At 33.6% G+C, this 57,671-nt stretch carries 43 protein-coding genes (1 of these 43 running past the window's edge); 33 read left to right on the forward strand and 10 right to left on the reverse strand.

The window, feature by feature from the left end:
- Nucleotides 1-313: 313 nt before the first annotated feature.
- Nucleotides 314-1,330, reverse strand: a complete 1,017-nt coding sequence (locus tag ACODSB_RS18415; RefSeq protein ID WP_488938110.1) for an LLM class flavin-dependent oxidoreductase — start codon at nucleotides 1,328-1,330, stop codon at nucleotides 314-316.
- A gap of 174 nt (nucleotides 1,331-1,504) precedes the next feature.
- Here ACODSB_RS18415 and ACODSB_RS18420 point away from each other — a divergent pair, with 174 nt between their 5' ends.
- The 4 genes from ACODSB_RS18420 (at nucleotide 1,505) to ACODSB_RS18435 (ending at nucleotide 6,773) form a co-directional block, all read left to right on the forward strand.
- Entirely contained in the window at nucleotides 1,505-2,020 is a 516-nt protein-coding gene (locus tag ACODSB_RS18420; protein WP_488938111.1) for a DUF2975 domain-containing protein, read from the forward strand.
- Nucleotides 2,021-2,022: 2 nt separating this feature from the next.
- Nucleotides 2,023-2,229 (forward strand): helix-turn-helix domain-containing protein, encoded by a 207-nt coding sequence (locus ACODSB_RS18425; RefSeq protein ID WP_012024053.1) that lies wholly within the window; start codon nucleotides 2,023-2,025, stop codon nucleotides 2,227-2,229.
- A 115-nt stretch (nucleotides 2,230-2,344) separates the two neighbouring features.
- A complete protein-coding gene (locus tag ACODSB_RS18430) occupies nucleotides 2,345-3,229 on the forward strand; it encodes an ABC transporter ATP-binding protein (protein WP_488938112.1) in 885 nt (294 codons plus the stop codon).
- 4 nt (nucleotides 3,230-3,233) lie between these two features.
- Nucleotides 3,234-6,773, forward strand: coding sequence for an ABC transporter permease/M1 family aminopeptidase (locus ACODSB_RS18435; protein ID WP_488938113.1), 3,540 nt, complete (start codon nucleotides 3,234-3,236; stop codon nucleotides 6,771-6,773).
- A gap of 144 nt (nucleotides 6,774-6,917) precedes the next feature.
- Here the strand turns inward: ACODSB_RS18435 and ACODSB_RS18440 are convergent, their stop codons facing one another.
- On the reverse strand, nucleotides 6,918-8,150 hold the full coding sequence (locus ACODSB_RS18440; protein WP_488938114.1) for a polysaccharide deacetylase family protein: 1,233 nt from the start codon (nucleotides 8,148-8,150) through the stop codon (nucleotides 6,918-6,920).
- 353 nt (nucleotides 8,151-8,503) lie between these two features.
- Between ACODSB_RS18440 and ACODSB_RS18445 the strand changes: the two genes are divergently transcribed.
- Nucleotides 8,504-9,289: an alpha/beta fold hydrolase gene (locus ACODSB_RS18445; protein ID WP_488938115.1), complete on the forward strand. Its 786-nt coding sequence runs from the start codon at nucleotides 8,504-8,506 to the stop codon at nucleotides 9,287-9,289.
- 165 nt (nucleotides 9,290-9,454) lie between these two features.
- On the opposite strand, the gene ACODSB_RS18450 is transcribed toward ACODSB_RS18445, so the two are convergent.
- Nucleotides 9,455-11,428 (reverse strand): sigma 54-interacting transcriptional regulator, encoded by a 1,974-nt coding sequence (locus tag ACODSB_RS18450; protein ID WP_488938116.1) that lies wholly within the window; start codon nucleotides 11,426-11,428, stop codon nucleotides 9,455-9,457.
- Between the two features lie 207 nt (nucleotides 11,429-11,635).
- Here ACODSB_RS18450 and ACODSB_RS18455 point away from each other — a divergent pair, with 207 nt between their 5' ends.
- From ACODSB_RS18455 to ACODSB_RS18500, 10 genes are all read left to right on the forward strand, one after another.
- On the forward strand, nucleotides 11,636-14,074 hold the full coding sequence (locus ACODSB_RS18455) for a sensor histidine kinase (RefSeq protein WP_488938117.1): 2,439 nt from the start codon (nucleotides 11,636-11,638) through the stop codon (nucleotides 14,072-14,074).
- A gap of 49 nt (nucleotides 14,075-14,123) precedes the next feature.
- Nucleotides 14,124-15,479 carry a sigma-54-dependent transcriptional regulator gene (locus ACODSB_RS18460; protein WP_488938118.1) on the forward strand — a complete coding sequence of 452 codons (1,356 nt, stop codon included), beginning with the start codon at nucleotides 14,124-14,126 and terminating at the stop codon, nucleotides 15,477-15,479.
- 252 nt (nucleotides 15,480-15,731) lie between these two features.
- Nucleotides 15,732-16,013, forward strand: coding sequence for a DUF7674 family protein (locus ACODSB_RS18465; RefSeq protein ID WP_026730398.1), 282 nt, complete (start codon nucleotides 15,732-15,734; stop codon nucleotides 16,011-16,013).
- Nucleotides 16,014-16,153: 140 nt separating this feature from the next.
- A complete protein-coding gene (gene kdpF, locus ACODSB_RS18470; protein WP_081909388.1) occupies nucleotides 16,154-16,231 on the forward strand; it encodes a K(+)-transporting ATPase subunit F in 78 nt (25 codons plus the stop codon).
- 67 nt (nucleotides 16,232-16,298) lie between these two features.
- A complete protein-coding gene (gene kdpA / locus ACODSB_RS18475; RefSeq protein WP_488938119.1) occupies nucleotides 16,299-18,020 on the forward strand; it encodes a potassium-transporting ATPase subunit KdpA in 1,722 nt (573 codons plus the stop codon).
- A 272-nt stretch (nucleotides 18,021-18,292) separates the two neighbouring features.
- Nucleotides 18,293-20,350, forward strand: coding sequence for a potassium-transporting ATPase subunit KdpB (kdpB, locus tag ACODSB_RS18480; RefSeq protein WP_488938120.1), 2,058 nt, complete (start codon nucleotides 18,293-18,295; stop codon nucleotides 20,348-20,350).
- A gap of 132 nt (nucleotides 20,351-20,482) precedes the next feature.
- On the forward strand, nucleotides 20,483-21,034 hold the full coding sequence (locus ACODSB_RS18485) for a K(+)-transporting ATPase subunit C (RefSeq protein ID WP_488938121.1): 552 nt from the start codon (nucleotides 20,483-20,485) through the stop codon (nucleotides 21,032-21,034).
- 379 nt (nucleotides 21,035-21,413) lie between these two features.
- On the forward strand, nucleotides 21,414-22,493 hold the full coding sequence (locus ACODSB_RS18490; RefSeq protein WP_488938122.1) for a porin: 1,080 nt from the start codon (nucleotides 21,414-21,416) through the stop codon (nucleotides 22,491-22,493).
- 220 nt (nucleotides 22,494-22,713) lie between these two features.
- Nucleotides 22,714-23,838, forward strand: coding sequence for a sensor protein KdpD (locus tag ACODSB_RS18495; protein ID WP_488938123.1), 1,125 nt, complete (start codon nucleotides 22,714-22,716; stop codon nucleotides 23,836-23,838).
- A 110-nt stretch (nucleotides 23,839-23,948) separates the two neighbouring features.
- Complete coding sequence (locus tag ACODSB_RS18500; protein WP_488938124.1) at nucleotides 23,949-25,667, forward strand: ATP-binding protein; 1,719 nt, start codon at nucleotides 23,949-23,951, stop codon at nucleotides 25,665-25,667.
- 103 nt (nucleotides 25,668-25,770) lie between these two features.
- On the opposite strand, the gene ACODSB_RS18505 is transcribed toward ACODSB_RS18500, so the two are convergent.
- The gene (locus tag ACODSB_RS18505) at nucleotides 25,771-26,544 is read right to left on the reverse strand and encodes an XRE family transcriptional regulator (RefSeq protein ID WP_073489531.1); all 774 of its coding nucleotides are present in this window, start codon (nucleotides 26,542-26,544) and stop codon (nucleotides 25,771-25,773) included.
- Between the two features lie 98 nt (nucleotides 26,545-26,642).
- Here ACODSB_RS18505 and ACODSB_RS18510 point away from each other — a divergent pair, with 98 nt between their 5' ends.
- The 8 genes from ACODSB_RS18510 to ACODSB_RS18545 all read left to right on the forward strand — a co-directional run bounded on the left by ACODSB_RS18510 (nucleotide 26,643) and on the right by ACODSB_RS18545 (nucleotide 33,566).
- A complete protein-coding gene (locus ACODSB_RS18510; RefSeq protein WP_256637470.1) occupies nucleotides 26,643-27,092 on the forward strand; it encodes a LexA family protein in 450 nt (149 codons plus the stop codon).
- 126 nt (nucleotides 27,093-27,218) lie between these two features.
- Nucleotides 27,219-28,478, forward strand: coding sequence for a Y-family DNA polymerase (locus ACODSB_RS18515; RefSeq protein WP_488938125.1), 1,260 nt, complete (start codon nucleotides 27,219-27,221; stop codon nucleotides 28,476-28,478).
- Nucleotides 28,479-28,520: 42 nt separating this feature from the next.
- Entirely contained in the window at nucleotides 28,521-29,900 is a 1,380-nt protein-coding gene (locus ACODSB_RS18520; RefSeq protein ID WP_488938126.1) for an exonuclease domain-containing protein, read from the forward strand.
- Nucleotides 29,901-29,971: 71 nt separating this feature from the next.
- Nucleotides 29,972-30,748, forward strand: coding sequence for an exodeoxyribonuclease III (gene xth / locus ACODSB_RS18525; protein ID WP_488938127.1), 777 nt, complete (start codon nucleotides 29,972-29,974; stop codon nucleotides 30,746-30,748).
- A gap of 7 nt (nucleotides 30,749-30,755) precedes the next feature.
- Nucleotides 30,756-31,382 (forward strand): alpha-ketoglutarate-dependent dioxygenase AlkB family protein, encoded by a 627-nt coding sequence (locus ACODSB_RS18530; RefSeq protein ID WP_256637156.1) that lies wholly within the window; start codon nucleotides 30,756-30,758, stop codon nucleotides 31,380-31,382.
- A gap of 156 nt (nucleotides 31,383-31,538) precedes the next feature.
- Nucleotides 31,539-32,000: a DUF1810 domain-containing protein gene (locus ACODSB_RS18535; RefSeq protein ID WP_488938128.1), complete on the forward strand. Its 462-nt coding sequence runs from the start codon at nucleotides 31,539-31,541 to the stop codon at nucleotides 31,998-32,000.
- 152 nt (nucleotides 32,001-32,152) lie between these two features.
- On the forward strand, nucleotides 32,153-32,560 hold the full coding sequence (locus ACODSB_RS18540) for an MFS transporter (RefSeq protein ID WP_488938129.1): 408 nt from the start codon (nucleotides 32,153-32,155) through the stop codon (nucleotides 32,558-32,560).
- 262 nt (nucleotides 32,561-32,822) lie between these two features.
- On the forward strand, nucleotides 32,823-33,566 hold the full coding sequence (locus ACODSB_RS18545) for a hypothetical protein (RefSeq protein WP_488938130.1): 744 nt from the start codon (nucleotides 32,823-32,825) through the stop codon (nucleotides 33,564-33,566).
- A gap of 255 nt (nucleotides 33,567-33,821) precedes the next feature.
- Here the strand turns inward: ACODSB_RS18545 and ACODSB_RS18550 are convergent, their stop codons facing one another.
- Nucleotides 33,822-35,231, reverse strand: a complete 1,410-nt coding sequence (locus ACODSB_RS18550) for an APC family permease (RefSeq protein ID WP_309846410.1) — start codon at nucleotides 35,229-35,231, stop codon at nucleotides 33,822-33,824.
- Nucleotides 35,232-35,519: 288 nt separating this feature from the next.
- Here ACODSB_RS18550 and ACODSB_RS18555 point away from each other — a divergent pair, with 288 nt between their 5' ends.
- The 7 genes from ACODSB_RS18555 to ACODSB_RS18585 all read left to right on the forward strand — a co-directional run bounded on the left by ACODSB_RS18555 (nucleotide 35,520) and on the right by ACODSB_RS18585 (nucleotide 42,217).
- A complete protein-coding gene (locus tag ACODSB_RS18555) occupies nucleotides 35,520-35,969 on the forward strand; it encodes a hypothetical protein (protein WP_180857741.1) in 450 nt (149 codons plus the stop codon).
- Nucleotides 35,970-36,060: 91 nt separating this feature from the next.
- Nucleotides 36,061-37,689 carry a hypothetical protein gene (locus ACODSB_RS18560; RefSeq protein WP_488938131.1) on the forward strand — a complete coding sequence of 543 codons (1,629 nt, stop codon included), beginning with the start codon at nucleotides 36,061-36,063 and terminating at the stop codon, nucleotides 37,687-37,689.
- Between the two features lie 17 nt (nucleotides 37,690-37,706).
- The gene (locus ACODSB_RS18565; RefSeq protein WP_180857743.1) at nucleotides 37,707-37,898 is read left to right on the forward strand and encodes a hypothetical protein; all 192 of its coding nucleotides are present in this window, start codon (nucleotides 37,707-37,709) and stop codon (nucleotides 37,896-37,898) included.
- Nucleotides 37,895-38,416: a hypothetical protein gene (locus tag ACODSB_RS18570; RefSeq protein WP_053472288.1), complete on the forward strand. Its 522-nt coding sequence runs from the start codon at nucleotides 37,895-37,897 to the stop codon at nucleotides 38,414-38,416. The genes ACODSB_RS18565 and ACODSB_RS18570 overlap by 4 nt, the downstream gene beginning before the upstream one ends.
- Nucleotides 38,417-39,970, forward strand: a complete 1,554-nt coding sequence (locus ACODSB_RS18575) for an ATP-binding protein (protein WP_053472289.1) — start codon at nucleotides 38,417-38,419, stop codon at nucleotides 39,968-39,970.
- Between the two features lie 422 nt (nucleotides 39,971-40,392).
- Entirely contained in the window at nucleotides 40,393-41,826 is a 1,434-nt protein-coding gene (locus ACODSB_RS18580) for a sensor histidine kinase (protein ID WP_488938132.1), read from the forward strand.
- The gene (locus tag ACODSB_RS18585; RefSeq protein ID WP_180858484.1) at nucleotides 41,816-42,217 is read left to right on the forward strand and encodes a response regulator; all 402 of its coding nucleotides are present in this window, start codon (nucleotides 41,816-41,818) and stop codon (nucleotides 42,215-42,217) included. The genes ACODSB_RS18580 and ACODSB_RS18585 overlap by 11 nt, the downstream gene beginning before the upstream one ends.
- On the opposite strand, the gene ACODSB_RS18590 is transcribed toward ACODSB_RS18585, so the two are convergent.
- From ACODSB_RS18590 to ACODSB_RS18600, 3 genes are all read right to left on the reverse strand, one after another.
- A complete protein-coding gene (locus tag ACODSB_RS18590; protein WP_488938133.1) occupies nucleotides 42,209-43,591 on the reverse strand; it encodes a C40 family peptidase in 1,383 nt (460 codons plus the stop codon). The genes ACODSB_RS18585 and ACODSB_RS18590 overlap by 9 nt on opposite strands.
- 397 nt (nucleotides 43,592-43,988) lie before the next feature.
- Nucleotides 43,989-46,253, reverse strand: a complete 2,265-nt coding sequence (locus tag ACODSB_RS18595; protein ID WP_053472293.1) for an aconitate hydratase — start codon at nucleotides 46,251-46,253, stop codon at nucleotides 43,989-43,991.
- 121 nt (nucleotides 46,254-46,374) lie between these two features.
- Complete coding sequence (locus ACODSB_RS18600; protein ID WP_488938134.1) at nucleotides 46,375-49,146, reverse strand: bifunctional aconitate hydratase 2/2-methylisocitrate dehydratase; 2,772 nt, start codon at nucleotides 49,144-49,146, stop codon at nucleotides 46,375-46,377.
- Between the two features lie 424 nt (nucleotides 49,147-49,570).
- Here ACODSB_RS18600 and ACODSB_RS18605 point away from each other — a divergent pair, with 424 nt between their 5' ends.
- Both ACODSB_RS18605 and xrtN read left to right on the forward strand, forming a co-directional pair.
- On the forward strand, nucleotides 49,571-52,066 hold the full coding sequence (locus tag ACODSB_RS18605; RefSeq protein WP_488938135.1) for an XrtN system VIT domain-containing protein: 2,496 nt from the start codon (nucleotides 49,571-49,573) through the stop codon (nucleotides 52,064-52,066).
- Nucleotides 52,066-53,307 (forward strand): exosortase N, encoded by a 1,242-nt coding sequence (gene xrtN, locus ACODSB_RS18610; RefSeq protein ID WP_488938136.1) that lies wholly within the window; start codon nucleotides 52,066-52,068, stop codon nucleotides 53,305-53,307. The genes ACODSB_RS18605 and xrtN overlap by 1 nt, the downstream gene beginning before the upstream one ends.
- A gap of 334 nt (nucleotides 53,308-53,641) precedes the next feature.
- Here the strand turns inward: xrtN and ACODSB_RS18615 are convergent, their stop codons facing one another.
- Both ACODSB_RS18615 and ACODSB_RS18620 read right to left on the reverse strand, forming a co-directional pair.
- On the reverse strand, nucleotides 53,642-54,595 hold the full coding sequence (locus tag ACODSB_RS18615; RefSeq protein ID WP_180858494.1) for an AAA family ATPase: 954 nt from the start codon (nucleotides 54,593-54,595) through the stop codon (nucleotides 53,642-53,644).
- 78 nt (nucleotides 54,596-54,673) lie between these two features.
- On the reverse strand, nucleotides 54,674-56,101 hold the full coding sequence (locus ACODSB_RS18620; protein ID WP_053472298.1) for a peptidylprolyl isomerase: 1,428 nt from the start codon (nucleotides 56,099-56,101) through the stop codon (nucleotides 54,674-54,676).
- A 490-nt stretch (nucleotides 56,102-56,591) separates the two neighbouring features.
- On the opposite strand from ACODSB_RS18620, the gene ACODSB_RS18625 reads away from it, so the two are divergent.
- Nucleotides 56,592-57,671, forward strand: the 5' portion of a protein-coding gene (locus ACODSB_RS18625; protein WP_488938137.1) for an alpha-amylase. It continues 360 nt past the right edge of the window; 1,080 of the gene's 1,440 nt are visible here — the first part of the coding sequence; the start codon lies at nucleotides 56,592-56,594; its stop codon lies off the right edge, out of view.

Here is a 57,671-nt window from a genome sequence, read left to right on the forward strand (position 1 = left end):
TTTTGGGGTTCAAAATAAAAGATTGGAACGGATAGCGGGATTAAGCTCCTTATTAAAAGTAAATTCCAAATTTTTTAAATTCCAAATTCCAAACTCAAAAGGGCTTCGACTTCGCTCAGCCTGACACTTTCTATATATTAGGTATGGGTTAATTAGATTTTTTTTATACGTGACGTAGACGCACTGCTGTGCGTCTCTACGGAAAATTGGGACGTAGTTATAATTTTGTACTTATATATATAAACAACAAACCCGACAGGTTTTTTAAACCTGTCGGGTTATGAGAATGAAACTACTCTTATATATAGTATACTTATATAAGTATACTTTCATTTAGGCTATCAATTGCTTCTTTTGTGATTTGAATGCTTTTTAGTTTTGCCTGATGATCGAAGATTGGACTTGTTACCATTAGTTCATCGATTCTTGCGTAGTCGATAAACTTTTTCAAATCGGTTACTAATTGTTCTTTGTTTCCTGTGAAAGTTCCAGCTGTCATTTGATTAACATGGAAACGTTCTGCTTCGTTCATGATATCATCTAGTGACGGAACTGGCGGCTGTAATCCTTTACGATCGTTTCTAATTAAGTTCAGAAACATTTGATACAAACTTGTAGACAATAATTCTGCTTCTTCATTGGTATCTGCTGCAATTATATTCAGACAAGCCATTGTTTTCGGTTTATCTAAATATTCTGAAGGCTGGAAATTTTCGCGGTAAAATTCAAACGCCTGAATCATCAGTTTTGGCGCAAAGTGTCCGGCAAAAGCATAAGGCAATCCGTAGGCTGCGGCCAAAGCTGCACTGTCCATGCTTGATCCTAAAATCCAGATTGGAACTTTTAGTCCTTCAGCTGGGAATGCTCGAACTTTTCCTGTCGCATTTTCGCTTGAAAAATACTCTTGAAGCTTACTTACGTTTTGCGGGAAACGCTGTGCCTGCTCGAAAAAGTCTTTTCGAATTGCTTCCGCAGTTGGCTGATCTGTTCCGGGTGCTCTTCCTAAACCTAAATCGATTCGGTTTGGATAAAGTGTTTCGAGTGTTCCAAATTGTTCTGCAACTACTAAAGGAGAATGATTCGGCAACATGATACCGCCAGAACCTACTCGGATATTTTTGGTCTGACTTGCCACATAACCAATTAAAACCACTGTTGCTGTACTTGCAACGTGTGCCATATTGTGATGTTCTGCAAGCCAAAATCGCTTGTATCCTAAAGTATCTGCTAATTGCGCTATGTCTTTTGTTTTTTGAAATGTTTCTGTGGCATTGCTATCCTGAGTGATGATAGCGAGGTCTAATAATGAGACTGAAATTGGGTTTTTCATATAAAAAAATGCTAGTCGACAAAATTAACTCATTTATACGGATGCCTTTTGTTTTCTAATGTTAATAGATTTATAATATTTCTGAAACGCTTCAAAGATATAATTTTTAACAATTAATTATTGTTTTACGATAATTAATTATACATTTGCAATATCAATCTAACTTTTCTATATATGAAGACAACTCATATTGTATCCAGAATATTATTTTACTTTACCCGATTTTTGTCTGTGGTTTATTTCTTTTTGGCCGGATATTCTGTTTTTACATTAATTACAGGATTGTTTCTGACATTTAAAGACAACGGAAAGTATTTTCAGGTTTGTTATCCTTTTACTTCTCATCCTTTAATGATTGGCGATTACAATCTGCCGTATATTCTTTTTGATTTTTTGGCTCCGTTGAGTTTGTACGGCCTTTTCTTTTTATTGAGCAGTAATGTTTTTAAAGTGTTTTTTCAACCTAAATTATTTACTGTAAATGGAATTTCTCATTTAAGGCGTTTCTATTTATCCAATTTATTAATTCCAGGTATTGTAATATTTGTGGCTTTCTTTTTTGTTCCGCTGGATAATGAAGTTTCGCTTTTTATTCTATTGCACGGAATGCTTGGTGTTTTTGCTTACTTTTTAGCGGCCATTTTTAAACAAGGTTTAAACCTTCAGAACGAACAAGACTTATTTATATAACTATGCCAATAATTGTAAATGTTGATGTAATGCTTGCTAAACGTAAGATGCAGAGTAAAGAGTTGGCAGAAAAACTAGATATTACGCCTGCCAATTTATCGATTCTAAAAACTGGAAAAGCAAAAGGAATTCGGTTTGATACTCTCGAAGCTATTTGTAAAATATTGGATTGCCAGCCTGGCGATATTTTAGAATACGTGGCAGAATAGCTTTCTTTTAAATTTTATTTCACTCTTAATAAATCGGTTTTTGAAGCCGAGAGGTAATCTATTGCCTAATTTTTTCAAATCATAATTTAATTCAATCATCAAAATCAATCAAAAAATGAACAGTTTATCAATCCAAAATCTCAGCAAAACGTATGAGAAAGGCACAAAAGCGATTGACAATTTATCGCTTGAAATTACAAACGGAATGTTTGGTTTACTTGGCCCAAACGGCGCAGGAAAATCGACTTTGATGCGAACTATTGCGGCTTTGCAGGAACCCACTTCGGGAAGTATTGAATTTAACGGAATCAATATTCTGGAAAATCCAATGTTCATCAGACAAAATCTGGGTTATCTGCCACAGGAATTTGGCGTTTATCCTAAAATTTCTGCTTATCGTCTGCTCGATCATCTGGCGGTTTTAAAAGGAATCGTCAATAAAAAGGAACGTCACGATCAAATCTTGTATTTATTACAGCAGACGAATTTATTGCAATACAAAGACAAAGCGGTTCATTCTTTTTCCGGCGGCATGCGTCAGCGCTTTGGAATTGCTCAGGCTTTACTTGGAAATCCGAAGATAATTATTGTGGATGAACCTACTGCAGGACTTGATCCGGAGGAAAGAAACCGATTTAATAATTTGTTGAGTGAAATTGGCGAAAGCATTATTGTGGTTCTATCGACGCATATTGTGGAAGACGTTCGCGATTTATGTCCAAAAATGGTGATTATCTCTAATGGAAAATTGATTTTGGAAGGAAAACCAAACGAAGCCATCGATTCTTTGAAAGATAAAATCTGGATGAAGGCGATTGATAAAACAGAACTGAAAGACCATCAATCGAACTTTAATATCATTTCGTCCAACTTAAATTCAGGGAAAATCAATATTCATGTTTTCTCAGATGAACGGCCAGATTCCGATTTCGAATTGATATCGCCAGATTTAAGCGATGTTTATTTTAGTGTTTTAGCTCAAAATCAACTTAAAAAATAGTGTTATGCTTTCTAAATTAATTCAATTTGAATGGCATAACAATACCAGAAGCTGGACTTTTTATGCCACGTTTATCATTTATTTGGTTTTAGGATTTTTTGTGAGTGCTTTTGCCAATTTCTCTTTTTCGGGTGCTTATAAAAATAGTCCGTATGTGCTTACTTATGCGATTGGCCTGATTTCGTTAATGACGATTTTTTCGATTACGCTTCAGGCTGCGCAGCGTTTTTTAAAGGAATATGAAACGAAATTCGATTCGATTATTTTCTCCTCTCCTATTTCTAAGTTTCAATATTTGGCTCCAAAATTTATTACTGCGTTTATAATCGCCGTAGTTTCTTTTGGTATGTTTATCGCGGGAATGATCATTGGACATCAAATGTCGTGGCTTTCTAAAAGCGAAATTGGTCCTTTTGAAATTATAAATTATCTCTGGCCGTATTTTGTAATTGTGATTCCGAATATTTTCCTGTGTCTTTCTATATTGACGGCTTTGGCCTGGCTTACGAGAAGTAAACTTTTTATTTATGTTGGCGGTTTATTAATTTATATCTTATATATCGCGGGTTCGATTTTTTCGAATTCGCCGATATTTGCAAATGCTTCTCCATCTTCGGCGAAAGCTATGTCTTTGGCAGCAAAAATAGATCCGTTTGGTTTGGCAGCGTTTTTAGAACAAACGAGATATTGGACTTCAATTGAAAAAAATACCGAACTGGTTTCGCTTTCGGGTAACTTTTTATTCAACCGATTATTGTGGATTTTGGTTTCACTGTTTTTGCTTTTTATTTCCTATCGCTTGTTTTCTTTCCGAAAAACGAAATCCAAAAAGGTAAAAATGCCTAAAGTTATTTCAAAACAAGCAAAAGTCTTTTCTTCGGAAATTCCAAAAAGCATCGAGTTCAAAACTTTCAGGCATAATTTTGCTGTTTTTAAAAGCAATATCAAACTGGATATTTTTTTAGTTCTAAAAGGAATTCCTTTTTTATTGATTGTTCTTTTATTTTCAGGATTATTGGCAATCGAAATTTCGGATGAAATTGACGGCGGAATAAGATTAGCGGAAAAAATTACAGATACTGCTTTGATGATTTCCACCATAATGGATCGCCTTCCTTTTATTCTGATTTTAATTCTGCTTTTTTACAGCAGTGAATTATTAAACCGAAGCGAAAATTCGAGATTTGAAATGCTGGAAAATACAGCACCGCATTCTCAATTTATAGTTTTACTATCAAAACTAACGGCACTTTTTATTATCCCACTAATCATAATCAGCATTAGTATTTTGATTGGATGTGCCTTTCAGATTGCGAATGCCAATGCTCCAATTGAAACTGGTCTTTATCTTTCTTTGTTTTATTATTTAGGATTTCCGTTGTTGCTGATTTCAATTCTAGTAATTGCGATTCAGACTTTTATTAAAAATAAATACATCGGACTTTCGGTTGCTGCTTTTGTCTGTATTTTGTTTTGTACGGGAATTGGAGAACAATTGGGAATTTCGCATCCTTTACTTCGATTTGGAGATGCTTTTAAAAGAGAGTATTTTGATTTGAATGGTTTCGGAAAATACACTTTCCCGTTTCATATTTCGATGTTGTACAATTTCGGATTGGCTTTACTGCTTCTTACTTTGACTGGAATTTTGTGGAAAAGAAACGCTTCAATTGTAAAAGCTTTTAGAAGAAATTCATTTAATGGCATTCAAAAAGTAACTTTCTTCTTGGGAATTATTCTTTTTATTGGTTTTGGAAGTTATCTTTTTTATAAAACGAATATCGAATATCCATATTTGACCGAAGACAATCAGAATAACTGGAGCGAGCAATATGAAACTCAATTTAAAAAATATACCAATCTTGCGCAGCCCACAATTGTTTCTGTAGAAAGTAAAGTTGATTTATTTCCTGATGAAAATCGTTATAAAGTAAAAGGCGTTTATGAATTGATCAATAATTCTGAAAAATCAATTGATAGTTTACTCCTATATATAGATCGAAATTCAAAACTGACTTCTGTTGAAATTCCGAATTCTAAAAATCTCGATGATGTTTCGGCATTTCATCATTATTGGTATCGATTGGAAAAACCTTTGTTACCTCAACAGAAAATGAAAATGAGTTTTTCTTTTGAGTCGTCGTGGTCACCATTTAAAGGACATACTGCCTTTAATTCTATAATCGAAAATGGTTCGTTTATGCGAATAAGCCGTTACTTTCCGCTTTTTGGTTATCAGGAATCAAATGAAATCAGCAGTAAAAAAGAGCGAACAAAAAGGCATTTGAAACCGCAGACGCCTCTTAAAAAACTGGAAGACAAATCGGAAATTAAATATGATTTTATTGATTATGATGCTGTGGTTTCGACTTCTGAAAATCAAACGGCGATTGGTGTTGGAGATTTAATTGGGAATTGGAAAAAAGACAACCGTAATTATTTTCATTATAAATCTAACGGTAAGATTCCGTTTCGATTTGCTTTTTCTTCTGCCGAATATGAAATTCAAAAAGCCAATTATAAAGGTATTTCTATTGAAGTTTTTTATGATAAAAGACATTCCAGAAACATCAAAAAACTAATTCAGGATGTAAAAAACACTTTAGATTACTGCCAGAACAATTTTGGTAAATATCCGTATAAAACAATTCGCTATGCCGAAGTTGCTGCTTTCGCCGATGGATTTGCTGCGACTTCTTATCCGTCTACGGTTTTTATGAAAGAGAATTTCGGATTTTACAGCAACCTCAACAATAAGGATAAGGAAGATGTAATTAATCAATTAACGGCTCATGAATTGTCGCATGAATGGTGGGGAAATTCACAAATAAGTCCGGAACAAAAAGAAGGAAGCTGGATTTTAACCGAAACTTTGGCGCAATACACAGAACTTATGCTTTATGAAAAAGAGCATGGTTTGGAAAAAGCGCTCGAAACTTTAAAAATTCATCTGGATTTATATTTGAGCAGCCGAAGTTATGATCCTGAAACACCTTTGTATAAAACGAATTACGATACACCGCATTTACCTTATGATAAAGGAATGCTGGTAATGCATCAGCTTCGGATTTTAATTGGTGAAGAAAAAGTAAATCTGGCTTTGAAAAATTTTCTGAATCATTATAAATATCCAAATCCGTTTCCTGATTCTGAAGCTTTATTAAAAGAGATTTATGCTCTTACGGATAAAGAGCTGTATTTAAAATTAGATGAAATGTTTAAGCAGATTATTACGTATTCTTCCAAAATAGAATCGGTTTCAAGTATTAAGAAAACTGGTTTTTATGAAGTTTCTTTTAAAGCTGATTCTAAAAAGTATAAGGAAAATGCAAGTGGAGAACGAAAACAAATTGTAAACGATGCCACTATAGATATTGGTATTTATGATGAAAACGGAAAATTGTTTCGTTTCCCTTTCGCTATCAAAAACAATAAAATTGAAGGCAAAGTTAAACTCAAAACAAAACCTCAACGCATTGTTATTGATCCGTATTTAATGAACATTGATACTTTTATAAAGGACAACGAGAAGGAAATTGATTAGTCTTTTTGCCACGAATTCCACGAATTTTCACTAATTATTTTTTTGCCACAGATTAAAAGGATTAAAATGATTTTTTGCTTACGCTAAAGTTTATCCTCAAAGTAAATAATCCAAATAATCTTTTTAATCTGTGGCAAAAAACTTTTACTTCAGCTGAATTAAAATCTGCTTGTGAGTTGTTTTTCCATCGTCTTTAATTTTTAAATCTTTATTTGATTCGATTTCAAATTTTGAAGAAGTATCGATTGCTAAAGAAATATCTTTATTTCTAAAAGTTTCTGGAATTTCAGGCAGTTCAATTTTAACTTCTATTTCTTTATTTTTTTGTTTGTAATCGACTTTGATTCTGTCTCTTAACCAAATGTATTCGTAAACTTCCTGCCACGGCGCCATCCAGATTGAATCGTTTCCTTTTACGCCGTATTTATTGGCAAGCGTTGTCATATAGTATTTAAAATCAGGAAAACGCATGCTTAGATTCCACAGATTTGAGTTTCCTGTTCCGTGGGTAAATTCGTTAAACCAAATTGTATTAGGTTGTTTTACAATTGAATCTATAGTTTTTAAATAACGATCCATCGTTTTAAAACCGATTGTATCTTTTGAACTCTGCACAAAAGTTCTGGCCGTAATCATTTTATCTAGATTTACTTTTGAATCGACATTAAAAACGGGTCCAACACCATAATAAGATGCTACAGAAAAATGTCCGTTATTAAGTGCCTCTTTTTCATATTCCAAATAATATTTCTCATCACCTTCTCCGCCCGGAACCACAAAATGAGACATAGTAAAATCCAGATTTTGTTTTATTGAAGTGGTGTTTTCGGTTACTTCTGTTTTATAATTTGTTCCGTGTTTAGTGGCATGATGAAAACTGTGATTCAAAATATCCCAGCCCGCATTGTACATTTCTTTAATTTCCGACCACGAAAGATGTCCGCGATTTGCCGGTAAATCACGAATTGCGCCGCCATTTACTGCCAAAGCCAATTTAAACGGAATTTTATTCCCGAATCCGTCTGAATAAAAAAGACCTTTTGAAATTGTTCCGTCTCCGCCCTGATCGATTTTCCATTCGTTTTTATCCGGACTGCTAATTTTTCCTCCATTCAATAATGGAAAAGCCGTTAAATAAGCAGATCTATAGCCATCGTCAAGCGTAAAACTGTAAGCAAAATGTTTATTGAATTTTAAAGGAGCTGGTTTTATTGTGACTTTAACATCTGATTTTAATTTGATTTTAAAGGAAATGGTTTTAGCTTTTGAAGAATCTATTTTGGTATTAAAATCATTTGCAAAACAAAAAGAAATCGAATTAATTAGGAGAACGAAAGTGAATAAAAAGGATTTTATTCGGGAATGTGGTATTTTCATTTTAAAGTTAGAATTAGAGATTCTAAAGATACATATACTTTAAAATAAATTGATAATTGTTGAGTGTAATAATTGAACGCGGATAAAACGGATTCACTTCGTGAAGACGCGGATTAACGCTGATCTTAAAAAAATCCGTTTTTATCCGCGTCTTCACGAAGTGAATCCGTAAAATCAGCGTCTAATTTTAGTAACACTTAAGGATTCAAAAAGAATGATATTTCAACAGATTAAACATATTTAACGAAATATAATAGTTCTCTATAATTCAAAATAGCAGCAAATCCTCTATAATCAACACTTCGCAAAAGGGCATGTAGATTGTATTTTAAAATACAACTAAAAATCCTGCTATGTATCTATCTAATACAAAAACAATTGTGTTTATTTCGGGAGCTTTTGTGAGCCATTTTTATTGGGAAGAATGGATCGCTTTTTTTGAAAATAAAGGATACAAAGTTGTAGCTCCGCCCTGGCTGCATAAAAATGATTCGGCTGAAAATTTAAGAAAACTAAATCCGTGTGTAAAAACTGGATCTATCAGTTTGTTTGATCTTTTGTGCTATTATACCGAAATTATTGAAAAACTTCCGGAGAAACCTATTTTAGTGGGACATTCTTATGGCGGACTTTTAGTACAATTGCTGGTTCAGAAAAATTTAGCGGAAGCTGGAATTTGTATCAATTCCTTTCCGCCCAAAGGCTTTACATCTTTAAAAATTTCCTTTTATAAAATTATTTTGGGTTTTTCGTGCGACATTTTTTCTTCTAAAAAAACTTTCATTTTATCATTCGAAAACTGGAAAAATATATTCTTCAATATTGCATCAATTCAAGAACAAAAAGCAGAATATGACAAATTCATTATTCCTGAATCTAAAAAAGCTTTGTGGAATTTATTTTCAAAAAATGCTAAAATCAATTTCAGAAAAAAACATGTTCCGCTCTTTTTTATTTCTTGTTCTGAAGACCAAATTATTCCACCAAAATTGGTTCATTGGAATTTTAGAAAACATAGAAATCTACATTCAATAACTTGTTATAAAGACTTCAAAAACAAAAATCATTTTGTCATACTTCATCCCGAATGGCAGGAAGTTGCAGAAAGTGTCACAAGATGGATTGAAAAGGTTACTTAACTTAATTAATTTAAACACATAGAAACATAGGTTTTACTGGTTTGAAAAAGGCGTTTCACTTGCACTAACAAACATAGCTATGTGTTAGAAACTGGTTTCTTTTAATTTTCTTTTTATAGATAAAGAAAAACTATGTTTCTATGTGTTAAGTTTTTATACGGTAGATTAACTTATTTCTCGCTTAATTTCTAATTTCTTGATTTTTGAATTTAAGGTTGAAGGATGAATGTCTAAAATTTCGGCCGCACCGCCTGCGCCGGAAATTTTTCCGTTACATTTTTTAAGGATATATAAAATGTAATCGCGTTCATTTTCTAAAATGGTTTTAATTGAAAAAGAATCGGTATTTTGCTGTGCGTGCATTTTTGATGAAGGCGAAAATTCAATTGCTTTAATTGTATTTCCTTCTGTCAATAATAATGTACGCTGGATAAGATGCTCGAGTTCTCTAATATTTCCCGGCCAATCGTAATTTGTTATTTGCTGTAAGGCATTATCAGAAAGCATTGGCACTTTTCGATTCATTCTTTCGCTGTAGATTTTTATAAAATGATCTGCTAATTCGGGAATATCTTCTTTTCGTTTTTTTAATGATGGAACTAGAATTGGAAAAACATGAAGTCGGTAATACAAATCCATTCTAAAACGTCCGGCAGCCACTTCTTCTTCCAGATTTTTATTGGTTGCAGCAATAATGCGGACATCAATTTTTATTGGTATAAGTCCGCCAACACGTTCTATTTCACGTTCTTGTAAAACACGCAATAATTTTACCTGAAGTTCTAATGGCATCTCTCCTATTTCATCCAGAAAAATTGTTCCGCCGTTTGCCAATTCAAATTTTCCTATTCGTTTTTCTAAAGCTCCTGTAAAAGCCCCTTTTTCATGTCCGAATAAAAGAGATTCGGCAAGGTTTTCAGGAATGGCACCACAGTTTATAATAATTAATGGTTTGTCTTTTCTTGGCGATAAATCGTGAATGCTTTTGGCAATTTTTTCTTTTCCGGTACCGCTTTCTCCTAAAATTAAAACGGAAGTATCTGATGGTGCTACTTTTTTAATGTAATTAAAAACCGTTATCATTTGTGAACTGTTGCCAATTATTCCTTCAAAACCAGATTTTGTATTTTCGGTTTTTTCTTTTTTCTGCGGAATTTCTTTTGTTTCTAAAATTGTTGCTGCAGGCGAATAAAAACGGGAAATAAATTGTGAAAATGTATTTTCAAGATTGGATAACAGTTTCAGATTTTCATCGGAATAAACATTAAAATTACGGCTGTAAAACGTAAAACAAAAACGCTGTGAAACTGCAATTGAAAGCGGAAAAACCAAATACGATTTGATTCCGAAATTATGCGAAATAATTCCTTTTATCGGCGCAGCCTGAAAATTATTAATCAGTGATTCTTCACTGTAAATAACTGGTTTTATGTCTATTTGAGATTTTATGTATGTTTCGTTTAACTCTTTTATGGATATATCGGCAATTTGAGAAAACTTTTGTACGCTTATAATTTGGTACTGATCGATATTTTTTCGGATGATTCCGAGGTTCGAATATTGTTCTGCATTTACAAATCCAGCTTCTAAATAATCAAAGCAAATAAACGTTTGAATGATTTTAGCAAAAGCCAATAAAGCTTCTTCTAGTTTTAGGTTTGAATTGATTAATTCTGTAATCTCATTTTTCAATTCCAGTTGCTGCATTAACTGCGATTCGAGACTGTATTTTTGTCTGTAAAACGCGATTTCGAGCGTTGTTAGAATATCTTGTTCCCTAAAAGGTTTTACAATAAATCCGTATGGCTGTGTAGTTTTGGCCTGATCCAGGATTCTCTTGCTTGAATTTGCCGAAATAAAGATAAAACCGATATTTTTTTCCTTTAAAATATGTGCCAGATAAATTCCGTTTTTATCTCCTTTGAGCATAATATCCAAAAATACCAAATCTGGTTTTTGGGTCTGAATTACATCCAAAGCCTGATCGACAGAACGCACAATTCCTATAACATTATAATTTGCTTTTTCTAGTATTAACTGCAAATCATGTGCTTCAATAAATTGATCTTCAACAATTAATATTTCTTTTTTAAAGTCGGTTTCGTCAGATTGGGTGCTTTTATCAGACAAGGTTCCCATAAATGTAGTATTATTTATATTATAATTTTATAATTCACTGGCATAAAATTAGTTAAATATCGCCAGTAATTTCAGTGTTTTGGAAAAATTAAATTAAAAAAATCATATTTAATGTGAATTTTCTTGATATTTTTTAAAAAAACCACACTCCTTTATTTCTATATTTGTTTACTAAAACCAATCCAAAAAACTAATTTTTAACAAATTATGAAACGACCTCTTACTTTCTATTTGATTTTGTTAATTACCAATTCATTATTTGCACAAATAGCCCCTGCTGTAGCTAAATATGATCTTGCTAAAAAGAGATTATTAATACAAAGCTGTTCTACCTATTTATTTAATGCCAATCAAGGTGCAATAGATGTTGATAGTGCTGTAGTTGTTGCTTGCAAAGCTTACAAATTGCCTGTTTCATTAAGTTATACTGAAGGTTTTAGTGATGATACAAAATTAATTGGAAGTGAGTTCATAGATAAAGGAAACATCACTTCTGTACTAAAGCTTTTGGCTAAATCAAAGGGTGAAGACCAAATTAAATTATTACTCCAATTAGGGAGTTTTTATCTTTTTAAACCGGGAACAAAACCGCAGGATTTAAAAAACGCAAAACTTTATATTGACAAAGCAGTTTTGGCAAGTAATCAAAGTAAAATAAAAAGATTACAGCATCAAAGTTTATTGTTATTAGGTAAATATTATTATCAGGCTAATAATCAGCCGGAAGGCAAAAAAATATTTTTGCAGGTTATAGACGAATGCCGAAAACGAAATGATAAACTGACTCTTGCCGAAGCGCTGGATGCTTACGGAACACTTTTATTCAATTTAGATCCTGAAAAAGAAAAAATACTGCAAGAAGTTGTTTCGCTTTATGCTTCTTTAGGTTTAGAAGAAAAGAGAATAGAGAATTACACCAAAATCACGACAATCTATTTTTGGACAAATAAAGTAAATGAAGCTAAAAAAAGATTGTATCAAAATTTAGCTGATTTACGAAAAATTGGTTTTACACATGAGCAATTTGCAGAAACTACAATTGTTTATATTGAACTGGCAATGCACAATATACCAAACGCATTATATTATGCCCTAAAAAGTGTAAAACGAATGGATGCCGAAAAGGATTATACTTTTGGTGACATTTTTTATATGCGTTTGGGAGATGTATACAATCATTATGGTCATCACGAAGAAGCCTTAGAATTGTATAAAAAGAGTATCGAAATAGGCCAGCATACTATTGATACCGGTACTTGGTACAAAAGTTTTTACAGCGCTGTAGCGGCTTTATCTTTAAAGGGAAAAACTAAGGAAGCGATTGTTTATATCAATTCAATGACAGAAAAGCATCCTCCTAAAAGTACTTTTGATAAAATGTCTGTTGCGTATGTTAAAGCCAATTCTTATGACGAAATAAAGGATTTTGTTAAAGCTGAAAAATACTTTAAAGAAACTGCTTATTATGCACAGCAGTTAAATGGCCCGGAAACTTTTAGAGAAGTTGTTCACGAATATATTATAATAGCTCTTTTTTATATCAAAATTAATAAGCCTCAAGAAGCTAAATTTTATTCTGATAAAGCTGCCGCGCTTTTAAAAACAAATGACAAATATAATTCGCATGCACTCCAGCTTTTATTGTATAAAACAGACTCGATCAATGGTAATTTTAAAGGTGCTCTGGAACGTTTTAAAGATTACAAAAAAATAATGGATTCAACTCATGGAGTGGATAAAAACAAACAAATTGACGAACTTAAAATTCAATATGAAACGGCTAATAAGGAACAAAAAATTAAACTTTTAAATAATCAGGATAAATTGCAAAAAAGCGAATTGCAAAAATCAAAACTTTTAAATAGTGTCTCTATATGGAGTTTAGTATTGTTACTGCTTGTAATTGCATTATTATTTAACCGATACCGATTAAAACAACGAAATCATGCTAAACTTGAAATCAAAGAGAAAGAAATCAACCAGAAAAATATTAATCTTAAACATTTACTGGATGAGAAAGAATGGCTGTTGAAAGAAATTCATCATCGTGTAAAAAATAATCTGCAAACTGTAATTAGTCTGTTGAACTCGCAATCAGCTTATTTAGAAAATGATATGGCATTGTCGGCGATAAAAAACAGCCAGCACAGGATTCATTCGATGTCTTTGATTCATCAGAAATTATACAATTCCGAGAATATTTCGACAATCAATATGCCAAATTATATTAAGGAATTGGTCGAATATTTACGAGATTCTTTTTCGCTTGGGCAGAGAATTCGCTTTGAAGTAAAAATCGATCCGCTGGAATTAGATGTTGCACACGCCGTTCCGCTTGGATTAATTTTGAATGAAGCGATTACGAATTCCATCAAATATGCTTTTCCCGAAGATCGAACGGGAATGATTTATATAACGCTTGAAACAATAGCCGAAAATGAATATCTCTTGACTATTTCTGATAACGGAATTGGTTTTGATTTGAACCTCAACAATACAAAAGCGAACTCATTTGGAATGAGCCTGATAAAAGGTTTAACGGATGATCTTGACGGAAAATTGACAATGGAAAATAATAACGGAACCATTTTGAAAATTGAATTTTCACAAGAATTTCCTCTGAATCAAAAAAGGAAAATGATTTAAAACCTACATTTGTACATCAAAATACCTACTTGGTTTTAGCTATCTGCAAATGACACACAAAATTTTAATTATAGACGACGAAGAAAAACTGAGAAGCCTGCTGGCGCGTATTATAAAATCGGAAGGATTTGAAGTTATCGAAGCCAAAGATTTAAAATCAGGTTTTAAAAAACTGGAACAAACAGATATTGATGTTGTTTTATGTGATGTAAAACTGCCTGACGGAAATGGTGTTGATTTTCTTCAAAATATAAAAGGAAGTTTTCCTCTCATAGAAGTTATTCTTTTAACTGCTTTTGGAAATATTCCGGATGGCGTTCAGGCAATGAAAAATGGCGCTTTTGATTATATTGTAAAAGGCGACGATAACGACAAGATTATTCCGCTTCTTTATAAAGCGGTTGAAAAAGTGCATTTACAAAAGAAAGTACAGCAACTTGAAAAACGCATCAACGATAAATATTCTTTCAGCACTATTATCGGAAAATCAAAAGGAATTGAACAGGTTATTGATTTAGCACAAAAAGTAGCCAAAACCGATTCGACTGTTTTACTTACTGGCGAAACCGGAACCGGAAAGGAAGTTTTTGCACAGGCCATTCATGAAAACAGTAATCGCGTCGGTAAATCTTTTGTGGCTTTAAACTGCAGCACTTTTAGTAAAGAAATTCTTGAAAGTGAACTTTTCGGACACAAACAAGGCGCTTTTACGGGAGCTTTAAAAGATAAAAAAGGTTTTATTGAAGAAGCCAATGGCGGTACTTTATTTCTAGATGAAATTGGTGAAATGCCAATTGATCTTCAGGCTAAATTATTGCGTGTTTTAGAAACTTCCGAATATATTCCTGTTGGTGATACAACTCCAAAAAAATCAAACTTTAGATTAATTGCCGCTACAAATAGAGATTTAAAAACAGAAAGCGACGAACATCGTTTCCGTTCTGATTTATATTTCCGTTTGAATATCTTCGAAATTAAACTTCCTTCTTTAAGAGAAAGAATTAAAGATATTGGGGTTTTAACACATCATTTCGTGAAACAGTTTTCTGAAAAAACGAATAAAAAAACATTACATATCTCAGATGATTTTCTGCAGAAATTAGAAAACTATTCCTGGCCGGGAAACATCCGCGAACTTAAAAATATTATAGAAAGATCAGTTATTTTGAGTAATGGCGATACTTTAACTTCAGATGTTCTGCCTTACGAAATGCAGCATCAAGCCGAAAAAAGCACCAAATCAATGTCGGCTTTCTCTATGCAGAGTGTTGAAAAACTGCATATTCAAAAGGTTTTAAATTATACTAAAGGAAATAAAGCTGAAACCGCACGATTATTAGAAATTGGGATTGCGACTTTGTATAGAAAGCTGGAAGAATATGGGATAGAAAATTCCAAAATTTAAATTCCAAATTCCAATATCAATAGCAATTTCAAATTTCAATTTTAAAGGAGCCTACATTTTACAATTCACAATTTATAATTAATTAAATAAACCTATCATTTCAATAAAAGCTTATCAAAATGATAGGCTTTTTTTATGCCTAATTTTTGGCATATAACTACATTCCTTTTATTGACAGCACTTTAGCTGTAACTCAACTTTTTCGGAACATATTTTGGCATAAGGAGGGAGAACATTAAAAATTCATTCCAAATGAAAAATCAAGTAACCTCAATCTACAAACAAGCTGAACGGTTTGCCGAAATCACTAAAAAATCTATTATTTCAGGCAATATCGTGAGAGCAAAGAAATGTCTGGCTCTTGCCGAACGTTTGTTTATAACCGGAAGCATCGAAACTAAAAATGCCATTTCTAATGTGTATGTTTTTTCGGTTTCTTCTTTTATGGAAGTGCGTCACTGCAATATTTCTCATCTATTTCCGCAGACACTTAAAGCGGAATATATTAAGCAGGTTAATGCCTCTGGTGTTTAATCGTTTAACCGCCAAACGACAATCTAAAATCTGAAATCTAAAATAATCATCCTATGATCACTTTTCTTTTACTCTTACTGGCCGTTGTGCTGTTTGTAATTTGTTTTCTCTCTGTTGAATTTTTTGAAAAAATCTAAATCATGACCGCACTATTTATTATTTCAATCGCCGTTTTCGTGTATTTGGTTTATGTATTAATCAAACCCGAAAAATTTTAAAAAATGAATTTTTAGAATTTAAGATTCTCTCAAAGAAATCTAAAATCAACAATCTAATATTAAATATATGAACACAGAATTATTAGGCGTCATTGGTATTTTTATCCTGACTATTGTTTTAGCTATTCCATTAGGAAAATACATTGCTAAAGTTTATTTGGGAGATAAAACACTTCTTGACCCGATTTTCAATCCAATTGAAAAATTTATTTTTAAAATCAGCGGTATTAATTCCACTGAAGAAATGAACTGGAAACAACACTTAAAAGCACTTTTAAGTATTAATATGGTTTGGTTCTTTCTTTGCTTTTTTGTCTTATTGTTTCAGGGTTCTTTACCTCTTAACCCGGATAACAATCCATCAATGACGCCTGATCTGGCATTTAATACTGCTATTTCATTTTTAGTCAATTGTAATTTACAGCATTATTCAGGCGAAAGCGGGGTTTCTTACCTTTCACAAATCGTCTTGATGTTCCTTCAATTTGTTTCTGCAGGTATTGGGATGGCTGCTGCCGCTATGATTTTTACAGCAATGAAAGAAAGAACGACAGAACAATTAGGTAATTTTTACAATTATTTCATCAAAAGCTGTACTCGTATTTTATTACCACTTTCAGCAATTGTAGCTGTTGCACTAGTATTTAGCGGAACTCCAATGACTTTTGAGGGTAAAGATGCTATTACAACGCTGCAAGGTGATCATGTAGAAGTTTCTCGCGGACCTGCTGCAGCATTTATTGCTATTAAACATATTGGTACAAATGGTGGTGGATTTTTTGGAGCCAACTCGGCGCATCCATTAGAAAATCCAACTTATTTTACTAACGGAGTTGAGCTTTGGGCACAAATGATTATTCCGTTTGCCATGATTTTTGCTCTTGGATTTTACCTCAACAAAAGAAAATTATCAAACATCATTTTTGGTGTAATGACAGTTGGATTTTTACTATTGGTTGTTCCAACAGTTATGAGTGAAATCAACGGAAATCCAGCCATCGAAAAAATGGGTATTGCACAAGCAACCGGAGCGATGGAAGGAAAAGAAGTTCGGTTTGGTCCCGCAATGTCAGGTTTCTGGAGTATTGCTACAACAGTAATTTCTACAGGTTCTGTAAACAGTATGCACGATAGCTCAATGCCAGTTTCTGGCGCTATGCAATTATTATCTATGATGGTGAATGCCTTTTATGGCGGATGTGGCGTTGGTATTTTGAACTACTATATTTTCATTATTCTGGCTGTTTTCATTTCCGGACTAATGGTTGGTCGAACTCCTGAATTTTTAGGAAAGAAAATCGAAGCACGGGAAGTAAAAATTGCTGCTTTTATCGCTATTCTTCATCCTTTATTAATATTAGCCGGAACTGCTTTAGCTTCTTATTTTGCTGCGCATGACACTGCAATGGGTTATTGGTTTAACGGAAATGCAACAGGCTGGTTAAACAATCCAGGAAATCACGGATTCTCAGAAATGTTATACGAATACACTTCAAGTGCTGCTAACAACGGTTCTGGTTTTGAAGGTCTGGGAGATAATAATCCGTTCTGGAATATCACTACAGGAATTGTATTACTGTTAAGCCGTTTTATTCCAATCATTGGGCCATTGGCAATTGCAGGTTTACTGGCAGGTAAAAAATACATTCCAGAGAGTGCAGGAACTTTAAAAACAGATACCTCAATTTTCGGAATCATGACTTTTGCCGTAATCGCAATTATCGCAGCTTTATCATTCTTTCCAGCGTTGGCTTTAGGTCCATTGGCAGAATTCTTTACTTTAAAATAAAAATGCTGGATATTTTAAACACATAGAAATATAGAATTTAAATCTATAAAAAAGAATAAAAAGAAAACTCGTTTTCACACATAGTTCGAATAACGATTTTACCATTCGCATTTCAATATAGCCCGTGGTTTCAACCACGGGAAACGAATTGCAGGGACAAAGATTGTGATATACGTTGCGTCCCAACGGTTAAAACCGCTGGCTATGTTCTATAATCTATGTGTTTTTAGCGCATAACATTTAACAAATAACATTTAACTTTTTACAAGAAAATGACAACTAATAAATCCACATCATTGTTTGAAAGTAAACAGGTAAAAGAAGCCTTAGTGCAGTCTTTTGTCAAGCTGAACCCAAAAATGATGATCAAAAATCCGGTAATGTTTACCGTAGAAATTGGAACTGCCATTATGTTTGCAGTCTGCGTTTCTATATTAATGGGAGCAGCAGATCAAGGTAGTTTTACTTATAATTTAATTGTGTTTTTAATTTTACTGGCAACACTTTTATTTGCCAATTTCGCCGAAGCAATTGCTGAAGCAAGAGGAAAAGCACAAGCCGATAGTTTAAGAAAAACACGTGAAGAAACTCCTGCAAGACAAATTCTGCCAAACGGCGAAATTAAAAACATTAGTTCTTCGGCATTAAAAAAAGACGATATTTTCGTTTGTGAAGCTGGTGATTTAATTGCTGCCGATGGTGAAATTATCGAAGGTCTGGCTACAATCGACGAAAGTGCCATTACTGGAGAAAGTGCTCCTGTAATTAGAGAAGCTGGCGGAGATAAATCTTCGGTTACCGGAGGGACAAAAGTATTATCTGATAAAATTAAAGTAAAAGTAACTTCTGAACCGGGCGAAAGCTTTTTAGATAAAATGATTGCTTTAGTTGAAGGAGCAAGCCGTCAGAAAACACCAAACGAAATTGCCTTAACCATTTTATTAGCCACATTTACTTTAATCTTCGTGATTGTGTGCGTTACGCTAAAACCGTTTGCCGACTATGCCAACGCACCCATCACGATCGCGGCTTTCATTGCTTTGTTTGTTTGTTTAATTCCAACTACAATTGGTGGTTTGCTTTCTGCGATTGGTATTGCGGGAATGGACAGAGCGTTGCGTGCTAACGTAATTACAAAATCGGGTAAAGCGGTTGAAACTGCTGGGGATATTGATGTTTTACTTTTGGATAAAACAGGAACCATCACCATTGGAAACAGAAAAGCAACTAATTTTTATCCAACAAAAGGAATTTCTTTTGATGACTTTGTAAAATCAGCTGTTTTGAGTTCGCTTGCAGATGATACTCCAGAAGGAAAAAGTATTATTGAATTGAGCAAAACGATCAATTTAAACGGTAAAATGCAGGAAGACATTTCACATTTCACAGATAACATTTCACACACTATAAAATTTACTGCCGAAACCAGAACTTCTGGAGTAGTATTAAAAGATGGAACTAATATTAGAAAAGGTGCTCAGGATGCTGCGAAGAATATCGCGCAACAAGCCGGAAATTCTTTCCCTGAAGATACTGCCCAACAAGTAATCACAATTTCTTCTAACGGAGGGACTCCATTAGTAGTAATCAAAAACAATGAAGTTCAAGGTGTTATCGAACTTCAGGATATTATCAAAACCGGAATGAAAGAACGTTTTGAGCGCTTACGCAGAATGGGAATCAAAACGGTTATGGTTACAGGAGATAATCCGCTTACTGCTAAATTTATTGCCGAAGCAGCTGGTGTTGATGATTTTATTGCCGAGGCTAAGCCTGAGGATAAAATGAATTACATCAGAAAAGAACAAGCCGAAGGAAGATTGGTTGCCATGATGGGTGACGGAACAAATGATGCTCCTGCCCTTGCTCAGGCGAATGTTGGAGTTGCTATGAACAGCGGAACTCAAGCGGCTAAAGAAGCCGGAAACATGGTCGATCTTGACAATGACCCAACGAAACTAATCGAGATTGTTGAAATTGGAAAACAGCTTTTAATGACTCGAGGCACTTTAACTACTTTTTCTATTGCAAATGACGTTGCGAAATATTTTGCTATTGTTCCTGCTCTTTTTATTACTGCGATACCTGCGCTGCAAGGTTTAAATATCATGCATTTGCACAGTCCAGAAAGTGCGATTTTATCAGCTGTAATTTTCAATGCGATTATCATTCCGATATTAATTCCGCTTGCGCTGAAAGGTGTTGATTACCGTCCAATTGGAGCTAGTGCTATCCTTAAAAGAAACCTTTTGATTTATGGTTTGGGAGGTTTGATTGTTCCTTTTATCGGAATTAAAGTAATTGATCTAATTGTTGCTCTCTTTATGTAAAAATTAAACCTGACAGGTTTTTAAAACCTGTCAGGTTCACAAAACTCAATTAAAAACATAGACTTTAAACTATAAGCTTTTAAGAAAAAACTTAGAACCTTAGCATCTTAGAGTCTTAGAATCTCAAAAGAAATGAAAAATCTATTTTCACTATTAAAACTTACCGTATTTACTTTGATTTTGTTTGCGGTTATTTATCCTTTAGCGATTTACGGAATCGCACAATTGGCTCCAAATCAAGGAAAAGGAGAAACTATTTCGGTTAACGGAAAAGTGGTTGGTTATCAAAAAATTGGTCAGAAATTCGATAAGTCAAATTATTTCTGGGGAAGACCTTCGGCTGTTGATTATAATGCTGCCGGAAGTGCCGGAAGTAACAAAGGGCCAAGCAACGCCGATTATTTGGCTTTGGTTCAAAAAAGAATTGATACACTTTTATTGGTTCATCCGTACTTGAAAAAATCTGATATTCCTTCAGACATGGTAACGGCCTCAGGAAGTGGTTTAGATCCGAATATTTCTCCACAAGGGGCGCTGATTCAGGTAAAACGAATTGCTAAAGAAAGAAAACTGGATGAAATTAAAGTAAAAGCTTTGGTTGAATCTAAAATTAATACGGCTGTTGTTGGTCCTGAAACAGTGAATGTTTTAGAATTGAATGTGGCGCTGGATCAGTTAAAATGATACGTTTTAAAAACCTGTCGGGTTTGACAACGGATATTCAGTAATTCTTGTCATTCCGAGGAACGAGGACACGAGCGATAGCGAACTGGCGAAGCAATCTCCGCGAGTAGCTCGACAAAGATTGGCGAATTTCTATACGGAGTTTCTTGCGCAGATTCCTCGTTCCTCGGAATGACAAACTAGATATAAAAACTAAAACGAAAACGCCTTTTTTACCCCAAATGCCCTAGCCCCGATAGCAGTGGAAATCCTTTTGTGTCTCGTTTCTTTAACGAGACACAAAAGATTGAAACGGATAGCGGGATTAGCTCCTAAAAAATCTACTAAATAAATAATTTAATTCAGAGGATGAGATTGCTTCGTTCCTCGCAATGACAAAATGAAAAAAATAATATTTACTGCTTTAATCGCTTTTGGTTACTGCAATTTACATGCACAAGAAGAATCAAAAAGTCCGTTTACATTTTCAGGATATGTAGACGCTTATTACAGCTATGATTTCGGGAAACCGGAAAATCATACTCGGCCAAACTTTTTTTACAGTTATAATAAAAGCAACGAGGTAAACCTGAATTTAGGTATGGCAAAAGTGAATTATTCGAAAGAAAATATTCGAGGAAATTTTGCTTTGATGGCGGGAACTTATGCCGAATATAATATGTCTGCCGAGCAAGGTTTATTGAAAAATGTTTACGAGGCGAATGTTGGTGTAAAGATTTCGAAAAACCATAATTTATGGATTGATGCGGGAATCATGCCTTCACACATTGGTTTTGAAAGTGCGATTGGAAAAGACTGTCAGACTTTAACGCGAAGTATTTTGGCTGAGAATTCTCCTTATTATGAAACGGGAGTTAAAATTGGTTATACATCAGAATCCGGAAAATGGTATTTGGCGGGAATGTACTTAAACGGCTGGCAAAGAATTGAGAAAGTCGAAGGAAATCAAACGCCTGCTTTTGGAACTCAGGTTACTTACAAACCATCTGATAAAGTGGTTTTAAACTGGAGTACTTATGTTGGAAATGAACAGCCGGATATTGACAAAAAATGGCGTTATTTCAACAATTTTTACGGACAATTTAAAGTAACAGAGAAAACAAACGTAACAGCTGGTTTTGATGTTGGATCTCAGCAATCGGCTAAAAATAGTAACAAATACGACACTTGGTTTTCGCCAGTTTTGATTCTGCAATATAAACCAGTTGATAAAATTCAGCTTGCAGTAAGAGGAGAATATTACAGTGATGAAAAAGGTGTAATTATCGCAACTGAAACGCCAAATGGTTTTAAAACTTATGGATTTTCAGCTAACTTTGATTACTTAGTTACTGATAATGTTATGTTTAGAATTGAAGCCAGAAATCTTTCAAGTAAAGACGAAATCTTCACAAATAAAGACAATCTTCCAACGGATACGAATACTTTTGTAACGACTTCCTTGGCGATTAGTTTTTAGGGGAATATTTCTTGCCACAGATTACACAGATTAAAAGGATTTTTTAATGTCTTTGTGTAGATTTATTTGCCACGAATTACACAAATTTTCACGAATTATATTAAATAAAAATTTGTGCAAATTTGTGTAATTCGTCGCGAAAAAAAATAATCCTTTTAATCTGTGTAATCTGTGGCTTTAAAAAAAAACTTTGTGACTTAGCGCCTTCGTGGCAAAAAATATGGAAAACGAAAATAATAATGCACAGCACTTTCTCGATTTAATTCAGAAATCACGAAAGGGAAAGTTCAAAATCTACATTGGAATGAGCGCCGGTGTGGGCAAAACTTTTCGTATGCTTCAGGAAGCGCATTCGTTATTGAAAAACGGAATCGATGTAAAAATTGGCTACATCGAAACACACATGCGAAAGGAAACGCATGAATTATTAGCGGGTTTGCCTATAATTCCGAGACGGACCATTTTCTATAAAGGAAAAGAATTGGAAGAATTGGATGTTCAGGCGATTATCAATCTTCGTCCAGAAGTCGTTATTGTTGATGAATTAGCGCACACGAACGTTGAAGGAAGCAAAAATGAAAAACGCTGGCAGGATGTTTTAGAAATTCTGGAAGCTGGAATTAATGTGATTTCGGCGGTTAATATTCAGCATATTGAGAGTTTAAATGAAGACGTAAAAAGAATTACAAACATTGATGTTCAGGAACGAATTCCGGATAATGTTTTGCGATTGGCGGATGAAGTCGTCAATATCGATTTAACATCTGAAGATTTAATTGCGCGTTTGAAAGAAGGAAAAATTTATACTCCGGATAAAATTCAGACGGCTTTGGCGAACTTTTTTAAATCGGAACAGATTTTACAGCTTCGGGAATTGGCTTTGAAAGAAGTAGCGAGTCAGGTCGTTCGAAAAGTTGAAAATGAAGTTCCGAATCTTCATGCTTTACGACATGAAAAATTGCTGGCCTGCATAAGCAGTAATGATAAAACGGCTAAAATTGTAATTAGAAAAGCAGCCCGATTGGCAAGTTATTACAACGGATCGTGGTATGTTTTATATGTGGAAACGCCGCAGGAAAGCAGTACAAAAATTGCTTTAGATAAACAACGGCATTTAATTAATAATTTTAAACTCGCCGTGCAATTAGGCGCAGAAGTTATTAAACTGGAAAACAAAAATATTGCCGATGCGATTTTGATCACTGCAGAAGAAAAACAAATTACAACTGTCTGCATAGGAAAACCGCATTTGAATTTATTTAAAGTAATTTTGTCTACAACAATTTTTAGGCGTTTGCTAAATAAACTGTCTTTATCAAATGTAGATCTTGTTATCCTGTCGTGAAAAAATATTAAACCATATAAGTAATATAAGTTCATTTAAACAGAATGCTTAATCAGCTGTACTTACATTTTCTTATATTACTTATATGGTTCAAAAAAATGTTTTATAAAATGAGAATTAAAACCAAATTGAATCTGGGAGTTGGATTATTATTTTTAATGATTATTATACTTTCGTTAGTGAGTGGTTATTCTGTTTTTTTGATAAAAGCAGACACAGAGAATATTCTGAAAGCAAATTATAATACGCTGGAATATTCTCGAAATATGATTTTGTCTTTGGATGAAATTAAAGCGAGCCCTGATAGTAAGATTCATGTTTTCAAGGAATATCTTGAAAAACAAACACAAAATGTTACCGAACCAGGAGAAAAAGAAGCAACTGCCAGTCTTGAAAAAAGTTTTGCTCTTTTAGAGAAAAACGGCTCTAATGAAGCTTTAAAAACACAAGTTAGACAGGACATTTTCACTATTATGAAATTGAATCTGGATGCCATAAAACAGAAAAGCGATATCGCCAAACATACCGCCGAAAATGCTAATTTATGGATTGCTATTGTAGGAACTTTATGTTTTTTAATTGCTTTTAATTTACTGATTAACCTGCCTAATAATATTGCCAATCCAATCAAGGAATTGACGCTGAGTATTAAGGAAATTGCCAATAAAAATTATTCAGAGCGTGTTCACTTTACAAGTCATAGCGAATTTGGAGATTTGGCTAAATCGTTTAATACGATGGCACAGAAACTTCAGGAATATAACGACAGTAATTTGTATAAACTCTTTTTCGAAAAGAAACGACTGGAAACTTTAATCAATAATATGAACGATCCTATTATTGGCCTGGATAATGAAGGAATTGTTTTGTTTGCCAATGATGAAGCGTTGAAAATTATCGGTTTAAAATTAGAAGATGTTATCGGGAAATCGGCTTCTACTCTAGCCTTGTCCAATGATTTGATTCGTTCTTTGATTTTAAAAGAGGATACAGATTCTCCTAAAAAGCAGCCACTTAAAATTTATGCACACGGAAAAGAAAGTTATTTCGAAAAAGAAATTCTGAATATTACCATAATTCCAACTGGTGAAGAAAAAGAAATTAATATTGGCGATGTTATAATTCTGAGAAACATTACACTTTTTAAAGAACTTGATTTTGCCAAAACCAATTTTATTGCAACGGTTTCGCACGAATTAAAAACACCTATTGCGTCTATAAAATTAAGTCTTCAATTGCTTGAAAACAATAAAACAGGTGACATGAACGATGACCAAAAACAATTGGTAGAAAGTATAAAAGATGACAGTCAGCGCTTATTGAAAATCACGGGTGAATTACTTAATCTATCGCAATTAGAAACGGGAAATATTCAGTTAAATATCGAAAAAAGTAATCCGCATGAAATTGTAAATTATGCTGTTGAAGCCGTAAAAGTTCAGGCTGATCAAAAACAAATTAATCTTTTAATTGATGCCGATGAAAATCTGCAAGACGTAAAAGCCGACAGCGAAAAAACAGGCTGGGTTTTGATTAATTATTTGTCGAATGCAATAAGATATTCTTCTGAAAAAAGCACAATTATCATCAAATTAAAAAAAGAAAATAATCAAATCGTATTTCAGGTTATCGACACTGGAAAAGGAATTGATACAAGATATAAAGACAAAGTTTTTGATAAATATTTTCAGGTTCCGGGAAGTCAGAAATCCGGAACCGGATTAGGTTTAGCAATAAGCAAAGAATTTATTGAAGCTCAAAATGGAAGTGTTGGTGTAGAAAGTAATTTAGGATTGGGAAGTACGTTTTGGTTTTCGTTGAAGGTTTAGATTTTTTTTCCTGCCACGAAGGCACTAAGACACAAAGTTTATTTAAAGAATTTGAAAGATTTTTGAATAGCTTTGTGTCTTAGTGCCTTCGTGGCAAAAAAAATTACGTATTCGAAGTATTATTCTTAATCTCTCGAACTTCTCTTTTCAATTCTAAAAGCAAATCTTTCATTGCTCCCGTTTCTGTCATTTCTTGTTTTTTATCCGAACGTCCAATATTACATTCGTATTCCCAAATCTCCAAAATATCAGAAGCTTTCACTTCATAATTTGGATAAAAACTATTATCCGATTCTAAAACCAAGGCGTTCTTTTTGTTTTTATTGAGACGCTTATATACCATTCCTTCATTCTTAGTGATAAGAATATAGGTTTTTCCATCCATCACTTCTCCCAGCTTTTCTACATAACGGCCAATAATAATAGAACCATCTTCGTGTGGAGGCATTGAATCACCTTCAACAGGAAATCCGCGATGTTTTCCCGGTCCTAAAAAAGGAAGTGTAATCTGCTGTAAACTTTCAATATATTCCGGATCAGCATATCCGTTTAGATAACCTGCTTTTGCTTTTTGAGATACAATTTCAATAAAGTTTTCTCCAAAACTATCCACTTGAATAGGTAAAATAAGTCGATTTCCTTCCAGTTTTATCAAATTTTGCACATCAATTTTGCGTATATCGACAGATAATATCAAGTCAATACTCATATGAAAATATAAGGCAATTTTCTTTAAAATGTCATACGGTGCTTCCGAAGTTCCATCTTCGTATTTAACGTATCTTCCTCTGGTAATACTAAGGTTCTCAGCTAATTTCTCCTGCGATATTTTATGCTTAACCCTCAATGCTCTGATGTTATCTGAAAATAAGGACATAATTAATTTGTTATAATTTGGAACAGCAAATATATAAAAAAATGTTATCAACTGTACTAATTTTGCTTTATACAAAAAAACATTTTTTTGAAGTGATTATGAAATTGAGCAATATAAATACCACAAAATCAATAGAATTGTACATTCCGGATGTAAGTTCAAAAGTAAAACTACCTTTTTTTGACGTTGGTATCAGCGCAGGTTTTCCTTCGCCTGCTGATGATTTTATCGAATTATCGATTGATCTCAACAAAGAATTCATCAAACATAAATACACTACTTATTTTGCACGGGTTAAAGGACATTCTATGAAAAATGTCGGTATCAATGATGGTGATTTATTGATTATTGATAAAAGTCTGGAACCGCAGAATAATAAAATTGCCGTCTGCCAAATCGATGGTGAATTTACTGTAAAACGTATCAAAATAGAAAAAGACATTATTTGGCTTATTGCCGAAAATGAAGATTATCAGCCTATAAAAGTAACCCCGGAAAATAATTTTGTGATTTGGGGAATTGTGGTTCATTGTATTAAAACTTTTTAAGTTCATTGTCAGTCTGAGCGAAGTCGATTGTCAGTCTGAGCGAAGTCGAAGACCTTTATACGATGAATCCCTTCGACTTCGCTCAGGGTGACAGAACAGAAATAGAAATAAAAAACACATTTAGAAATGTTTGCTTTAGTCGATTGTAACAATTTTTATGCTTCTTGCCAAAGAGTATTTGAACCACATTTAAGAGGAAAACCTATTGTTATTCTTTCTAATAATGATGGTTGTGTTATTTCGCGTTCTGATGAAGCAAAAGCTCTGGGTATACCAATGGCCATTCCGGCTTTTAAGTATGAATCTATTTTTAAAGAAAAAAACATTTTTGTTTATTCTTCAAATTATCCGTTGTACGGCGATATGAGCAATCGGGTAATGAACCTGCTTCAAACTTATACTCCCGAAATTGAGATTTACAGTATTGATGAAGCTTTCCTGAAATTTTCGGGTTACGATTTATTTGATCTGAATACGCTGGGTTTAAAAATGCGTAAAGAAGTCACTCAAGGAACAGGAATTCCGGTTAGTATAGGTTTTGCGCCTACGAAAGCTTTGGCTAAAGTAGCGAATAAAATTGCCCGAAAATTTGCAGATCGTACGCAAGGTGTTTATTGTATTGATTCTGAAGAAAAAAGAATTAAAGCATTAAAATGGACAAAAATTGAAGACGTTTGGGGAATTGGAAGAAAACATGCCAAACGTCTTAAATTAAAAAAAATAATCACGGCCTATGATTTTACGCAGTTTCCAGACGCTTGGGTAAGAAAAGAAATGTCTGTAGTGGGACTTCGGCTAAAACACGAATTAGAAGGGAAACCAACTTTGGATTTAGAAGAGAGAGCAGACCGTAAAATGATTGCAACTACGAGATCTTTTGAAAAAAGATATACTACTTTTGAAGAAATATCGGAACGAATCAGCACGTTTACAGCTACTTGCGCTGAAAAATTAAGACGTCAGGAGTGTCATTGCAATATGGTAACTGTATTTATCCAGACGAGTTTTATAAAGAATGAAGAATCACAATATTCACGAAGTATTACCATCACTACTGATTTTCCAACTAATTCGACAATAGAACTTAATGAAGCTGCGCAAAAAGGATTTAAAGCTATTTTTAAAAAGGGTTATCGTTATAAAAAAGCAGGTGTAATTGTAATGGGGTTAACGCCAAATAGTGAAACACAGCTTAATTTATTCGAAACTTCAAATCCTAAACATCAGCCTTTAATGAGTGTAATTGATAAAATGAATCAGAGTTACGGTAATAATAAAATTAAATTCGGTGTACAGTCGTTGGGACGGCAATGGAAAATGAAGCAGAACAGATTATCTCCCAAGTTTTCTACTTCACTCAAGGATGCTATTACGGTTAAAGTTTAAATGTAAACAACAGAAAAACAATCGGTTTTACGTTATATAAAGATGAAAAATACGGAATATGCCATAGTCGATATTGAAACCACAGGCGGGAACGCCAGTGGCAGCCGCATTACAGAAATTGCTATTATTATCCATGATGGCAAAAATGTACTTGATCGTTATGAAACACTCGTTAATCCGGAGCAGGACATTCCTCCTTCTATTTTTGGATTAACAGGAATTAATAACGAAATGGTGGCTAATGCACCTATTTTCGACGATATTTCAGAGAAAGTATTAGAAATGCTTACTGATCGTGTTTTTGTTGCTCATAATGTAAACTTCGATTATTCATTCGTTCATCATCAGCTTGAAAAATCGGGTTTTAAATGGTCTGCAAAAAAACTTTGTACCGTTCGCGCAGCCAGAAAAATCAAACCGGGCTTAGGTTCTTATAGTTTAGGAAATCTTTGTAATTCCTTAAACATAGGTTTAGAAAACAGGCACCGTGCGGGCGGAGACGCAGATGCAACTGCTATTTTATTTTCGCTTTTACTGGAATGGGACGATGCGGGAGAAATCGATAAAATGATCAAAAAAACGGCACAAGATCAGCGTTTGCCACCGAATCTGCCACCTGATGATTTTAATAATTTACCAGAAAAACCAGGCGTGTATTATTTTTATAATCAACAAAAAAAGGTGATTTATGTAGGGAAAGCTATCAACGTAAAAAAACGTGTGGCTTCACATTTTAGCGGTAACAATATTAATCCGCAAAGGCAGCATTTTTTAAGGGATATTCACGGAATTTCTTTTGAAATCTGCGGTACAGAATTAATGGCGCTTTTATTAGAATGTACCGAAATCAAAAAACTCTGGCCAACTTACAACAGAGCTTTAAAACGCTTTGAAGCGAAATTTGGAATCTACCAATACGAAGCCCGAAACGGTTATAAATATCTTGCCATTGGAAAAGTGAGCAAATTTCAAATTTGTATTCATGAATTTAATAGCCAATATGATGGAATAAATTTATTGAGAAGTCTGGCAGAACAGTTTGAAATCGACCATAGATTCTGCAAATACACCAGACCCGAAGAAGGAGAACTTTTTCAAAATAATGAAGTAAAAGATCTGCCTGATGTTGTACTTCATAACGAGCAAGTTGATAATGCTATTGATTTTTTATTGACCAACAGACCCACTTTTGCTATTATAGACAAAGGAAGATCAAAGGATGAACGCAGTTGTATTTGGATTGAAAACGGACATTTTCATGGCATGGGATATATTCCGTCTGATGTCTCTATTCATGATCCATTAGAAGTAAAAAACTATACGGAGCCTTATAAAAGCAATCAATATATTGAACATTTGATTTTTGCTTACGCAGAAAAACATCCGGGTAAAGTGTTCTTTAACAAGCAGTTCCTGAAATAAGAACATTAAATTAATCTCGATTAAATGCTTAATAATCAGTAAATTTAATAATACAACTAATTAAATGTACCATGAAAATAGCAACATATAACGTAAACGGAATCAACGGTCGCCTGCCTGTATTATTACACTGGCTTGATGAAGCTGCACCAGATATTGTCTGCCTGCAGGAATTAAAAGCGCCACAGGATAATTTTCCGCTTAAAGCGATTAATGATGCCGGTTACAATGCGATTTGGCACGGACAAAAGCAATGGAACGGTGTTGCAATTCTTGCCCGAAACATGGAAATTGAAGAGGTAACACGCATTCTACCGGGAGATGATGAAGATGTTCAGAGCCGTTATATCGAAGCTTTGATTAATGGAATCGTGATCGCCTGCCTTTATCTTCCAAATGGGAATCCTTGGCCGGGACCCAAATTTGAATATAAGCTAAAATGGTTTGATCGTCTTGCTGATCGCGCAGCTACTTTACTTAGTTTAAAAGTTCCTGTAATAATCGTTGGTGATTTTAATGTTATGCCAACAGAACTGGATGTTTACAAACCTGAAAAATGGGTTAATGATGCTCTTTTCAGATCCGAAGTTCGAAAAGCTTTTGTGGCTATAGTTTCGCAAGGCTGGACAGATGCGATTCGAAAATTATATCCTGACGAGAAAATTTACACTTTTTGGGATTATTTTAGAAATGCTTACGAACGGGATGCCGGTTTAAGAATTGATCATTTTTTACTGAGTCCGCAAATAGCTTCAGCATTACGTTCGGGTGGTGTTGACCGTCATGTGCGAGGCTGGGAAAAAACAAGCGATCATGCTCCTGTTTGGATTGAAATTGACAAAAAATAAATGGAAAATGACATTATTTAACGACACCGAATTATTTACCGCAGGTTTGGCAGGAAAAAAAGTATTTGACATCCCTGATTCTGAATTGATTTTGATTGATAATTTCTTCACCAAAGAAGAATCTGATCGTTTTTATGAAAGACTGCTTCGCAAAACGAAATGGAGAGAATATGAAATGGAAATTTACGATAAAACCTATACGGTTCCCAGAATGATCGCTTGGTATGAAGATAAAGATAATCCCGGAGCAGACCCTAAAGGACCCGATTGGAATTACGAATTACTGACTATTAGAGGTCGTGTAGAAAAAGAAACACAGCTGGATTTTAATACCGTTTTACTTAATTTATACCGAGATGGAAATGACGGGGTGGGCTGGCACAGCGACAAAGAACACAATACGGGTCCAAATCCGGTTATTGCTTCGGTGACTTTTGGAGAGACCAGAATGTTCAGGCTTCGTCATAAATTCAACAAAGAAATTCCGCAGGTCGAAATTCCGCTGCACCATGGATCTTTTTTACTTATGGCAGGAACAACAAATAGTTTTTGGCAGCATCAGGTTCCTAAAACAGCTCGCAAAGTTTTACCAAGAATCAACCTTACTTTTAGACAAACCAAACGTAGTGTATGATTTATAAACAATTCAAAATGAGTTTTTTCACCATTTAATAACGATGAGGAAAATTCTGTCGAAAAAAGTTAAAATACTGATTGTATGAAGGTTTTATTAGGCAGACCCTTTCTTTTTTACTAGTTTTGTAACCCTTTTTTAAAATATAATACCAAAATGGCTTATTCAAACAATGATTTATCGCGTTTCTTAGATGCGCAAAATAAACTTTATCTTACTGCCCTTGCTGAGATCAAAAAAGGGAAAAAAGAAACGCACTGGATGTGGTTTATTTTTCCTCAGATTAAAGGATTGGGCACAAGCGATACTGCAAATCTTTATGCGATTGCCGATCTAAAAGAAGCTTCTGAATTTTTGGAGCATCCTATTTTAGGAAAACATCTTATTGAAATTTCTGAAATTTTATTGACTTTTAAAAGAAAATCAGCTGACGGAATTTTGGGTGATTTAGATGCTAGAAAATTACGTTCTTCGATGACTCTTTTTTCAATGGCCGAAAATACAAATCCAATATTTCAGGAAGTTTTAGATGCTTTTTTCTCCGGAGAATCAGATCCGCTTACAATATCTATTATTAATTCAACTATAAAATCATCTACTGAAGCTGTAACTATATAATTTATAACATTCATAGATTTTTTACGTATAAAGGCACTGCATAATGCAGCGCCTTTTTTGTTTTTATTTATCACGGTTTTTCATCAAAACACGAAAACATACAGCTTTATATTTATATTCTATTTAGTTTTACTTACATAAAAAACCAAATCATGACCGAAAAAATCAAAACTCTTCAAATTATTCACCTTGCCGTTTGTGCAGGAACAATTGTCGCTTATTTCTTTTTAGGTGAACTTTCTGTCGAAAAACTAAATATTCCTAATATTGATTCATCATCACTGGTATATGTTTTTATTCCAGTTTTAGCGTTTGTTTTCAGTACTTTTTTATTCAAATCACAATTAAAACAAATTGACCCAAAACTAAAAACCGAAGACAAATTATCTATTTATCAAACAGCATCAATAATGCGATGGGCAGTTTTAGAAGGTGCTGCTTTTTTAATCTTATTTTTAAAACCGGATTTTGTGCTATTCGGAATTCTTATCATTATATATCTTATTTTCCTGAGACCTACCGAGGAAAGAATCAATAACGATTTAAACGAAAATTCTTAACCGCAGAGAAGCAAGGATTTTACGCAAAGGCATAAAGAAAAAAATAAAACTTTGCGACATTATCTAAAATCTATTCTCTTTATTCTATCTTCTTACCTCTCCTTCTCTTAAGTAACGAAATTTCAAGAAATAGAATCTGATTCACGAAATATAACAGCTTATCAAAAACATAAAATGCCCGAAACTCCTTGTTTTCGGGCATTTTTCGTGTGGCACACGTATTGGTTTCTTACAAATCAATTAACATTAAACCATATGAATTATGAAAAAATCAATTTTTATTTTATGCTTCATTTTTTTTAATTACACGGTTTCGAAAGGCTGTGACAAATGCGGAACTTACAATAATAGTGACTTTAAGATAAAATCGGCCACAATTACTCATAAAGCAGATTTAGGTATTACGGTTTGGGATATTAAAGTCGAAGGAACTGCCGGAAAAACAATGCCTAAACCCGTTGGACAATTAAACGGAGCGCCTGTTTTAGCTTACGTTTTTCCAACCACTTTAAAATCATCTGATATTGGTTTCGGTCAAGCGGAAGGAATCGTAGCGCTTGCTCTGACTTCACATCCTGATTTTGAAGATACCCCGCTTTGGGATGAAAATCTGGACGGAAATTATCTTAACGACGGATTGGTTTGGCATGCCCACTGGGTTCTTTTGGTTGAAGATAAACGTGTTGCGGGCGGACTTTCGGTTAGAGAATTTACAAAAGGAGATCCTAATGTCATTTTACCTCCAACAAATCCCGGAATGGCAATGTATATGGACAGTCCCGGTTTTAATATCGTTTCTAAAGGAAATTCAATAAAAGTAATTGTTCCTAATTTTAGGATCAATAACAAAACAAATTTCAAGTTTGATGCTGTAAGCTGCTATATGGAAGTCAGTACTGGTGCCGGAGGTTCACATGAAGGAGAAGGGAAAAAACCAATGCTGGGCGTTTACAAAGTGTATACCGTTGCCAGCGGAAATCTTTCACTTCCTTATTCTGTTAAATAAACTCGCTTTACAAAGTTTTTGCCCACGGATCTAAGGGATTAAACGAGTTTTCACTGGTTATTTAATTCAATCGCATAGTTTTAATAAAACAGCGTAAACCTGTTTAATCCGTTAGAACGGTGGGCATATTCATATTTTTTTTGAGGAATTTTATTTTATTTTTGGTTATAAATTTGTTGCACAAAAAAGCGCCTTGAGATTATCAAGGCGCTTTGGTATTATTAAAGTTTTCAATTTGAAACTTGAAACAAATTTTTACTCTTTTGGTTTTGTTAAGTAGTAAACGGGAATTCCTGTTAGCATGATTAAAACTCCCCATCCGCAGGTTGAGAATTTTGTAATTAATAATGAAACACAAATTGCTGCTGCTATTATAATATATAACATTGGTAAAAATGGATATCCAAAAGCTTTATAAGGTCTTTCTGCATCTGGCATTTTTTTACGTAAAATAAAGATTCCGTAGATTGTCAGGATATAGAAAATCAAAACAATAATAATTACGAAATCCAACAAATCACCGTATTTCCCAGTCAAACACAAAGCCGAAGCCCAGATACATTGTGCCCAAAGAGCCCATGCAGGAACACTTGATTCGTTTAAAACAGCCGCTTTTTTAAAAAACAAACCATCTTTCGCCATAGTATAATAAACTCTCGCACCGGCCATAATTAATCCGTTGTTGCAGGCAAAAGTTGAAATCATAATCATGATTGCGATAATCAACGTTCCAATATTTCCGAAAATATATTGTGAAGCCACAACTGCCACACGATCCGATTTTGCTGTTGCGATTTCGTCTAGCGGAATTACAGCTAAATACATAATATTAGTCAGTACATAAATAATCGTTACAATAAAAGTTCCCAGAAATAAACTGAAACCTACATTACGTTTTGGGTTTTTAATTTCTCCGGCAATAAAAGTAACTCCATTCCAGGCATCACTTGAAAATAATGATCCAACCATTGCGGCAGAAATTCCTGTAATCAAAGCTGTTCCGCCAATTGGCAGCCACGAACCCGTTTCTTTATTAAACGAACGTGTATTCCATGCATCAGCCCAGTTGGCATCCCAAACCGAAGCTTTTGCTGCAAGCGTTAATCCAAAAACAATTAATCCCAGCAATGATAAAATTTTGATAATCGTAAGAACGGTTTGAAGAATTTTTCCGTTTTTAACCCCGCGGCTATTAATATAAGTCAGTAAAATAATCGTGAAAATCGATACTAACTGCGCAGCATTGAGTTTGAATGAACCAATTTCATAAAGTATATTTTCATCACTTAAAGGTTCGTATAAATAAGCAGCAAATTTTGAGAAAGCAACTCCAACCGCTGCAATTGTTCCGGTTTGAATTACGGCGAAAAAACTCCAGCCGTACAAAAAGGCAATTAATTTGTTGTAAGCTTCCTTTAAGTACACATATTGTCCTCCAGCTTTTGGAAACATTGCACTTAATTCGCCATAACTTACGGCTGCAATAATGGTAATTAATCCTGAAATCAGCCAAATTAAAGTAAGCCATCCTGCAGATCCTACTTGTCTGGCGATATCGGCACTTACAATAAATATTCCAGATCCAATCATAGAACCCACTACAAGCATGGTTCCGTCTAATAATCCTAGTTCTCTTTTAAAGTGTTCTTGGTTTTCTTCTTGCATTTTTTTGGTTTTTGGGTTGGTTAAAGATATACTTTTTTCTGAAATTTTAGATTTTCTGTTATAAATTTTAGGTTATTAAAAATATTTTGAGCGTATCCCTCCGGGTCGGGCTATCCACTTTATCTTTTATGGTGAACCCCACCATAAAAGGATGCCGTTTCTATCCCTTACGCAAACTTTTCCATAAGAACTTTTTCGAATAAAACTTCAATTACGGTTTTCCATAAAATATAACTTTTTGGACTATTTACATTTGAAAATCGGAAACTTAAAAAAATCAATAATAACATGGCTAGAATCATTTTACAAAACGACAATATAAATTTTAGCACAGATAAACAAAGCATAACAAATGGCTTCATTAGCGATCGTGATCTTTTAAAAAAACGTTCAAAAAAATATCTTGATCTTATTGCCGGGTTAGATGCCAAAACATTGACTGAAACAAAAGGAATGGATGAGCTTATAAAAGCTATTCAGGAAGAATTTGGCACAGCTGAACTTTCTAATTTACCATTGGGAATTCTTTCTAAATGTTTCTTAGGACATCCGTATGAAGTACACACATTAGACTTAAGCGGAAGTCAAATCATCAAGCATTACAAGATTACCGAAACAATGGAAGCTGAATTCGAGAAAGCACGATCTGTTGCTAAACATAATGCTTATGCTATGGTTGAAATTTATAAAGACAAAATCATTTTAATCCGAGAAGACGGAACAGCAACAAAACTATAACATCAATAAACAAATAATTATGTCTCAACAAGTAATCTCATATGCAGACCTTTCGATTATAAATAGTGCGTTAAGGTCAATTAGTTCAGATATGAAAGGAGTTCATTCTGAATTAGGAACATTAAATTTCAAACAAGATCAATTAGAAAGTGAGTTGGTAAAACTAGCAGATTCCTTTGCTGATTTTGTCGAAGCTGATATAAAACACAAATCATTACAGCTTGCAGAAACCCGCCAAGGAAATTTAAAACAAGACCTGCAAATCAAATTTGGTTATTATGCCGAAGTTCGAAGAATGGCAACAGGTATACTACAAGGTGTTGATACAGGTGTAATAGGCGAAGATACTTTAAGATTTACAACCGAAGAAGTAATGATAAAAGCACCTGGATACTGGTTAGCACCTGCTTTAGTTTCTTTAACTGCCTGGATACGAAACGACAAAAGCACAACTGAAAAAGCTTTGAATGAAGCTTTAAAAAGAGATGATTACAAAACTACACTTTTCTTTATGATGGTCATGCGAAGATTGACAAGAAATGATGCAAGTTTGAAATGGCTTGAACGCTATTTTATGCATCAAAACCCACATAATCTTGATAGAGAATTTATCATCATTCTTGAAGCAGTTACTACAGGAGTATTCCCGCCAGCTGCAAGACAACTAATGATGGTAAACGTTAAAAACTGGCTTGACCAGCTTACACAAGGTGATCAATTTATAAATGAGCAAAAATCGCAATGGGTTAATTTTTTTGTTGCATTAGGCCCTTTATCTGAAGGCAAATATCCTTTATTAGAAAAATTTTCCAGCAATTGGAATTCACTTGAAAATTCCTTGAAAGAAGCCAAAACACATGATATTTTAAATACACATTTTAAAAATATCATTTCTTCTTCTGCTGATTTTTCAAAAGGGATTAAGGTACAATTAGATGAAATTTTATCTCTGCTTGTTACCAACTTTGATGATGAAGAGCTGTCATTACAAGAGCAAGTAAGGCTAAATCAACTTATTATTCAAATGGATGGAGACAAAAATGCTGCCCAATCTTTAATGGATGCTGAAAAACATATTTTTGATGAAAAGGTAGATTTTTTACAACTTTTGACAAATGCATCCTTTAACCCTGAATTGTCCGGAGCAACTAAAGTGACACAGGCTCTCGCAGTTTCAATAAGTCAGCCTTGGATATTAGAAGCATACGACACCTTTACTGCTCAAAGTAGAAATAATATTCCTCAATACATTGAACTTTCCATTGATGATTTTAAAGCTTCTACAAAAGATGGAAGCGAAGAAAATGAACTTTTAAAAGAACAAGAATCTTATTATGATAAAATTTTAGAAACAGAATTAGGCAAAATCTCTTTTCCTTATGCGGCTGTAATCATTGGAATATTAATTTGTTTTCTTGGCTTATGGGCTTTTAGTCTTCATGTAATAGTTGGAATTCTAGGTTGTGGTATTGGCGGCGTTATAATCTGGAATTCGGTTTCGACATACAAGAAAGCCAAAAATAGAGTTATTGAAAACGTAGAAGAGCGAAAACAAAAAGCAAAAGAAGTTTTAAGAGGCTGTATTGCCGAAACGGTTGACTATAGAATAGAACACACTTCAGAAGACAACAAGGCAGAACAAGTAAGAGATCTTATTTCATCCATTACTCCAGAAGATTTTTCAAGTGTATCACACGAAACAGCAAGAAGCATTATTTAATTTCAAAAAAATCAATCATGACAAAAATAATTTTAGATAATCATTCAGAAGAACCTGAAGATAAAATGCAAGAATTGAAAAAAGAAATCAGCATTAAACCAAATCTTTTTCAAGGCAGAACAGAAGCCGAATTACAGAACGCAAAATTCCCAGAATGGGATATTACACCTCCAAATCAATTCATTAATCCCAGAATTAAAGCTCAATGATAAAGGGTCCGACAACATATTCTGAATGGGTAAATTTACTTAATCAATTCGCAAATGGTGATGATTCAGTTTTAGATCAATTGAACAACGGAACATTTTTAATTGATGCCGGAACTGCAAATCGTTTCTATTCTAAAGTTGAAGAAGTATATAAAAAACGAAAACAAAATTGGCTGGATAAATTTCAAAGATCTTTTCAATTACAAAATCTTAAAACCGAGAATGACTTTGAAATTGCCTTAAGAAACGGAAAACAAAACCTTATTTTGCTGAACCATTTTATCAGTATAAAAGGCTTACCTGAAGATTTAAGAAAAACATTAAAAAAAGATCTGGAGGATTTTATTACTGAAATTAGAACGTCATTAAAAAAGAATAATTCTAACACTTCAAAAAATGAAAAAATGCTAATGTTACTGAATTCTTTTCAATTCAATACAATCTCTGCTGAAATCAAGTCAGATCAAAAAAATAATAGTGAAATAACCGCTTCAACGGGCAGAAAAATAATATTCTAGATGGCAAATAAATCAGAATTTAAAACTTCGCTTTTGCGAATGTTTAGAGCAAGAATACCTTTTATATCTATTAGAAGTATAGAGCGAGCAAGAGTGCTGGAAGTTATTCAACAATTAGCTGAAGAAATCAATATTCCTATTTATTATCATAATTTATCACAAGGAACTATTGATATAAAAACAAAAAAAAGTATCAACGATGATCGTTCAGTTGCCGGAGGTCTGGACTATGCCGTTCAAAATATTTCGCAAAGACAAAATTTGACATTTGTTTTTACTGAAGTAAGTGATATTGAAGATGATAATTTAGTTTCGAGACATCTTTATGATTGTGTAGTTCAAGCTATTGAAAGAGGCGGAAGTATTTGTTTAATTACTACTAAATCCATATGGCCTCAACTACAGCGATTAGGAATGACCATTACACTTGATGCTCCTAACGAAGAGGAAATGTTAGAAGTTGTTAAAGACTGTGTTACTCCTTATAAAAGCTCAATTCCGCTTGAATGGGACGAAACAGATTATAAAATGGCTGCGGCTATTTTAGCAAATATGACCAAAATAGAGGCCGAAAATGTTTTAGCAACTCAAATGGCGAAAGGTTCTCTAACCAAAGAAGATATTAAAGAATTAAGCAATGCCAAAGACAAATTATTTAGTGATATATCAGGTCTGGAAAAGGTAAAAATTGACTCTTCTACTCTATCAGTTGCAGGATTGACAGGATTACAACATTGGTTAGATAATCAAAAACAACTTTTAACAGCAGACTTAAAAGCAAGAAAAATGCGACCTCCAAGAGGAGTTTTACTTGTAGGAGTTCCTGGATGCGGTAAGTCTTTATCTGCCAAATTTATTGCTGCAAATTGGAACCTTCCATTATATCGTCTCGATCTTGCCGCTATTCAGGGACAATATCTTGGACAATCTGAAAACAGACTAAAAGAAGCGTTAGCATCTGCAGATAATGCCGCGCCTTGCGTATTGTGGATTGACGAAATTGAAAAGGGTCTTTCTGGTGCAACTGGGTCAAGTGATGGCGGGACCTCAACAAGAATGGTTGGGCAGTTTTTGTTTTGGCTGCAGGAAAGTATGGCAAAAGTTTTTGTAGTATCTACAGCAAATGACGTTAGTAAGTTGCCTCCTGAACTATTACGAAGAGGGCGTTTTGATGAGTTATTTTTTGTTGACTTACCCGGAGACATCGAAAGGAAAGATATTATAAATCTTTATATAAATCGTAATTTATTAACCCAGCCTTCACCAGATACATTAAATCAGCTTGTTGAAATTTCAGATGGATTCGCTGGCTCAGATATAGAAGGTGCGGTAAGAGATGTTGCCATTCAGGCTGTAATTCATGGAGACAATCTTGTAGATGATAATCTTTTTGAAAAATGTTTTAAAAACATTGTTCCACTAAGTAAAACTGCGCCAGAAAAAATTGAAGCAATTAGAATCTGGGGGCGAGAAAGAGCAGTGCCTGCATCTGGAGTTTCCTGGGAAACTTCATCTAATGACAGGATCACAGGAAAACGTTCTATTATTATTTAAATTGATTAACTTTTACATCTAATACTAAGCGCATTAAAATTCATTAAACTGCAAATATTTTTGCAGTTTTTTTATTTTGCATTATTAAACAAAAAATCATACTTTACTATAACATTTTTCGTCAAATAAAGTAATAATCAAATGGTGGTTTTAAATTTACAATTATTTAAAACAAACATAATAATTTAATTATCAATTATTTAAATATTAAATACAAAAATTAACAAGAAAAAAACAACCGCTTGTAAAAAGATTCATATTTTTTACTAAATTTGGTTAAAGACTCCATAAGTCTTAAAATTTAAGTATTTTTATTAACAATTGTTCATTTTTAATCTTTAAAATAGTGAACCTCAAAACTATTGTAAAGAAAGAAATATACAAGCTTGATTTAGACCGGATATTAATATTAACCTACTAATATGAAAATCATACACAAGATTCGATCTTTAAAGAGCTTTCGCCTGCCTAATGTTTTTATTTTAATTTTGATCGTTTTTATTTCATGTGCATTGCTAATTTGCATCAACTTTTTTACGATTAAAATATTATCTGCTAACAGGGCATATGTAAACGGAGAATCTCATTACTCTAAGGGACAAAAAGATGCCTCACTCCATCTTATTACTTATCTATATAATAAAAATCCCAATCAGTATAAATTATATTTAGAAGAACTAAAAGTACCTCAAGGCGACGGAATTGCCCGAAAAACACTTTTAAAGGCCGGCGACAATAAAGTAGCAAGACAGGGTTTTACAATTGGCCGAAATCATAAGGATGATTTAGACGATCTTGTCTGGTTGTTTGTGAATTTTAAAAATGTTCCGTTTTTAGCGAAGGCTATTCATGAATGGGAAGAAGGAGATGCTTTAATCGAGAAACTTTTTATCATTGGAACTCAGGTAAATGCTAAGATCCAGCATAACACGTTAACTGTTGCTGATCAAATAAAATTTCTTCATCAAATAAGCAGTATTAGTGCCAAACTTACTATTAATGAACGAAATTTTTCGAGTACACTGGGAGAAGGAACCCGTAAAATCAAAAACCTGCTCATTATTACTAATATTATTTTCACCTTAATAATCATTTTAAGCGTTTGCTCTTATTATTCGATAATGGTAAAACGTTTAATTGTTTCAAAAAAAGAAATTGAGGTTAAAAATGAAAATCTAATTTTAGCCAATAACGAGTTAGACCGTTTTGTATACAGCGCTTCGCATGATTTAAGATCGCCCATAACTTCTTTAAAAGGTTTGATTGAAATTACACAGCTCGAAGATGATATTGATCAAATAAAAGATTATCTGCGGTTAATGTATCAGAGTCTTGCGAAACAAGATCAATTTATCAGCGATATTATTGACTATTCTAAAAATAAACGGAAACAAATTATAATGGAGCCTGTAAGTCTGCAGGAAATCTTTAATGAAGCCATTTCGCAATTAATGCATATTGAAAATGCCAGTAAAATAACTTTTACACAGGAATTATTAGTTGACCAAATTGAAAGTGACGGTCTGCGTTTAAAAATCATTATCAGCAATTTACTTTCTAACGCTATCAAGTATGCTGATAATACTAAACAGGAAATGTTTATTTCGATTAAAACTTATATTCATGAAGGTTTTAACAAAATTGAAGTATCTGATAATGGAATTGGAATTAATGACGACTGCAAGGATTATATTTTTGAAATGTATTTTGGAACAAACAAAAATAAAGGTTCAGGATTAGGACTTTACATCGTTAAAGAAGCAGTAGAAAATATTAAAGGAAATATTTCGGTATTTTCTGAAAGTAATATTGGTAGCAAATTTATCGTAACAATACCAACTTCATATGGAGCTTAAACCTTCATTTCTATTAATTGAAGACAATTTAATTGATCAGCTTGTTACCAGAAAACTGCTGACAAAAGTTCTGGATATAGATCAGGTTTTTGTTGCCAATAATGGCCTTGAGGGCTTGCAGTGGATTATTAAAAATAAAAAAATCTGCCACTCTTTAATTATCTTATTAGATATCCAGATGCCAATAATGAATGGCTTTGAATTTCTGGATATTTTCGAAACACTAAATGAAGAAATTAAAAACGAAATTCTGATTTTCGTAATGTCTTCCACTCTAGATCAGGAAGAAATTAAGCGTATAAAAGATAACATATATGTGAAGGATTTTTTAACTAAACCCTTTCCAATTGAAGAATTAAAAAAACAGCTTACCAGCTATTTCTTATTCTAGAATACGGTTTATTTGTGAAAAGGCTCTTTGGTAATAAGCTTCTTTAGTTGAAGAAATCATAACACCACCATGAGTCGAAGAATGAACAAATTTGATTTCACCATCAGCATTTTCAACTACCATTCCAACGTGATTAATTTGACGTCTTCCGTTAGTTTTAAAGAAAATTAAATCTCCTTTTTGCGCTTCTGTAGTAGCTACTTTTGTCCCTACCCGAGATTGTTCTATAGAACTTCTTGGCAGTTTTATATCAAAATTTCCGAAAGTACAGAACATCAAACCAGAACAATCAAACCCTGCTTTTGTAGTTCCGCCAGAACGATAACGGGTTCCTATATTTTCTGTTGCGTTTAGAATTAATTGATCAATTAAATCTGAATGATTACCATTATAAACAAAAGTTGAGTCCTTTTTTATTACTGTATTATCTGCAATTTGAGCGGCAGGCGCAGCAGTAGTTTGATTTTCTAATTGAGGTACTGGAGAACTTACTGCATTTAATGCATCTGCTTTTTCTTTAGTTGTCCTTATTTTTAAAACGTATCCAACCGGAAGTTTTCCTTTTATAAACGGATTTTGACGTTCTAATTCTTTTACCGTTATGCCGTATTTCTTGGCTATCGCATATTTTGTCTCTTTTGGCTGAACCTCAACAACAATATCAACATCTGTTCCCGGAGTATTTTCTGGTTTTTCAGCAGTTTGAGTTTGAGATACAACAGGAGTGTCTTTGATATTCTGATCTGTTTTTCCTCCAGAAGGACGAATTTTCAACATGTAACCCACTCCTAAATTCCCTTTAATAAAAGGGTTTTGGCGTTCTAATTCTTCAACCGTTATTCCGTATTTCTTGGCTATTGAAAATTTTGTTTCCTTGGGCTGCACTTCAACTACAATTTCTCCGTCTGCTGCCGGAATAATTTCTGGCTTTCCTTCATTGATTTTAACTGTATTTTCTGAAACTGCCTGAGCTTTTGACGGAATATTAAGCTGCTGGCCTATTTTCAAACCTTCAGTTTCTAATGTTGGATTTGCTTTTTTTAAATCTTCAACAGAGACATTGTATTTTTTAGCGATTCCCCAAAGTGTTTCTTTTTGTAAAACCTCATGTGAACCAGGAGTATTATTGACAATTGTTTGGGGAGTATTTTGTGAAGGTTTTGCGTTTTTATTCGGAATTAATAAAATCGAATTGAGTTTTAAAACTTTAGGTGCATCTGGATTTGCTTCTTTAATATCTTTAGCTTTTAATCCGTATTTTTTAGCAATTACAGTAAGATTTTCTCCTTTTGAGATTTTATGTTTGATAAATTTTTCCTGAGAAAAAGCTCCAACACTAAAAAAAAACAATACTATAATTAATCTAAAAACCATATTTACCTATTAAAGTTTATTACTCCTTTTTTTAAGTTTAGATAATATTTTAAACTTAAAAGGCGCGAATATATTACCTAAAAAGGCGAATTTAACTCATTCAAGCACAAAAACCATTTTTTTAACAATTAATTTACTTCAAATTAACAAGAAAAACTCAGCTTTAACCTTAACTTCTAGTCTATCTGAGAATTACATTTTTTCCTCTTAATTGTAATTTTTAATATAATTTTCATTTTGAAACCTGATGCCCTAGCCCAGATGGAAGCGGCATCCTTTTTATTTTTTCTTTAAAAATAAAAAGATATAGCGGATCCCGAAGCTTCGGGAGATTAGCTCCTAATAAAAAACGCTCTGTTTTCACAGAGCGTTTTTGGTATATAATAAATCTTAAAGATTAAGCTTTTCCTGCTGCAATTAAGTTTAATGCAGAACCTGCAACGAACCATCCAATTTGTCCGGCGTTGTAAGTATGGTTTGCAAGGATAATATCTTTTGTGCCATCTGCATGAACAAATTCTAATGTTAATGGTTTTCCCGGAGCGAACTCAGTTAAATCAGTAAAGTTGATTGTATCGTTTTCCTGAATTTTATCGTAATCTGCTTCGTTTGCAAAAGTTAATCCTAAAAGACCTTGTTTTTTAAGGTTTGTTTCGTGGATACGAGCAAAAGATTTTACTAATACTGCTTTAACACCTAAGAAACGAGGTTCCATAGCCGCATGCTCACGAGATGAGCCTTCACCATAGTTGTGATCTCCCACAACGATAGATGGAACTCCAGCTGCTTTGTAAGCACGTGCAACAGCAGGAACTGCATCGTATTCTCCTGTTAATTGATTTTTAACCGAGTTTGTTTTTTGGTTATAAGCATTTACTGCTCCAATTAACATATTATTAGAAATATTATCTAAGTGGCCACGGAAACGTAACCATGGTCCAGCCATAGAAATATGGTCTGTTGTACATTTTCCGAAGGCTTTGATTAACAATTTAGCGCCTGTAATGTTTTTTCCATCCCAAGCATCAAACGGAGCCAATAATTGCAAACGCTCTGAAGCAGGATTTACTACAACCTGAACACCTGAACCATCTGCAGCGGGAGCCTGAAATCCTGGATCTTCGGCATAGAAACCTTTAGAAGGAAGTTCATCTCCTGTTGGAGCGTCAAGCATTACTTCTTCTCCGTCTTCATTGATTAATGTATCTGTTAATGGATTAAATCCTAAATCACCAGCGATTGCCATTGCAGTTACCAATTCTGGAGAACCAACAAAAGCTAATGTATTAGGGTTACCGTCTGCACGTTTTGAGAAGTTACGGTTGAAAGAGTGAACGATTGTATTTCTTTCTTCTTTTTCTGCCCCTTCTCTATCCCACATACCAATACATGGTCCGCAGGCATTGGCAAAAACAGTTGCTCCAATTTTATGGAATGTATCAATAAATCCGTCTCTTTCGATTGTAGAACGAACTACTTCAGAACCCGGAGTAATGGTAAACTCGGCTTTTGTTTTTAAGTTTTTATCTGCAACTTGTCTTGCTAAAGATGCTGCACGAGAAATATCTTCATAAGATGAGTTTGTACAAGAACCAATTAAACCAACCTGAATTTGTAACGGCCAGTTGTTTTTGATTGCTTCTTCTTTCATTTTAGAAATTGGAGTAGCTAAATCTGGCGTAAAAGGACCGTTTAAGTGTGGCTCTAATTGAGATAAATTGATTTCGATAACCTGATCAAAATATTTTTCCGGGTTTGCGTAAACTTCTGGATCTCCTGTTAAGTATGAAGCCACTTTATCTGCAGCTTCAGCAACATCAGCTCTGTTTGTAGAACGCAGGTAACGACTCATAGAATCATCATAACCAAAAGTTGAAGTTGTAGCTCCAATTTCAGCACCCATATTACAAATAGTTCCTTTACCAGTACATGACATAGAAGTTGCACCTTCTCCAAAATATTCAACGATTGCACCAGTTCCTCCTTTTACAGTAAGAATACCGGCAACTTTAAGGATAACATCTTTTGGAGCTGTCCATCCTGATAATTTACCAGTTAATTTAACTCCAATTAGTTTAGGAAATTTAAGTTCCCAAGCCATACCCGACATAACGTCTACGGCATCAGCTCCACCAACACCAATAGCTACCATTCCTAAACCACCTGCATTTACAGTGTGAGAATCGGTACCAATCATCATTCCACCAGGGAAAGCATAATTCTCCAATACTACCTGGTGAATAATTCCGGCTCCCGGTTTCCAGAAACCAATTCCGTATTTATTAGAAACCGACGATAAGAAATCGAAAACTTCGTTACTTTGTGTTTTTGCTCTGGCCAAATCGGTTGCAGCGTCTACTTTTGCCTGAATCAAGTGATCGCAGTGAACCGTTGTAGGTACAGCCACTTTAGATTTTCCGGCGTGCATAAATTGCAATAATGCCATTTGAGCCGTTGCATCCTGACATGCTACACGATCTGGTGCAAAATCAACATAATCAACTCCTCTTCCAAATGCCTTTGTTGGATCTCCATCCCAAAGGTGATTGTATAAAATTTTCTCCGTTAAAGTAAGTGGACGACCAACAATCTCGCGTGCTTTGTCAACACGACCCGGCATGTTCTCATACACTTTTTTAATCATTTCAATATCAAAAGCCATAAGTTATAATTGTTTTTGTTTTTTTTATTTTGAACATGACAAGTTACAAAAAATAGAAGTGCCAGAAAAGAAAAAGCCCGAGTTTATCACTCGGGCTTTTAAAATATTAATAATCGTAAGATTACATTACTAACGATTTATTTGAAGGTGCAAATTTAGTTAAGTTGATACCGTCTACAGCCGTTGTATATTCAGCTAATGTTGGAGTTCTACCTAAAATTGTAGATAAAACTACAACCGGAGTTGAAGAAAGTAATGACTCTCCTTTTTTACCATCAGCATCTTCTACTACTCTTCCTTGGAAAAGACGAGTTGAAGTTGCCATTACTGTATCACCTTTTGCGGCTTTTTCCTGGTTACCCATACAAAGGTTACATCCCGGACGCTCTAAATATAACATGTTTTCATATTCTGTACGTGCTGCACCTTTTGGAGCATTATCGTCGAATTCGAAACCTGAATATTTTTGTAAAACTTCCCAGTCACCTTCTGCTTTAAGCTCATCTACGATATTATAGGTAGGCGGCGCAACAACAAGTGGAGCGTTGAATTCAACTTTACCGTTTTGTGCTTCTACGTTTTTCAACATTTGAGCAAGGATTTTCATATCTCCTTTGTGAACCATACAAGATCCAATAAATCCTAGATCTACTTTTTTCACTCCTCCGTAAAAAGAAAGAGGTCTGATAGTATCGTGAGTATATCTTTTAGAAACGTCAACGTTATTTACGTCTGGATCGGCGATCATTGGTTCAGAAATTTGATCTAAATCAACTACAACTTCAGCATAATATTTAGCGTTTGCATCTGGAGTTAAAGCTGGTTTCTCTGCTGATTTAATTTCTGAGATTCTCTTATCTGCTTTGTTAATTAACCCCTGAAGAACGTGTTTCTCATTATCCATTCCTTTATCGATCATGATTTGGATTCTGCCTTTAGCAATTTCCAATGATTCGATTAAAGTATCATCTTCAGAAATACAAATAGAAGCTTTTGCTTTCATTTCTGCAGTCCAGTCAGTAAATGTAAAGGCCTGATCCGCAGTAAGCGTTCCAATGTGAACCTCAATAATTCTACCTTGGAAAACATTCTCTCCACCAAATTGGTGAAGCATTTGCGCTTGTGTAGCATGAACCACATCACGGAAATCCATGTACCCTTTCATATCTCCTTTAAACGTTACTTTTACAGATTCCGGAATTGGCATTGAAGCCTCACCAGTAGCAAGAGCAAGAGCAACAGTTCCTGAGTCAGCACCAAAAGCAACACCTTTTGACATTCTCGTATGAGAGTCACCACCAATAATGATAGCCCACTCGTCAATAGTAATATCATTAAGTACTTTATGGATAACGTCTGTCATTGCATGGTAAACACCTTTTGGATCACGAGCTGTGATCAAACCAAAATCGTTCATGAATTTCATCAATTTTGGAATGTTTGCCTGCGCTTTTTTATCCCAAACCGAAGCCGTGTGACAACCTGATTGATATGCACCGTCAACGATTGGTGAAATTACTGTAGCAGCCATAGATTCTAATTCCTGAGCAGTCATAAGACCTGTAGTATCTTGCGAACCTACGATATTAACTTCTACACGAACGTCAGAACCGGCGTGTAATACTTTACCTGCAGGTACACCAACAGCGTTTCTGTTAAAGATTTTTTCTACAGCTGTAAGACCTTGTCCTTCAATAGAAATTTCTTTTGATGGAGCAAAAACGAGAGGAGCTTCAACATCTAAAATTTTTGCTGCTAATGTTTGAAGTTTTTTACCAAACACGATAGCGTATGAACCACCAGCTTTAATGAATTCCATTTTTTGAGGCGTAAATGCCTTAGAAATATCAATTAATTCCTTATCGCCATTATAAAGTTTTTTCTCTTTAATATTGATTGTTAAAACTGTACCTGTTTCAACAGAATAGGTTTGCTCTAAAATTGGTTCGTCGTTTTCATTACGTAAAACATTACCATTTGCATCAACCTTTTTAACCCAGTTTTTAAGGTCTAAACCAATACCACCGGTAACATCTACAGTTGTTAGGAAAATTGGAGAAATTCCGTTTGTTCCACCAACAATTGGAGCGATATTAACGAATGGAATATATGGGCTTGCTTGTTTTCCTGTCCAAAGTGCCACGTTGTTTACACCTGACATTCTAGAAGATCCTACTCCCATTGTTCCTTTTTCAGCGATCAACATTACGCTTGCATCAGGATGTTGTGCTTGTAAAGCTTTAATTTCTTGCTGTGCCTGAGGCGTAATCATACATTGACCATGTAATTCACGATCTGAACGTGAGTGCGCCTGATTACCCGGAGAAAGTAAATCTGTTGAGATATCACCTTCACCTGCAATAAAAGTAACCACTTTAATTTCGTCAGCTACGTCTGGAAGTTTTGTAAAAAACTCAGCCTGAGCATAACTTTCAAGGATTTCTTTTGCAACGGCATTATTATTTTTGAATGCCTCTATTAAACGGTCTGTATCAGCCTCATAAAGGAAAACTTGTGTTTTAAGAACTTTAGCTGCTTCTTTTGCAATAGCAATGTCATTTCCTAAAGCTAAATCCAGCAAAACTTCTATAGAAGGTCCGCCTTTCATATGTGATAATAATTCAAAAGCAAAGGCTGGTGTAATTTCTTTTACTACAGCTTGCCCAAGAATAATTTCTTTTAAAAACTTGGCTTTTTCACCAGCAGCACTTGTTGTCCCCGGTAAAGTATTGTAAATGAAAAATTTAAGAGAATCTTCTCTGTACTCGTTATCTAAATCTTTAATTTGTGCAATAATTTCGCTTAATAATTCAGCGCTATCGATTGGTTTTGGGTGAAGTCCCTGATTTTTACGTTCTTCAATCTCTTGGATATAATCCTTATAAATATTCATAATTAAGGCAGATTTATTTTTTTGTTCGCAAATTTAATCATTAATGCGGATAATTAAAAATAATATAATAGAAGTCGCCTTTTCAAAAATTATTATTGTTAAAAAACGATTTTCACTGCTTGTTTTTGTCAAAATATCAATTTTGTATTAAAAAAATGAATTATTGATATTTTAAAATCTTTTCTTTAACAAAGTCGAAATTAGACGTTATAAAGTAAGTGAGATTTTACCTCTATTTTCGCAAAGAATAGTTCTAAATAAATAATTATAACGTTATAGTTGCGATTTTTGACGTCTGTTTTTAGTCTTTTTCCCTAGTTAAAGTTTTATCAAATTTCACATTAAAAAAAAAGCACCTAAAATATTTGTAATTCAATTTTTCTTTTAACTTTGCAATTCAAAGTTCTTTCAAAAACACAAAACTATGAAATACAAATTAGAAAATGCGAACGATTATATTAATCAAATTGGTGTTGGCTTTAGTGTCTTCACCAGTTTATTCAGTGGCTTTTTTTTATTGATTTTATTATTAAATGAAAACACTAAATTTTTCGGTGCCGGAGCATTGGGCACTCTTACATTGATAATGGAGTTTATTTACGGAGTTACCGTTACATTTCTTATTCTTAGAAAAAGAGAAAAATATCTTCATTTAACTCCTTTTCTTATACTTAACTGGTTTATTGGATGTTTTTGCCTAAATACTTTTGTTCCTATATTTGAAGATCTTCCGTTCTGGGTTTACCTTATCTCTTTGCTCTTTTTTATTAGTAATTTTTTCATTTACCAAAAACCACAAGAAAATAATTTTACTCTTTCTGTCTTTTTTATAAATGGATTATCTTATAGTTTAATATTGTATTTCACATTCTTTCTATTACCCCTTACACCTTTTGCCTTCGTCGGAATTTTATTATTAGGAATCGGCTTTTATGCATTAGTCCCTTTACTAGTTTCCATTATTCACATAGCAACTATAGCTCGTTATTTTCAGGAAAACAGAAGACATTTGATTTCATTCAGCGCAGGTTTTGGATTTATTTTAGTTCTCTTATTTTCTTTTGTTGTAGTGCTTGACAGAGAAAGCAGACTTATTAATGTTAGACGTCCCATCAGTTCCTTTACTTCAAATGAAGATTTACCTAATTATATTAAAATATCACAAAGTCTTGAGCCTAACTTTTTTAATGAAATTTTACTCAAAAAAGACATCGTTTATACTGGCCCTGAAAAGTACTTTGATTATGATCTTGGTTCTTTTGGAATTGAACAATTTAACGAAAGAAAAGTCCACAATCCTTTTATTACAATAGCTTACATTTTCTGTGAAGATCTTAATCTGAGTCAAGACGACCGTATTAATATTCTTAAATCTAATTTTGACAAACGATTAGAAACCGAAGAACATTTATGGAGTGGTGAAGATTTGATTACCAAAGACATCAAAGAAGATGTGAAATTATATCCAGACAGCAGGCTTGCTTATACAGAAATCACCATGAATATTGCCTGTAAAAAAGATACATGGAGAGATCAGGAAGCTATTTATTCTTTCCAGCTTCCTGAAGGTTCTGTTGCAACTTCACTTTCATTATGGGTAAACGGTATTGAAAGAAAAGGAGTTTTAACGACAAAAGAGAAAGCTGAAAAAGCATACAAACAAATTGTTGGTGCAGAAAGTCGCGATCCATCTTTAATGCAATGGCGAGAAGGAAACAAAGTTGTTGTGAGGGTTTTTCCTGTAAACTATAAAACATCAAGAACTTTTAAATGCGGCTTCACTACTCCTTTAAAAGTTGAAGATAATAAATTGAAATACGAAAGCCTTTCTATTAAAGGCCCAAATATTTCAAATGCTTCTACAATTTCAAGAATCCAGATGACAGGAAAAAGTGATGTAGAGACAAGTAAGAATTTTAAACTGCAAAATAATTTCTATATCAATAAATCAAAAGGTCTTGATGACTGGGGGGCAATAATACCTTTAAGTAAAATATCGAAATTAAATTCTTTTGCCTGGAAGGATAAAATATATGAGGTAAAAGAAAGTCAAAAAATAAACATTCCTTTTAATGCTTCAGAAGTCATTTTAGATTTAAACAGCAGCTGGACTTTAAACGAAATAGAATCATTTGTAAACGTAAAAGGAAAACAATTTTATGTGTATGATGACAAGGAGAAAAAAGCAATAAACAAAGAAAACTTCGAAACTGTTTTTCTAGATTTCAAATACTTGCATTATTCTTTATTACCCTTATATATAATCAAACAAAATAGTTTGATTATAACCAAATCCGGAAATTTTTCTGCAAATTTTGAAGAACTTAAAGAATCTGAATATTTAAAAAAGATTCGAAGTAAGACTAAATCACAAAACCTGAAAGTTATTAATATTTCTGGAGATATTAATCCGTTTTGGCAGACCGTAAAAGAGCAAAAATATGTAGATTTTTATCAGACAAATTTCAGAAATAGCTTAAAAATGCTGGAAGGAAATTATTTCATTAAGTATAAAACTGCTGATAATGTGGTTAATATTGAACCTTCAAACATTTCGATTCAGGAAAAACCAAAAGACAGTACTATTAAAAACGATGGGCCAAATCATATTTACAGAATGTATGCTTTTGGGAAAGTTCTTGAGGAACAAATTAAAATTCAAAATGATACCTTAAGTGCTAATAAATATGTAACACTTGCAAAAGACGCTAATATTGTTACTCCAATTTCGTCTTTAATTGTTTTGGAAACGGATGCAGATTACAAAAATAACGGAATTGAGAAAAATGAGGATACTCTTGGAAACGCTTCAATTAAAAATGATGGTGCGGTTCCGGAACCTCACGAATGGGTAATGATTATTATTGGTCTGACTACACTTTTATTTTACTATCAAAGAAACAAAAAACAAAAAGCTTAATGAAAGTTTTACTGCAGTCACACGCCAAATTAATTGCTATTCTTGCTATAATCATGCTCTTAGTTCTAAACTATAGTATTGTATCAACAGGATTAGACAATAATTTTTTTGGCGTCATATTTTCTATTTTCCTATTTCTTTATGCAGGAAGAAAAACTGCTTTAAAGATCAGTTATCCGCTGCTTGCATTAATTTTTTTATTAGAATTTATAAGTTACAGACTGCACACAAAGTCATTGCATTTTCATGCTCTTTTGTTGTTTGCCTGTTTTGTTTATTACAGCTTTACCCAAAAGTTTTCTTTTATCGCTTTTATCTGTCTCTTTTTGTTTTCGTCAATTTTTGATCAGTTATTCAATTATTTAACTGTCGAAATAAAACAAGCACTTTGTTACGGAGTGTATTTAACATTAAAAAATTTCATTCCAATAACTAAAATTGAAGGCGTTAATTTTTATATCAATAATGCAAAAGTTTCGATAGATACCGCTTGTATGGGTTTGTCAATGTTTAAAACGGGATTATTATTTGGAGCTTTTTTATTGACTCTAGAAGAACGTAAAAACCAAAAGTATTTCAACATACTGCAAATTTTAGTTTTTTGCTGTATAATAGTAGTTCTGAATATTATCTCCAATTATTTCAGAATTATCACTTTAGTTTTATTCAATTGTACCGAAGAAAATATACTGCATCACACTATTGGAATTATGTGTTTTGTATTTTATCAAATTGTTCCTCTTTTATTTCTAATTCGTTTTTTTCATCCTAAAAAAGAAAGCATAACCAGCAATTCATTTTTGCCAAAACTTTTGCCAATGATAATTGCGACCGGAATATTCTTTATTACTAGTTTAGAACTTAAAAAGGACCAAAATTATTCGCTGTTAGAAAATCTCAGTCCTAATTATAATATTAAAAAAGGAGTTTGGGTCAATAATGAAGTTTTTAAGATTGCAGTGCCAGAAACTTTAATTTATATCAAAACACCAATTCACAAACCTTTAATTTGCTGGACAGGAAACGGATATAAAATCATTGAGTCTAAAGAAATCATGAGAAGCAACGAAAAAATATGGCTCACAAAATTAGAAAAGAATAATATTAGATATTTCTCTTATTGGTGGTACGAATATGACAATAAAAAATATACTTCGCTTACAGAAGTTTTACTGCTAAAACTTTTTCACAACAAAACGGTACGGTTGATAAACGAAACGAGTATTAAAGAACTGAACTAAAAAAGAGTTGCTCCAAAAGTCGAGGCAACTCATTTACTTAAAATTATTTTGTTAGTTTTTAGCGACTTATTGTCCACTTTTTGATATCCTATTATCATTCCGTAGGAATGTTTCGTAGGTAGAAAAAAAATAAAGATCAGCCAAATTTGCGTTCCGTAGGAACGCTTGATAGGTCTGATTATTAAAAAACAATGTCAATCAAATGTTCCTACGGAACGTAATCCATTATGCCAATATAATTTTCTACCAATGAAATGTTCCTACAGAACAAGGAAATATGTAAAATAAAAAAAGGCTGTCTCAACTTTTGAAACAGCCTTTTTTTAGATATATCTTACATCAGCTTTTTAATAATAACTTCTTCTGTTATTCCTTCAGCGTCTGCTTTGTAGTTTTTAATAATTCTGTGGCGTAAAATTCCGGTTGCAACTGCTTTTACATCTTCAATATCCGGTGAAAACTTACCATTGAAAGCGGCGTGAGCTTTTGCTGCTAAAATTAAGTTTTGCGAAGCTCTTGGTCCTGCTCCCCAATCCAGATAATTCTTTACAAAATCATTTGACAAAGCATTATCAGGACGTGTTTTACTTACCAAAGTTACTGCATATTCAATAACATTATCGGCAACAGGAATCCTTCTGATTAAATGTTGGAAATCGATAATTTCCTGCGCTGTAAATAATGGGTTTATTTCTACTTTATTATCAGATGTAGTTTGTTTTACAACTTTTACTTCTTCTTCAAAAGTTGGATATTCTAATTTAATCGCAAACATAAAACGGTCTAATTGTGCTTCCGGCAAAGGATAAGTTCCTTCCTGCTCAATTGGGTTTTGTGTTGCCAGTACAAAATAAGGTAAATCTAATTTGTAATTTTGTCCTGCAATTGTAACCGAACGTTCCTGCATTGCTTCCAATAAAGCTGCCTGCGTTTTTGGGGGCGTTCTGTTGATCTCGTCAGCCAAAATGATATTAGAAAAAATTGGCCCTTTTATGAATTTAAAATGTCTGTTTTCATCTAAAATTTCACTTCCTAAAATATCCGAAGGCATTAAATCCGGTGTGAACTGAATTCTTTTAAAATCTAAACCTAAAGCTTGAGATAAAGTATTAATCATTAAGGTTTTTGCCAAACCAGGAACCCCTATTAAAAGAGCGTGTCCTCCAGAAAATATACAAAGTAAAATTTGGTCAACAACGGCATCCTGCCCTACAATGATTTTTGCTATTTCGTTTTTTAATTCGTTGCGTTTCTGAACTAAGTTATGAATTGCTGTTACGTCAGACATTTATGAATGTATTTTAAATTAAAAAGAGTTAGTTGAATGAATTCATAAAACTAACTCTTTTTCTTTATTTAATAAAAATTATTTTTTCAACCAGTTATTAGCAAACGTACAATCTCTGTACTCTCCAATAATTTTGATGTAAGTATCTTTAATTTTAGTATCAAACCATTTTGCAATTGCATTGATTTGTTTTTCTTTTAATGCTAATTCTTTAATTTTCGTGTAATCCTTAGCATAGTCAGCAGTATGTTCGTCGATTCTGTTTGTAACAGTGATTAATTTATACGTTTTCTTCCCTTTATCATCTGTATTTAAAAGTGGCTGAGAAACTTCATCATCTTTTAAATTAGAAACCTGACCGTATAAAGTTGGATCCATTTTAGTTAATTCAAAACGAGTATCCTGAGTATTTGGATTTATTAAAGTTCCACCGTTTGCTCTGGTTTCTTTTTCGTCAGATTCTGTTCTTGCAGCCTCTGCAAAAGTAATTTGCTTGCTTACGATTTTCTCTCTAATATTTGCCGCTCTTTCTTTAGCTTCTTTCAAAGCACTTTCAGAAACTACAGGAGCAATTAAAATATGTCTTAATTCAACTTCCTGTCCTTTTATTTTGTCAACCATTATAATGTGGAACCCAAAAGTAGTTTCAAATGGCTGCGAAATTTCACCTTCCTGCAAACTAAATGCTACGTCTTTAAATTCTTTTACGAAAGGCGTTTTACGTGTCATTTTATAGTAACCTCCATTTGGTGCAGATCCCGGATCCTGAGAGTACAAAACTGCTTTTGTAGCAAAACTAGAACCTTCTAAAACATCTTGTCTAATAGCGTTTAATCTATCTTTAACTTTCTGTTTATCTTCATTAGAAACTTTAGGTTCAGTAACAATCTGCGCTACTTCCATTTCAGCTCCAAAAGTCGGCAATTCATCTTTAGGGATTTTTTTAAAGAAATTACGAACTTCCTCTGGAGTAATTTCTACATCTTTTACAATTTTATCTCTCATTTCTGAGGCTAACTTTTGCTCTTTTAAGATGTCAGCAAAATACGTTTTAAATTCTTCTACAGAACTCTTTTTATAGTATTCAACTACTTTATTGATATCTCCAACTTGTTGAATCATATAATTCAAACGCTCTTCCATCATCCCTCTAACTTCGGCATCGCTTACAATAATACTATCCTGAATAGCCTGGTGCGCGTATAATTTATCTTCTAAAAGTTTACCAAGCATTTGGCATCTTGTAATATCTTTAGTATTACCACCCTGGCTTGCAATCTCTAAATAACCTTTATCAATGTCAGAATCTAAAACAATATAATCTCCAACCGTAGCAATGATACCGTCAATTTTTTGTTTTCCGTGTACCGTTTCTACCGGTTTTTCGGCTACAACATCCTTAATAATTTCCTGTGCTGAAATTATTGAGTTGAAAAAAAATAAAAAACACATTGTTAAGACTACCTTATAATCAATTGTTTTTAGTTGCAATTTTTTTAATGACATTATTTTAAATTTAATTTTTGGATGTAAAGATCTGTATTCTAAATTTTAACTGGCTATTATTTATTTTCAAAAGCGATTCTGAAAAACTAAATAATGAACTTCTGTTTTCTTTTATAAAACGAACAAAAATAACAATTCAATTACATAATACAACTATCAGCCATAGTATTAACAAAAAATTATGTGGATCGTATTTAAATTCACGATAAGAAGTTTAATTCTCCAATCTTTTTCTTTTTCAAAAAGCTGTTAACCTCAAAACCGCCAAAACAATATCTATTGATTTTCAAGCCTATAAAAAAAAGTTTTAAACACTACAACGTTTTCGTTGTAAAACTATTTTCCTACAAAAACAAATCGAATCAAAAAACTCTTACTTTAGGTGCGTTATTAATAATTTATGGCAGCAAAAAATAAGAATATCTTGTTTTTAAAGTCTTAAAATTAGCAATTTCAAACTTTATTAATTTAACCTTAACCACAATCTATTATGAAAAAACCTATTGTAAGATTATTTTTTCTTACTGCAATTACAACCTTTTTGTATTCTTGTACAAATGAAACGAATGATGTTGACGCTAAAGCAGAAAGTCAGCAATTTAAAATTATCAACGTGACTCACCACGATGGAAAACCTTTTAGCACCGGAGCTTCTTTATCATCTCCAACCGGAAAATATGTAGACAATCCGGGCGGAGGGGTAATGATGCAGGCCTTTTACTGGGACGTTCCTGCGGGCGGAAACTGGTGGAATACCGTAAAAGGAAAAGTGACTGCCTGGGGAAATGCCGGAATTGGCTCTATCTGGCTTCCACCCGCTTCTAAAGCTCAAAATGGAGCATTTTCTATGGGATATGATCCAACGGATTATTTTGATTTTGGAGATTACAATCAAAATGGAAGTACCGAAACTCGTTTTGGTTCTAAAGCAGAATTAGTAAGCCTAATAACGTCTGCTCACACCGAAAACATAAAAGTGTATGCCGATATCGTAATTAATCATAACAGCGGCGGTCAATCTGAAGCAAATCCGTATACAGGCACTAGCACGTGGACAAATTTCAGTGGTGTTGCTTCTGGAAAATTTACACGTAATTATAATGACTTTTATAAAAACAGCTACGGAAATAATGATGAAGGCTCATTTGGCGGTTTTCCTGATTTATGTCACGCAAATCCTCATGTTCAGGACTGGCTTTGGCTGAGAGCTGACGGAGTTGGTAAATATTACAAAAATACCATGAAGTTTGACGGCTGGAGATTTGACTACGTAAAAGGATTTGGCGCGTGGGTTGTAAATTCATGGAACGCTAATGTAGGCGGATTTTCGGTTGGAGAATTATGGGATTCAAACGTAAATATATTAAATGACTGGGCAAATGCTGCTAATAGCTCTGTTTTTGACTTTGCATGTTATTATAAAATGAATGATGCTTTTGACGGTAATAATCTGGCGCTTTTAAATGATGATATGATGTGGAAAAGAAATCCTTATAAAGCGGTGACTTTTGTAACGAATCATGATACAGATGAAATTTGGAGCAAAATGCTGGCGTATTCTTATATTTTA

This window comes from Flavobacterium sp. FG68 (genome assembly GCF_057808895.1).

Excerpts from the sequence above, each read along its gene's own strand:
- ACODSB_RS18415 (WP_488938110.1), bottom strand. The coding sequence starts at position 1,330 with ATGAAAAACCCAATTTCAGTCTCATTATTAGACCTCGCTATCATCACT.
- ACODSB_RS18420 (WP_488938111.1), top strand. The coding sequence starts at position 1,505 with ATGAAGACAACTCATATTGTATCCAGAATATTATTTTACTTTACCCGA.
- ACODSB_RS18425 (WP_012024053.1), top strand. The coding sequence starts at position 2,023 with ATGCCAATAATTGTAAATGTTGATGTAATGCTTGCTAAACGTAAGATG.
- ACODSB_RS18430 (WP_488938112.1), top strand. The coding sequence starts at position 2,345 with ATGAACAGTTTATCAATCCAAAATCTCAGCAAAACGTATGAGAAAGGC.
- ACODSB_RS18435 (WP_488938113.1), top strand. The coding sequence starts at position 3,234 with ATGCTTTCTAAATTAATTCAATTTGAATGGCATAACAATACCAGAAGC.
- ACODSB_RS18440 (WP_488938114.1), bottom strand. The coding sequence starts at position 8,150 with ATGAAAATACCACATTCCCGAATAAAATCCTTTTTATTCACTTTCGTT.
- ACODSB_RS18445 (WP_488938115.1), top strand. The coding sequence starts at position 8,504 with ATGTATCTATCTAATACAAAAACAATTGTGTTTATTTCGGGAGCTTTT.
- ACODSB_RS18450 (WP_488938116.1), bottom strand. The coding sequence starts at position 11,428 with ATGGGAACCTTGTCTGATAAAAGCACCCAATCTGACGAAACCGACTTT.
- ACODSB_RS18455 (WP_488938117.1), top strand. The coding sequence starts at position 11,636 with ATGAAACGACCTCTTACTTTCTATTTGATTTTGTTAATTACCAATTCA.
- ACODSB_RS18460 (WP_488938118.1), top strand. The coding sequence starts at position 14,124 with ATGACACACAAAATTTTAATTATAGACGACGAAGAAAAACTGAGAAGC.
- ACODSB_RS18465 (WP_026730398.1), top strand. The coding sequence starts at position 15,732 with ATGAAAAATCAAGTAACCTCAATCTACAAACAAGCTGAACGGTTTGCC.
- kdpF (WP_081909388.1), top strand. The coding sequence starts at position 16,154 with ATGACCGCACTATTTATTATTTCAATCGCCGTTTTCGTGTATTTGGTT.
- kdpA (WP_488938119.1), top strand. The coding sequence starts at position 16,299 with ATGAACACAGAATTATTAGGCGTCATTGGTATTTTTATCCTGACTATT.
- kdpB (WP_488938120.1), top strand. The coding sequence starts at position 18,293 with ATGACAACTAATAAATCCACATCATTGTTTGAAAGTAAACAGGTAAAA.
- ACODSB_RS18485 (WP_488938121.1), top strand. The coding sequence starts at position 20,483 with ATGAAAAATCTATTTTCACTATTAAAACTTACCGTATTTACTTTGATT.
- ACODSB_RS18490 (WP_488938122.1), top strand. The coding sequence starts at position 21,414 with ATGAAAAAAATAATATTTACTGCTTTAATCGCTTTTGGTTACTGCAAT.
- ACODSB_RS18495 (WP_488938123.1), top strand. The coding sequence starts at position 22,714 with ATGGAAAACGAAAATAATAATGCACAGCACTTTCTCGATTTAATTCAG.
- ACODSB_RS18500 (WP_488938124.1), top strand. The coding sequence starts at position 23,949 with ATGAGAATTAAAACCAAATTGAATCTGGGAGTTGGATTATTATTTTTA.
- ACODSB_RS18505 (WP_073489531.1), bottom strand. The coding sequence starts at position 26,544 with ATGTCCTTATTTTCAGATAACATCAGAGCATTGAGGGTTAAGCATAAA.
- ACODSB_RS18510 (WP_256637470.1), top strand. The coding sequence starts at position 26,643 with ATGAAATTGAGCAATATAAATACCACAAAATCAATAGAATTGTACATT.
- ACODSB_RS18515 (WP_488938125.1), top strand. The coding sequence starts at position 27,219 with ATGTTTGCTTTAGTCGATTGTAACAATTTTTATGCTTCTTGCCAAAGA.
- ACODSB_RS18520 (WP_488938126.1), top strand. The coding sequence starts at position 28,521 with ATGAAAAATACGGAATATGCCATAGTCGATATTGAAACCACAGGCGGG.
- xth (WP_488938127.1), top strand. The coding sequence starts at position 29,972 with ATGAAAATAGCAACATATAACGTAAACGGAATCAACGGTCGCCTGCCT.
- ACODSB_RS18530 (WP_256637156.1), top strand. The coding sequence starts at position 30,756 with ATGACATTATTTAACGACACCGAATTATTTACCGCAGGTTTGGCAGGA.
- ACODSB_RS18535 (WP_488938128.1), top strand. The coding sequence starts at position 31,539 with ATGGCTTATTCAAACAATGATTTATCGCGTTTCTTAGATGCGCAAAAT.
- ACODSB_RS18540 (WP_488938129.1), top strand. The coding sequence starts at position 32,153 with ATGACCGAAAAAATCAAAACTCTTCAAATTATTCACCTTGCCGTTTGT.
- ACODSB_RS18545 (WP_488938130.1), top strand. The coding sequence starts at position 32,823 with ATGAAAAAATCAATTTTTATTTTATGCTTCATTTTTTTTAATTACACG.
- ACODSB_RS18550 (WP_309846410.1), bottom strand. The coding sequence starts at position 35,231 with ATGCAAGAAGAAAACCAAGAACACTTTAAAAGAGAACTAGGATTATTA.
- ACODSB_RS18555 (WP_180857741.1), top strand. The coding sequence starts at position 35,520 with ATGGCTAGAATCATTTTACAAAACGACAATATAAATTTTAGCACAGAT.
- ACODSB_RS18560 (WP_488938131.1), top strand. The coding sequence starts at position 36,061 with ATGAAAGGAGTTCATTCTGAATTAGGAACATTAAATTTCAAACAAGAT.
- ACODSB_RS18565 (WP_180857743.1), top strand. The coding sequence starts at position 37,707 with ATGACAAAAATAATTTTAGATAATCATTCAGAAGAACCTGAAGATAAA.
- ACODSB_RS18570 (WP_053472288.1), top strand. The coding sequence starts at position 37,895 with ATGATAAAGGGTCCGACAACATATTCTGAATGGGTAAATTTACTTAAT.
- ACODSB_RS18575 (WP_053472289.1), top strand. The coding sequence starts at position 38,417 with ATGGCAAATAAATCAGAATTTAAAACTTCGCTTTTGCGAATGTTTAGA.
- ACODSB_RS18580 (WP_488938132.1), top strand. The coding sequence starts at position 40,393 with ATGAAAATCATACACAAGATTCGATCTTTAAAGAGCTTTCGCCTGCCT.
- ACODSB_RS18585 (WP_180858484.1), top strand. The coding sequence starts at position 41,816 with ATGGAGCTTAAACCTTCATTTCTATTAATTGAAGACAATTTAATTGAT.
- ACODSB_RS18590 (WP_488938133.1), bottom strand. The coding sequence starts at position 43,591 with ATGGTTTTTAGATTAATTATAGTATTGTTTTTTTTTAGTGTTGGAGCT.
- ACODSB_RS18595 (WP_053472293.1), bottom strand. The coding sequence starts at position 46,253 with ATGGCTTTTGATATTGAAATGATTAAAAAAGTGTATGAGAACATGCCG.
- ACODSB_RS18600 (WP_488938134.1), bottom strand. The coding sequence starts at position 49,146 with ATGAATATTTATAAGGATTATATCCAAGAGATTGAAGAACGTAAAAAT.
- ACODSB_RS18605 (WP_488938135.1), top strand. The coding sequence starts at position 49,571 with ATGAAATACAAATTAGAAAATGCGAACGATTATATTAATCAAATTGGT.
- xrtN (WP_488938136.1), top strand. The coding sequence starts at position 52,066 with ATGAAAGTTTTACTGCAGTCACACGCCAAATTAATTGCTATTCTTGCT.
- ACODSB_RS18615 (WP_180858494.1), bottom strand. The coding sequence starts at position 54,595 with ATGTCTGACGTAACAGCAATTCATAACTTAGTTCAGAAACGCAACGAA.
- ACODSB_RS18620 (WP_053472298.1), bottom strand. The coding sequence starts at position 56,101 with ATGTCATTAAAAAAATTGCAACTAAAAACAATTGATTATAAGGTAGTC.